This is a genomic window from Microbacterium mcarthurae (genome assembly GCF_046064585.1).
Taxonomy (GTDB): domain Bacteria; phylum Actinomycetota; class Actinomycetes; order Actinomycetales; family Microbacteriaceae; genus Microbacterium; species Microbacterium mcarthurae.
The window spans coordinates 287,056-343,930 of the sequence record NZ_JAROCE010000002.1 but is presented as its reverse complement, the minus strand read 5'-3'; the positions used below and the strand labels follow the sequence as shown (position 1 = coordinate 343,930).

At 68.5% G+C, this 56,875-nt stretch carries 53 protein-coding genes and 1 tRNA gene (2 of these 54 running past the window's edge); 35 read left to right on the top strand and 19 right to left on the bottom strand.

The features are described 5' to 3' along the window. Positions 1-336: the 5' portion of a cytochrome P450 gene (locus tag P5G46_RS08225; protein WP_408905450.1), read on the bottom strand. Its footprint begins 972 nt before the window's first position; only the first 336 of its 1,308 coding nucleotides appear in the window; the start codon lies at positions 334-336; the stop codon falls past the left edge of the window. A gap of 127 nt (positions 337-463) precedes the next feature. Here P5G46_RS08225 and P5G46_RS08220 point away from each other — a divergent pair, with 127 nt between their 5' ends. The 3 genes from P5G46_RS08220 (at position 464) to P5G46_RS08210 (ending at position 1,668) form a co-directional block, all read left to right on the top strand. Further along, positions 464-853 carry an ester cyclase gene (locus tag P5G46_RS08220; RefSeq protein ID WP_408905449.1) on the top strand — a complete coding sequence of 130 codons (390 nt, stop codon included), beginning with the start codon at positions 464-466 and terminating at the stop codon, positions 851-853. An 84-nt stretch (positions 854-937) separates the two neighbouring features. Beyond that, positions 938-1,219: a hypothetical protein gene (locus P5G46_RS08215; RefSeq protein ID WP_239275472.1), complete on the top strand. Its 282-nt coding sequence runs from the start codon at positions 938-940 to the stop codon at positions 1,217-1,219. Continuing rightward, the gene (locus P5G46_RS08210; protein WP_408905448.1) at positions 1,219-1,668 is read left to right on the top strand and encodes a BLUF domain-containing protein; all 450 of its coding nucleotides are present in this window, start codon (positions 1,219-1,221) and stop codon (positions 1,666-1,668) included. Before P5G46_RS08215 ends, P5G46_RS08210 begins: the two co-directional genes overlap by 1 nt. Here the strand turns inward: P5G46_RS08210 and P5G46_RS08205 are convergent. Next, positions 1,665-2,246, bottom strand: coding sequence for a TetR/AcrR family transcriptional regulator (locus tag P5G46_RS08205; RefSeq protein WP_408905447.1), 582 nt, complete (start codon positions 2,244-2,246; stop codon positions 1,665-1,667). The genes P5G46_RS08210 and P5G46_RS08205 overlap by 4 nt on opposite strands. Positions 2,247-2,358: 112 nt before the next feature. Here P5G46_RS08205 and P5G46_RS08200 point away from each other — a divergent pair, with 112 nt between their 5' ends. The 7 genes from P5G46_RS08200 to P5G46_RS08170 all read left to right on the top strand — a co-directional run bounded on the left by P5G46_RS08200 (position 2,359) and on the right by P5G46_RS08170 (position 9,795). Beyond that, positions 2,359-4,869, top strand: a complete 2,511-nt coding sequence (locus tag P5G46_RS08200; protein WP_408905446.1) for an MMPL family transporter — start codon at positions 2,359-2,361, stop codon at positions 4,867-4,869. A gap of 285 nt (positions 4,870-5,154) precedes the next feature. Next, positions 5,155-5,844: an ACT domain-containing protein gene (locus tag P5G46_RS08195; RefSeq protein ID WP_408905445.1), complete on the top strand. Its 690-nt coding sequence runs from the start codon at positions 5,155-5,157 to the stop codon at positions 5,842-5,844. 150 nt (positions 5,845-5,994) lie between these two features. Beyond that, complete coding sequence (locus tag P5G46_RS08190; RefSeq protein ID WP_408905444.1) at positions 5,995-6,183, top strand: helix-turn-helix domain-containing protein; 189 nt, start codon at positions 5,995-5,997, stop codon at positions 6,181-6,183. Positions 6,184-6,415: 232 nt separating this feature from the next. Continuing rightward, a complete protein-coding gene (locus tag P5G46_RS08185) occupies positions 6,416-6,682 on the top strand; it encodes a hypothetical protein (RefSeq protein WP_408905443.1) in 267 nt (88 codons plus the stop codon). Positions 6,683-6,693: 11 nt separating this feature from the next. Beyond that, complete coding sequence (locus P5G46_RS08180) at positions 6,694-7,959, top strand: DNA primase family protein (protein ID WP_408905442.1); 1,266 nt, start codon at positions 6,694-6,696, stop codon at positions 7,957-7,959. Between the two features lie 296 nt (positions 7,960-8,255). Further along, positions 8,256-8,453 carry a hypothetical protein gene (locus tag P5G46_RS08175; protein ID WP_408905441.1) on the top strand — a complete coding sequence of 66 codons (198 nt, stop codon included), beginning with the start codon at positions 8,256-8,258 and terminating at the stop codon, positions 8,451-8,453. A 115-nt stretch (positions 8,454-8,568) separates the two neighbouring features. Continuing rightward, positions 8,569-9,795, top strand: a complete 1,227-nt coding sequence (locus P5G46_RS08170) for a Fic family protein (protein WP_408905440.1) — start codon at positions 8,569-8,571, stop codon at positions 9,793-9,795. 302 nt (positions 9,796-10,097) lie between these two features. Here P5G46_RS08170 and P5G46_RS08165 read toward each other — a convergent pair whose 3' ends face one another. Continuing rightward, positions 10,098-10,367 (bottom strand): hypothetical protein, encoded by a 270-nt coding sequence (locus P5G46_RS08165; protein WP_408905439.1) that lies wholly within the window; start codon positions 10,365-10,367, stop codon positions 10,098-10,100. Positions 10,368-12,776: 2,409 nt separating this feature from the next. Here P5G46_RS08165 and P5G46_RS08160 point away from each other — a divergent pair. The 3 genes from P5G46_RS08160 to P5G46_RS08150 all read left to right on the top strand — a co-directional run bounded on the left by P5G46_RS08160 (position 12,777) and on the right by P5G46_RS08150 (position 14,903). After that, on the top strand, positions 12,777-14,000 hold the full coding sequence (locus P5G46_RS08160; RefSeq protein ID WP_408905438.1) for a hypothetical protein: 1,224 nt from the start codon (positions 12,777-12,779) through the stop codon (positions 13,998-14,000). Between the two features lie 28 nt (positions 14,001-14,028). Continuing rightward, positions 14,029-14,265 (top strand): hypothetical protein, encoded by a 237-nt coding sequence (locus P5G46_RS08155; RefSeq protein WP_408905437.1) that lies wholly within the window; start codon positions 14,029-14,031, stop codon positions 14,263-14,265. Positions 14,266-14,354: 89 nt separating this feature from the next. Beyond that, complete coding sequence (locus tag P5G46_RS08150) at positions 14,355-14,903, top strand: hypothetical protein (RefSeq protein WP_408905436.1); 549 nt, start codon at positions 14,355-14,357, stop codon at positions 14,901-14,903. A gap of 218 nt (positions 14,904-15,121) precedes the next feature. Here the strand turns inward: P5G46_RS08150 and P5G46_RS08145 are convergent, their stop codons facing one another. The 4 genes from P5G46_RS08145 to P5G46_RS08130 form a co-directional block, all read right to left on the bottom strand. Continuing rightward, positions 15,122-15,394: a hypothetical protein gene (locus P5G46_RS08145; protein WP_408905435.1), complete on the bottom strand. Its 273-nt coding sequence runs from the start codon at positions 15,392-15,394 to the stop codon at positions 15,122-15,124. Between the two features lie 304 nt (positions 15,395-15,698). Further along, positions 15,699-16,862: a tyrosine-type recombinase/integrase gene (locus P5G46_RS08140; protein ID WP_408905434.1), complete on the bottom strand. Its 1,164-nt coding sequence runs from the start codon at positions 16,860-16,862 to the stop codon at positions 15,699-15,701. Between the two features lie 26 nt (positions 16,863-16,888). Continuing rightward, positions 16,889-18,229, bottom strand: a complete 1,341-nt coding sequence (locus P5G46_RS08135; protein ID WP_487247420.1) for a tyrosine-type recombinase/integrase — start codon at positions 18,227-18,229, stop codon at positions 16,889-16,891. Between the two features lie 151 nt (positions 18,230-18,380). Further along, a tRNA-Gly gene (locus tag P5G46_RS08130) sits at positions 18,381-18,454 on the bottom strand. A 242-nt stretch (positions 18,455-18,696) separates the two neighbouring features. On the opposite strand from P5G46_RS08130, the gene dcd reads away from it, so the two are divergent. Next, positions 18,697-19,302, top strand: coding sequence for a dCTP deaminase (gene dcd, locus P5G46_RS08125; protein ID WP_408905433.1), 606 nt, complete (start codon positions 18,697-18,699; stop codon positions 19,300-19,302). Positions 19,303-19,468: 166 nt separating this feature from the next. On the opposite strand, the gene P5G46_RS08120 is transcribed toward dcd, so the two are convergent. After that, positions 19,469-20,245, bottom strand: coding sequence for a MarR family winged helix-turn-helix transcriptional regulator (locus P5G46_RS08120; RefSeq protein ID WP_408905432.1), 777 nt, complete (start codon positions 20,243-20,245; stop codon positions 19,469-19,471). Between the two features lie 109 nt (positions 20,246-20,354). Between P5G46_RS08120 and P5G46_RS08115 the strand changes: the two genes are divergently transcribed. Next, positions 20,355-20,870 (top strand): MarR family winged helix-turn-helix transcriptional regulator, encoded by a 516-nt coding sequence (locus P5G46_RS08115; protein ID WP_408905431.1) that lies wholly within the window; start codon positions 20,355-20,357, stop codon positions 20,868-20,870. A 102-nt stretch (positions 20,871-20,972) separates the two neighbouring features. Here the strand turns inward: P5G46_RS08115 and P5G46_RS08110 are convergent, their stop codons facing one another. Next, positions 20,973-22,355, bottom strand: coding sequence for an MFS transporter (locus P5G46_RS08110; RefSeq protein ID WP_408905621.1), 1,383 nt, complete (start codon positions 22,353-22,355; stop codon positions 20,973-20,975). A gap of 138 nt (positions 22,356-22,493) precedes the next feature. Between P5G46_RS08110 and P5G46_RS08105 the strand changes: the two genes are divergently transcribed. The 6 genes from P5G46_RS08105 (at position 22,494) to P5G46_RS08080 (ending at position 29,454) form a co-directional block, all read left to right on the top strand. Continuing rightward, entirely contained in the window at positions 22,494-24,236 is a 1,743-nt protein-coding gene (locus tag P5G46_RS08105) for a DEAD/DEAH box helicase (protein WP_408905430.1), read from the top strand. 421 nt (positions 24,237-24,657) lie between these two features. After that, entirely contained in the window at positions 24,658-26,526 is a 1,869-nt protein-coding gene (gene dnaK / locus P5G46_RS08100) for a molecular chaperone DnaK (protein WP_408905429.1), read from the top strand. Between the two features lie 12 nt (positions 26,527-26,538). Then, positions 26,539-27,147 (top strand): nucleotide exchange factor GrpE, encoded by a 609-nt coding sequence (gene grpE / locus P5G46_RS08095; RefSeq protein WP_239275491.1) that lies wholly within the window; start codon positions 26,539-26,541, stop codon positions 27,145-27,147. Positions 27,148-27,155: 8 nt separating this feature from the next. Beyond that, on the top strand, positions 27,156-28,142 hold the full coding sequence (locus P5G46_RS08090) for a DnaJ C-terminal domain-containing protein (RefSeq protein ID WP_239275493.1): 987 nt from the start codon (positions 27,156-27,158) through the stop codon (positions 28,140-28,142). A 67-nt stretch (positions 28,143-28,209) separates the two neighbouring features. After that, positions 28,210-28,656 carry a heat shock protein transcriptional repressor HspR gene (locus P5G46_RS08085; RefSeq protein ID WP_408905428.1) on the top strand — a complete coding sequence of 149 codons (447 nt, stop codon included), beginning with the start codon at positions 28,210-28,212 and terminating at the stop codon, positions 28,654-28,656. 75 nt (positions 28,657-28,731) lie between these two features. After that, a complete protein-coding gene (locus P5G46_RS08080) occupies positions 28,732-29,454 on the top strand; it encodes a potassium channel family protein (RefSeq protein ID WP_239275497.1) in 723 nt (240 codons plus the stop codon). Between the two features lie 30 nt (positions 29,455-29,484). Here P5G46_RS08080 and P5G46_RS08075 read toward each other — a convergent pair whose 3' ends face one another. Beyond that, positions 29,485-30,078, bottom strand: coding sequence for a hypothetical protein (locus P5G46_RS08075; protein WP_239275499.1), 594 nt, complete (start codon positions 30,076-30,078; stop codon positions 29,485-29,487). A gap of 179 nt (positions 30,079-30,257) precedes the next feature. Here P5G46_RS08075 and P5G46_RS08070 point away from each other — a divergent pair, with 179 nt between their 5' ends. The 4 genes from P5G46_RS08070 to P5G46_RS08055 all read left to right on the top strand — a co-directional run bounded on the left by P5G46_RS08070 (position 30,258) and on the right by P5G46_RS08055 (position 36,869). Continuing rightward, on the top strand, positions 30,258-31,985 hold the full coding sequence (locus P5G46_RS08070) for an ABC transporter ATP-binding protein (RefSeq protein ID WP_408905427.1): 1,728 nt from the start codon (positions 30,258-30,260) through the stop codon (positions 31,983-31,985). After that, the gene (locus P5G46_RS08065) at positions 31,982-34,003 is read left to right on the top strand and encodes an ABC transporter ATP-binding protein (RefSeq protein ID WP_408905426.1); all 2,022 of its coding nucleotides are present in this window, start codon (positions 31,982-31,984) and stop codon (positions 34,001-34,003) included. Before P5G46_RS08070 ends, P5G46_RS08065 begins: the two co-directional genes overlap by 4 nt. 411 nt (positions 34,004-34,414) lie before the next feature. Next, positions 34,415-35,623 carry a glycosyltransferase gene (locus P5G46_RS08060; RefSeq protein ID WP_375095077.1) on the top strand — a complete coding sequence of 403 codons (1,209 nt, stop codon included), beginning with the start codon at positions 34,415-34,417 and terminating at the stop codon, positions 35,621-35,623. A gap of 4 nt (positions 35,624-35,627) precedes the next feature. After that, entirely contained in the window at positions 35,628-36,869 is a 1,242-nt protein-coding gene (locus tag P5G46_RS08055) for a glycosyltransferase (RefSeq protein WP_375095078.1), read from the top strand. Here the strand turns inward: P5G46_RS08055 and P5G46_RS08050 are convergent. Continuing rightward, a complete protein-coding gene (locus P5G46_RS08050; RefSeq protein ID WP_408905425.1) occupies positions 36,845-37,084 on the bottom strand; it encodes a hypothetical protein in 240 nt (79 codons plus the stop codon). The two genes, P5G46_RS08055 and P5G46_RS08050, sit on opposite strands and share 25 nt — an antisense overlap. 84 nt (positions 37,085-37,168) lie before the next feature. Here P5G46_RS08050 and P5G46_RS08045 point away from each other — a divergent pair, with 84 nt between their 5' ends. Further along, complete coding sequence (locus P5G46_RS08045) at positions 37,169-38,155, top strand: GlxA family transcriptional regulator (protein WP_375095080.1); 987 nt, start codon at positions 37,169-37,171, stop codon at positions 38,153-38,155. Between the two features lie 154 nt (positions 38,156-38,309). On the opposite strand, the gene fae is transcribed toward P5G46_RS08045, so the two are convergent. The 6 genes from fae to P5G46_RS08015 form a co-directional block, all read right to left on the bottom strand. Further along, complete coding sequence (fae, locus tag P5G46_RS08040) at positions 38,310-38,819, bottom strand: formaldehyde-activating enzyme (RefSeq protein ID WP_408905424.1); 510 nt, start codon at positions 38,817-38,819, stop codon at positions 38,310-38,312. Next, on the bottom strand, positions 38,819-39,760 hold the full coding sequence (locus tag P5G46_RS08035) for a glycine betaine ABC transporter substrate-binding protein (protein WP_408905423.1): 942 nt from the start codon (positions 39,758-39,760) through the stop codon (positions 38,819-38,821). The genes fae and P5G46_RS08035 overlap by 1 nt, the downstream gene beginning before the upstream one ends. Before the next feature lie 53 nt (positions 39,761-39,813). Continuing rightward, complete coding sequence (locus P5G46_RS08030; protein ID WP_408905422.1) at positions 39,814-40,608, bottom strand: ABC transporter permease; 795 nt, start codon at positions 40,606-40,608, stop codon at positions 39,814-39,816. Then, the gene (locus P5G46_RS08025; RefSeq protein WP_408905421.1) at positions 40,605-41,642 is read right to left on the bottom strand and encodes an ABC transporter ATP-binding protein; all 1,038 of its coding nucleotides are present in this window, start codon (positions 41,640-41,642) and stop codon (positions 40,605-40,607) included. The genes P5G46_RS08030 and P5G46_RS08025 overlap by 4 nt, the downstream gene beginning before the upstream one ends. Further along, entirely contained in the window at positions 41,635-42,300 is a 666-nt protein-coding gene (locus tag P5G46_RS08020) for an ABC transporter permease (protein WP_408905420.1), read from the bottom strand. Before P5G46_RS08020 ends, P5G46_RS08025 begins: the two co-directional genes overlap by 8 nt. Before the next feature lie 94 nt (positions 42,301-42,394). Next, positions 42,395-43,270 (bottom strand): IclR family transcriptional regulator, encoded by an 876-nt coding sequence (locus P5G46_RS08015; RefSeq protein WP_408905419.1) that lies wholly within the window; start codon positions 43,268-43,270, stop codon positions 42,395-42,397. A 153-nt stretch (positions 43,271-43,423) separates the two neighbouring features. Here P5G46_RS08015 and P5G46_RS08010 point away from each other — a divergent pair, with 153 nt between their 5' ends. The 7 genes from P5G46_RS08010 to rraA all read left to right on the top strand — a co-directional run bounded on the left by P5G46_RS08010 (position 43,424) and on the right by rraA (position 52,640). Further along, positions 43,424-44,353 carry an NAD(P)-dependent oxidoreductase gene (locus P5G46_RS08010; RefSeq protein ID WP_408905418.1) on the top strand — a complete coding sequence of 310 codons (930 nt, stop codon included), beginning with the start codon at positions 43,424-43,426 and terminating at the stop codon, positions 44,351-44,353. After that, positions 44,350-45,828, top strand: a complete 1,479-nt coding sequence (locus P5G46_RS08005; protein ID WP_408905417.1) for an NAD-dependent succinate-semialdehyde dehydrogenase — start codon at positions 44,350-44,352, stop codon at positions 45,826-45,828. Before P5G46_RS08010 ends, P5G46_RS08005 begins: the two co-directional genes overlap by 4 nt. Positions 45,829-45,830: 2 nt before the next feature. Then, on the top strand, positions 45,831-46,610 hold the full coding sequence (locus P5G46_RS08000) for an SDR family oxidoreductase (RefSeq protein ID WP_408905416.1): 780 nt from the start codon (positions 45,831-45,833) through the stop codon (positions 46,608-46,610). A 28-nt stretch (positions 46,611-46,638) separates the two neighbouring features. Beyond that, positions 46,639-48,102, top strand: a complete 1,464-nt coding sequence (locus tag P5G46_RS07995; RefSeq protein WP_408905415.1) for an FAD-binding oxidoreductase — start codon at positions 46,639-46,641, stop codon at positions 48,100-48,102. Beyond that, positions 48,102-49,508, top strand: coding sequence for an FGGY-family carbohydrate kinase (locus P5G46_RS07990; RefSeq protein WP_408905414.1), 1,407 nt, complete (start codon positions 48,102-48,104; stop codon positions 49,506-49,508). Before P5G46_RS07995 ends, P5G46_RS07990 begins: the two co-directional genes overlap by 1 nt. 194 nt (positions 49,509-49,702) lie before the next feature. After that, on the top strand, positions 49,703-51,907 hold the full coding sequence (locus P5G46_RS07985) for an ATP-dependent Clp protease ATP-binding subunit (RefSeq protein ID WP_408905413.1): 2,205 nt from the start codon (positions 49,703-49,705) through the stop codon (positions 51,905-51,907). Between the two features lie 265 nt (positions 51,908-52,172). Then, positions 52,173-52,640: a ribonuclease E activity regulator RraA gene (gene rraA, locus P5G46_RS07980; protein ID WP_239275514.1), complete on the top strand. Its 468-nt coding sequence runs from the start codon at positions 52,173-52,175 to the stop codon at positions 52,638-52,640. A 242-nt stretch (positions 52,641-52,882) separates the two neighbouring features. Here the strand turns inward: rraA and P5G46_RS07975 are convergent, their stop codons facing one another. Beyond that, positions 52,883-53,467 carry a nitroreductase family protein gene (locus P5G46_RS07975; protein WP_239275516.1) on the bottom strand — a complete coding sequence of 195 codons (585 nt, stop codon included), beginning with the start codon at positions 53,465-53,467 and terminating at the stop codon, positions 52,883-52,885. A gap of 100 nt (positions 53,468-53,567) precedes the next feature. Continuing rightward, the gene (locus tag P5G46_RS07970) at positions 53,568-54,935 is read right to left on the bottom strand and encodes a glucose-6-phosphate dehydrogenase (protein WP_408905412.1); all 1,368 of its coding nucleotides are present in this window, start codon (positions 54,933-54,935) and stop codon (positions 53,568-53,570) included. Between the two features lie 114 nt (positions 54,936-55,049). Here P5G46_RS07970 and P5G46_RS07965 point away from each other — a divergent pair, with 114 nt between their 5' ends. Next, positions 55,050-56,819, top strand: a complete 1,770-nt coding sequence (locus P5G46_RS07965) for a glycoside hydrolase family 15 protein (protein ID WP_408905411.1) — start codon at positions 55,050-55,052, stop codon at positions 56,817-56,819. 27 nt (positions 56,820-56,846) lie between these two features. Next, on the top strand, positions 56,847-56,875 hold the 5' end (the start) of the coding sequence (locus P5G46_RS07960) for a hypothetical protein (protein WP_239275522.1). 667 nt of this gene lie beyond the right edge of the window; 29 of the gene's 696 nt are visible here — the first part of the coding sequence; its start codon is at positions 56,847-56,849; the stop codon falls past the right edge of the window.

Sequence of the window (56,875 nt, the reverse complement as noted above, 5' to 3'; positions counted from 1 at the left end):
CAGGCGCTGCACTTCGGTGTCGTCATAGAGAACGTCGACGAAGGTGGCCTTGCGATGGCGATGGTCGTAGCCGTCGAGACTATGCACAGAGCCGTGGCCGAAGAGCGATTCCTGAATGAATGCCGGCATGGCTCCGTGGCGCCGGATGCGCGATTCGTCGTAGAACAGCCGCACCCCCTCTTCGCCGCGGACGAGAAGCGCGGGGCGCCCGAGCAGACGGAAGGGGACGGCGCGGGCGCCGCGCCCGGCTCTGCGCCACACGTGGGCTCCGAAGCCATAGCCGCGGATCAGGAGCGAGAGCGAGTCGTCACGGAGCGGGGCCGGGAGGGATGCCATGCCGATCACGGTTCCACCCCGGGCTTTCGGCGCCCAGGGGGCGGCGTCCAGAGTCGCCGTGTGATAGCGCGGTTCGGTTTCCCGCCCGGGGCCGGCCCGACCGTCTGCCGCCGTCGATAATGGACCGGTGGAGCCCTGGGAGATGCGCGAGTGGTTCCAGGAGTTCCTCGACACGCTCAACCGCCACGACGGTGCGGGTCTGCGCGGGCTCCTCGCGCCGGACGTCCGGCGCGCGCACCTGCCCGCGGGCGCCGAGGCGTGGCTCTCCGACTACTCCGACCTCCTGCACGGCTTTCCGGACTGGCAGTGGCGCCGAATCCAGGTGCTCGTCGAGGAGGATCGCCTCGCCGTTCACCTCCGCGGGGGCGGCGCTCACACCGGTGTGTTCCACGGCATCCCGCCGACGCGTCGGCGGGTCAGCATCGCCTCGTTCGCGATGTACCGGGTCGCGAACGGCCGCATCGTCGAGGCATCCGAGACCGACGACGCGGATGCCATCCGCGCCGCCCTGATCTGACTCCGCGCCGTCTGTCAAGCGGCTCCCCCGCGACGCGCGCCCGGATACGTTCGGAAACCCCGCGAGGGGTGAAAGGACACACGCATGACTGCTGACGATCGACCCGGTTCCGGGGTCGTGTGGGCGCGTGTCGAGGAGGGATTCCATGTCGCGAGCGCGCGTGGGGCTTTCCTCGGCTACATCGACCGGGAGGCGGACGGGAGTTACCTGGCCTACAACGGGCGCTCCCGCCCCGTGGGGCGTTTCCCGGCGCTCGTGGCGGCGATGGCGGCCGTCGCTCACGCACACGACGACGTGACGGGCGTGGATTCCGAGATCGAACTGCGTCAGATCCCTGACGTCTCCTCTGGGCCGGTGGTGCGCTGATGACCGCGAATCTGTTCTCGCTGACGTATTCGAGCACCGCGGCGGTGCCGTTCGACGACGACGCCCTGGCCCAGCTCCTCGAGGCCAGCCGCGTCTCGAACGTCGCCACCGACCTCTCCGGCTTGCTGCTGTACCGGAAGGGCCGGTTCCTGCAGGTGCTCGAGGGGCCGGAGCCGGCGGTCCGGGATGCCATCGACCGCATCGGCAACGATCCGCGCCACCGTGATGTCCGGATCCTGGTGGCGGAGCCGATCGAGAAGCGCCGGTTCGCCGACTGGACGATGGGGTACGAGCCGATCGGGGCAGCGACGACGCCGCCTCCCGCCGGTTTCCGTGACAGCTTCGACGACCTCGACTCGGGAGACGAGACGCTCACCGCTCGTGCCCTCGGTGAGCTGGCGCTGTGGTTCCGCGTGCGGTCGGTCGCCGCTGCGCGCCGCGTCGCCTAAGCGCGCGACGGCCCGAGGACGGCGGTCAGAAGCCGGTCGATGACCGCGTCGTCCATCGGCGATCGACTGAGCACGCGCAGGATGATCGCGCCGACGAGTGCCTCGGACAGTTCCGCGAACGGGGCATCGGGGGCAAGGTTCGGCTCGGTGCCGGCAGCGGCACGCAGACGGTCGGCGAGTGAGTCGGCGTCGGCGAGGCTGTCGCGCAGCCGGCGCCCGATCTCGGCGTTCTCGGTCGCCGCGGCGATCAGCGAGCGGATGAGGGGCTCCCCGGCGTCGCTGTCGATGACCGAGGCGATCGAGTGCAGCCACACGGTGAGGTCGCGGCGGATGTCGCCGGTCTGGGGAAGGGAGAGCTGCCGCGGGAGCAGGTCGCGCTCGAGGAGGCACTCGGCGACGATGTCGCTCTTGGACGACCACCACCGGTAGATCGTCTGCTTCCCGACGCCCGCGCGAGCGGCGATGCCCTCGATCGTCAAGTGGTCGTACCCGCGCTCCGCGAAGATCTCGGCGGCGGCGGTGAGGATCGATCGACGAGCGGCTTCGCTGCGGACGGGACCCGTACGGGTCTGTGCCATGGAGGCTCCTCCCACTCTAGACGAGACGGTGCGTGTTATCTTTTGGGCGGCCCGCCGGCGCCCTCCGGGGACTCGGTCGCGAGCCACCGATTCTATGAGCCGAAGGACGCCGATGGCCGAGCTTCTCCACCGACTGGGCACGTTCGCGGCACGCCGCGCGTGGGTGGTCATCGCCGCGTGGACGCTGATCCTCGCCGTCACCGTCGGCGGGTTCCTCGTCGGTTTCAAGGGGCTGTCCTCCAGCTTCGACATCCCCGGAACGGCGTCCGGCGACGTGATCGCCCAGCTCGAAGAGGAGCTCCCGGACTTCAGCGGCGCGAGCGGCACCATCGTCTTCTCCACCGAGGACGGCGCAAGCCTCAGCGACGAGCAGCGCCGGGAGATTGCTGCGCTCGTCGAATCGGCGCTCGACCTGCCCGACGTGGCCGACGTCATCGACCCGTTCGCGACGTCGCAGGAGCTCTCCGATCGCCGCCAGCAGGTCGAAGACGGACGTGCTCAGATCGCCGCCGGGCGAGAGCAGGCGGAAGGCGGCCGCCAGCAGCTCGACGCCGCCCGCCAGGAGCTCGAGGCGGGACAGGCGCAGCTGGATGCCGCCCGCGCGCAGCTGCAGGCCGCTCCCGAGCCGCAGCGCAGCGCCGGACTCGCCGCGCTCGATCCGCAGCAGGCCCGGCTGGATGCCGGGAAGGCCGAGCTGGACGCCCGCGAACAGCAGGTGCGCGACGGCCTGGCCGCGCTCGACGCCTCCGAGGCCGAACTGGAGCGGGGCGCGGAGCTGCTGTCGTATGCCGATGGCATCCGCGTGGTCTCCGACGACGGCTCCACCGCCATCGTCAACGTGTCGTTCACCGAACCCCGCCTCGAGCTGGCGCAGGAATCGAAGGATGCCGTCATCGAGCACTTCGAGGGCACCCCCATCGACGGCGTCGAAGTGGGCATCTCGACCGACATCTCGCAGGGCATCCCCGAGATCCTCGGCGTGGGCGAGGCCATCGGCGTCGCGATCGCCGCCATCGTGCTCGTCGTCGTGCTCGGATCGGTGCTGGCCGCGGCCTTCCCCATCGTGACCGCGCTCGTCGGCGTCGCCATCGGCGCCATGGCCACGCTGTCGTTCTCGGGCGTCATCCAGATGGCATCCGTCACCCCGTTCCTGGGCGTGATGCTCGGCCTCGCGGTGGGCATCGACTACGCGCTCTTCATCGTCTACCGCCACCGCCGTCAGCTCCTGCAGGGAGCTGACGTCGTCGAATCCATCGGTCTGGCCAACGGCACCGCGGGTACCGCGGTCGTGTTCGCCGGGACCACCGTGATCGTGGCGCTCCTCGCGCTGAACATCACCGGCATCCCCTTCCTGGGTCTCATGGGAACCGCCGGTGCGATCAGCGTCGCGATCGCCGTCCTCATCGCGGTGTCGCTCATCCCGGCGTTCCTCGGACTCGCGAAGGGCCGAGTGCTGAGCAGACGCGCGCGCGAACGTGCCGTGCGTGCCGCCGACAGCGCAGACACGTCGCGCTCGCGCGTGCGCCCCATGTCGGGGCTGCGCGCCGTCGTCACGGTCGTCGTGTCGATCGTGGCGCTGCTGGTCATCGCCATCCCGGCCCTGTCGATGCGGCTCGGGCTCCCCGACGGCGGCTCCGAAGCGGAGGACTCGACGGCCTACCGCGCTTACACGATCACCGAGCGCGAGTTCGGTCAGGGCGTGAACGGACCGCTCCTGGTCACCGCCGACCTGCCCGAGGGACTCGACGACATCCAGGTGCAGGAGGCGCAGCTCGAGGTGGCGCGCGTGCTCGCCGCGCAGGACGACGTCGTCGCGGTCGCTCCCGTCGCGGTCTCGGACGATTCGCGCCTCGCCGCCTTCCAGGTCGTGCCGGCCGAGGGGCCCAGCAGCGAGTCGACCGAACGTCTGGTGCGCGATCTGCGCGCCCTGCCGCCCGTCGACGGCGACATCACGCTCGGCGTCGCCGGCCAGGCGGCCATCAACATCGACATCTCCGAGGGGCTCGCCGACATCCTGCCGCTGTACCTCACGGTCGTCGTCGGACTGTCGTTCCTCATCATGGTGATGGTCTTCCGCTCGCTCCTCGTCCCCCTCGTGGCGACGGGAGGATTCGTGCTGTCGCTCTTCGCGACGTATGGCGCGGTGACCGCGATCTTCCAGTGGGGCTGGTTCGGTCCCCTCCTCGGCATCCATCAGACCGGGCCCATCCTGAGCTTCCTGCCGGTCATCCTCGTCGGCATCCTGTTCGGGCTCGCGATGGACTATCAGCTGTTCCTCGCCACCGGCATGAGAGAGGCGTTCGTGCACGGATCTCCGGCACGGCTGGCCGTGGCGCAGGGCTTCCGCGCCGGACGCACGGTCGTCATCGCCGCCGCGATCATCATGATCGCCGTGTTCGGCGGCTTCGTCACGAGCGAGGCGGTGATCATCAAGTCGTTCGGCCTCGGCCTCGCGGTGGGGGTGCTCCTCGACGCGTTCGTCGTGCGCATGCTGCTCATGCCCGCCGTCATGCACCTGCTCGGCCGGTCGGCGTGGTGGCTGCCTCGCTGGCTCGACCGCGTCATCCCCAACGTCGACGTCGAGGGCGCCGCGCTCGAACGGCGGCATCCGGCTCACCACTGAGCGCCGGGCGCCCACCCGACGCGAGGCGGCGCCTCACGCGAAAGGTCCGGCACACCGGCTGCGCCGGTCTGTCGGACCTCTGGAGGGGCTGACGGGAATCGAACCCGCGCTGTCTGCTTGGGAAGTTGTTCAAACCCTCATTGCTTTGCCGCGTCTTTCCCCGCATGTGCCTGGAACGACGCGCCACGAGGTTAACACGAGCGCACTGCTATTCGCTGTTCTTGTCATAGGCGGAGTCCACGCGAGTCCATCCGAGCCAGCGACCAGCACCTGTCAACACGCGGGATGTCGCTGCTCGCGCATCTCGACTATCCGTGTACGATCCAGGCAGAAACCGGCAACAGCAGTACTGAGGAGGTGACCACGTTGATTGATGTCGCCACGTTCACGCCTGAAAGTCTTCGCGGGGCCCTCGCGCTGCTGGACATGTCAGAGGGCGAAGTTCGCCGCACAATCCGGCGCCAATGGTGCGCGGCCGGGCACGAAGCCTTCGCATCCGCGCTCACCCTTAAGCTCAGCCCGCGGGCCGTCTTGGCCGACCTTTCGCCCGATCAGCTCGAAGTTCTCGAAGTGCTCAACCGTCAGTCGAGGGGCGATTGTCCCTGCGGCACATGTGCTCCTGTCACGAAGGAGGCACGTGCCGCGTTCCGCGCATGGGTCACCCTCGGAATGCTGATCGAGGACCCAGGGCACCCTAAGGCGGCCAGTGCGCTGCGCGAGTTGCGCGAGCTGGCTTTGTCTGACGGATTGGCGGCTGAGTTCCTGGCCATCGCCGAAGCAGCGCGCCGTGACCATCTTGACGACCGGTTCCTTCGCTGGCCGCTGCGCCTCGGCCTGACGGGGCCTGGAACCTGCTCTCGCCCCAATCTTCGCCCGGGACGTCGACGCCCCCCATCACGGTTGATTCCGGTCGCCATTCGACAACGACGCACAGCCGCGCTAGCTCCCCGGGCGCCGGGCCGCGCCGCGCTCTGAGCGCGGCGCGATACCTGCCCCGACTCCCGGAAACCACCCACTCTGACCATCGCGCGTCCGCGCGTCCTGGCAGCGGGTCCATAACCGCGCTCTGAGCCCTTCCCCCTACGCAACGCGCACCGGTCTCTCTTGACTGGGGGATTCGCTCCGATGTCCACGCTCACCACCCTTGGTGTGACCGAAGCGGCTGATGCGCTTGGTATCACCGAAAGACAGATTCGCCACCTTGTCAGCACCCGCGCGGTGACTTACGTCAAGGTGGGACGCCTCGTCCGATTCCGGCCAGCTGACCTTGAGGCATACCTCGAAGCAAACACCCGGCGGGCTGTAGGCCTGTGAATACGCCCATCCCGCCGCTCGATGAGGGCGCCCCAGGTGTCGCGCGACTCGCCCATTTTGTGCTCTCCCAATGCACTCCAGATGAGCAACAGCGCGCGCTGGACGGTCACGTCAACGACAGACGAGTTCGGGCGGCCCTGGCAAGGCTCCAACTGTCTGGGCGGATACCGTTCGTGCCGTCTCGCCGAGACATGCTGCTAGGCGTCGGCTATCTCGTTCGAGGCGGCCGATCGTGAAGCCTCAGCGTGTCCAGGTCATCGACCTCCGATGGTCACTGTCGGATTCGGAGTTTCGCGAGCCGGCGTGGCGTGTCCGCAATCGCATGCGCCACCTTCTCGCGCAGCTGGAAGCCGGAGACTTCGTTCGTCTTTGCGTGGACCGCAGTTCCCTGCCGTCGGATGTGATCGATCTGATCCCCGCCGATGTGCGTGTGCAGATTGAGAGCGATGACGCCACCACCCTTCACAGGTGGCTTCTTGAGCTGGAGACCTCGCCGTGACGACGCAATTCATGACCGAAGGCAAGTTGGATGCGACTCTCATCGCCGAGTGGGTGGCCGCTCCCGACCTAGCCGTCGGGCACGACGGTGACTACTACGAGTACCGTGACGGCATTTATGTTCGAGACCCTCACGTGGTCACCCGCCTGACAGCTCAGGCGCTGGGCCGGGCTTACACGCCCGGTGTGCAGCGACAGGTTGAGGCGCACCTTCACAACCAGGACGTCCCCCGGGTCGGAGTGCGCAGTCTGCCCAGTGGGTACCTCGACTACATCGTGCTTGAGAACGGGGTCTACTGGTGGCGGGAGCGTGAGTTGCGCCCGCATCAGCGCTCCTTGGGCGCGATCACAAAGCTGCCGATCCGTTTCGACGCAGTGGCTGCGTCACCGGCGTTTGACCGCTGGCTCTTGCAGGTGCTTGGCGACGATGCGGAGATGCATCGGCACATCTGGGAGGTTCTCGGCTACCTGCTCATGACGGGAAATCCGCTGCAAAAGATCGTGCTGCTTATCGGTGAGGGCGGCAACGGCAAGGGCACCTTCCTTCGCGTTCTGGGTCGTCTGTTGGGAGAGGAGAACTTCTCGTCGGTTTCGCTTCACACCCTTGTCGAAGACAGGTTCGCGGCGGCCAGCCTTCACGGCATGATCGCCAACATCTCGGGAGACCTCTCATCTCGCTTCCTCAACGAGCCCGAGATCCTCAAACAAGTGACGGGCGGCGACGCGATCCAGACGGCTCGCAAGTACGGCCAGATGTTCAAGTTCGTGCCTTACGCGGTGCCGGTGTTTGCCGCGAACGAACCGTTTCGAACCTCGGACTCGTCCTACGGCTGGCGGCGACGTTGGGAGGTGATCGAGTTCAGTCGGCACGTTCTTGGCTCGGGGGAGTTCAACGAGCAGCATCTATTCGACGAAGCATCCGGGATCTTCAACCGTGCGATGGAAGGCCTTCGCAGACTCATGGACCGAGGGCGCTTCGACCCGCCGACCGCTGCGCAGGAAGCGACTACTCGACTTCATGACGCTGCCGACCCGTTCATGCTGTGGATCGCCGAAGACGAGAACGTCTTCCGCGGTCCCGACCACTCCGCGGAGCGGGATGACGTCTTCAAGCGCTATCGCCAGTGGTGCCGCGACAGCGGCTACCAGCCCGTGGCCAAGCACGTGCTGGGCCGGCGGCTCAATCAGATTGGCATCACCTCGACGCAGACGCGCGCTGGCGGACGCGCTCGACGCTTGTACGTCGGCATTGGCGTGAACCTCCTGCCTGACGACTGAGGCTCCCCGTGCGGCCGGGGCCATCTGCCGCGTTACGCCCAAACCCATCATCTGAGACCGAAAGGATTATCCATTGACTGACCACACCACCCCGACAGGCGAGACCGTTCTGGCAAGCCGTGCGCCTGGAAGGTCGCCGGCAGAGTTTGCGGCGATTCAGCAGCAACGAGCCGCCGCTCTGAGTGCACAGGGCAACAGTGCCGAGGCGGCCGCCGCTCTGAGCCGCGTCCAGGTCCCCGGAATGTACTCGACCACCGCCCGGACGGAGGCGATCCGAGCCATGCGAATCTCGGAGAGTGCTGGCTGAGTCTCGTGCCGCCTCCATCGGCGTCGTGATCGGCGTCGTGATCGGCGTCGTGATCGGCGTCGTGATCGGCGTCGTGATCGGCGTCGTGATCGGCGTCGTGATCGGCGTCGTGATCGGCGTCGTGATCGGCGTCGTGATCGGCGTCGTGATCGGCGTCGTGATCGGCGTCGTGATCGGCGGGGTTTAACTACACCGGTGTAACTTTTGGTGGAACCGCGCTTAGTTTCATTCGGTGAGTCACACTGATACCACGCTTGGCATCGTTCGCGTCAACTGAAAGTTTTTCTGATATAACTTTCATTGTGGATGTTGACAAGTTCGCCGGCAGTCCCCTCGGGGCGCTCGTGCCCATCTCCGGTATGGATGGACGTTTCAACCGACCCTTCGAGCACTTCGCGTTCGTGGCTGCCCCGCTGGACCGTGAGCCCGTGCTTGAGCCGACCACGTGGCATGCGGTTACTGCGGCGAGCCGCGCCCTTGCGCGACTCGACCAAGCGTCGCGCTTGGTGCCCAATCCGCGCACCTTCCTCCGGCCCACTCTTCGCCGAGAAGCACAGAGCACGTCCGCACTAGAAGGCACATTCGCACCGCTTGAGCAGGTCCTCGCGTCGGACGCCACGGATGAGGCTTCCCGAAGCAAAGAGTTGCGCGAGGTGCTGAACTACGTTGAAGCGGCGACCCTCGCGTACGACGCGATCGAGAATGGCCGGCCTCTCAACGCGGGACTGATCGAGACCGTGCACGCCATCTTGGTCCGCGGAACCGACGCGGATACAGATCAAGCGGGGAGAGTGCGAACCACCCAGGTTGCGATCGGGAGTTCGACGGGAGCAATCGAGGACGCCAGATTCGTCCCGATGCCAGCAGGGACGCAGCTGAATGTCGCCGTGCAGGACCTGACTCGTTGGATGTCGTCGCCGCCAGCAGACCGCGATCCGATCGTGGCCGCAGCTATGGCTCACTACCAGTTCGAGACGCTTCACCCATTCAACGACGGCAACGGGCGTATCGGCAGACTCATGGTCATTCTTCAGTTCATGGTCGATGGTCTGATCGGTGAGCCGCTTCTTAGCGTGTCTCCATGGTTCGAGGCTCGCAGGACCGAATACCAAGACCACCTGGCCGCCGTTTCAGCGACGGGAGTATGGGACGAGTGGATCAGGTTCTTTGCGCACGGTGTCGCGTCGTCGGCCGATGATGTTGCGCTCAGGGTGGATCGCATGCTGGCGGTCCGGGCTCGATACGTGCAAATTCTGCAAGATGAAAACGCGCGAGGGGTCATTCGAGACATCGTCGACGCGCTCGTCGCTGACCAGATCATCACTGTTTCGATGATGTGCGAGCGGTTCGGGAAGACCCCTCCTGCCGTCTCCCAGGCGTTGCAGAAGTTGGTTGAGTACGACATCCTGACCGGTCCGTTTGGCACTTACGGGCGGCAGTACATCGCCGAGGACCTTTTCGTCGCGGTGACCGCGCCAGTTGGACGGGTGCCATCGCGAGACGCGCCCATCAAGAGGGACCGTCGATAGACGCGCGTGCGGCAAGCCCGTGAGGTATTTTCCGCAGGGCCGGGCGAGGAGACCTTCTGCCGCGGCCCACACAGATACGATCGATGCTCCGCGGGCCTCGCCCGTTTGAACCGGCTCCGCGCAGCAACTGGATGGGCTATCGGGTCTCCTCGCATCTCTCACGTGGCCGCGCACCGCCACCCGGCTGCGGACCCCGCCCGGGGACAATTCGGGTGCCCGCTCTTCAACGAAATCGCCTGTTCACAAGCAAATAGACGTGAATCGGCCCCTCAGCATTCCACTCTTGGTCGTTCCCCGCCCCGTCATGCGCGTTCGTCAACAGCGCCAACCCACACCCAACACCGGTACTCGGTCTCCTCAACATGAAAGACGATGCCTATCGCGTCGGGTGTCCACCGTGTCGCGAGGGCATCAACTCGCACGGGGACGTCGCCGAACCGCACCCACGCCCTGACCTTGCGCCGCGGCTTCGGGTCGACCGTCAGCGGCACCTCGTCGAGACGCAGCTCGACATGTGTCAGCGTTTGTAGTTGCGCGCCCCTAGCGATGGTGACGAGGGCTCGGTCGTTCATACGCCGATCAACGCTGTCGGCGTAGCGTCTGTTCGTTCCCAACTGGACCGGTCCCCTTTCCCCGGCCACCGTGAAGAGTGCCGGTGCCGGTGCCGGTGCCCGTGCCCGTGCTCGGTGCCGGTGCCCGTGCCCGGTCGTGCCCGTGTCCGTGCCCGTGTCCGTGCCCTGTCCGTACCGGCCCTCTCCGACATGCCGGTGCCGGTGCCGGTGCCGGTGCCGGTGTGTCCGTGCCCGTGCTTGTGTCCGTGCCCGTGCCCGTGCCCGTGCCCGTGCTTGTGTCCGTGCCCGTGCTTGTGTCCGTGCCCGTGCTTGTGTCCGTGCCCGTGCTTGTGTCCGTGCCGGTGCCGTGCTCGTGGTCGTGCCCGGTCGTGCTCGTGCCGGTGCCGGTGTCGTGCCTGCTCGTGGCAAGGTGCCCGCGAGCACGGCACGGGCACGGCACAAGGCATCGGCACGACCACGAGCAGTGCCGGTGCCAGGCGCGCCCGTGCCGGTCGTGCCCGGTCGTGTCCGTGCCCGTGCCCGTGCCCGTGCCCGTGCCCGTGCTGCCCGTGCTTGTGCCGGTGCCCGTGCCCGTGCTGCCCGGGCTTGGGCCGGTGCCCGTGCCCGTGTCCGTGCTCGGTGCCGGTGCCCGTGCCCGGTCGTGTCCGTGCCCGGTCGTGTCCGTGTCCGTGCCCTGTCCGTGCCCGTGCCCTGTCCGTGTCCGTGCCGTGTCCGTGTCCGTGTCCGTGCCCGTGTCCCCGCGCGTGCCGGTGCCCGTGCCCGTGTCCGTGCTCGGTGCCGGTGCCGGTGCCCGTGCTCGTGCTCGTGCTCGTGCTCGGTGCCGGTGCCCGTGCCCGGTCGTGTCCGTGCCCTGTCCGTGCCCGTGTCCGTGCCCTGCCCGTGCTCGTGCCGGTGCCGTGCTCGTGGTCGTGCCCGGTCGTGCTCGTGCCGGTACCGGTGTCTGCGCTGCTCGTGCCGTGCCCGTGCCTGTGCCCTGCCCGTGCTCGTGCTCGGTGCCCGTGCCCGTGCCCGTGTCCCTGCGCGTGCCGGTGCCCGTGCTTGTGCCCTGCCCGTGCTCGGTGCCGGTGCCCGTGCCCGGTCGTGTCCGTGTCCGTGTCCGTGCCGGTGCCCGTGCCCGTGTCCGTGTCCGTGTCCGTGCCGGTGCCGGTGCCCGTGCCCGTGCCCGTGCCCGTGTCCGTGCTCGGTGCCGTGTCCGTGCTCGGTGCCGTGCCCGTGCCCGTGCCCTGCCCGTGCCCTGCCCGTGCCCTGCCCGTGCCGGTGCCGTGCTCGTGCCGGTGGCCCGTGTCGCACAGGGCGGCATTGGGCGAGCACGAGCACGACCGGGCAAGAGCACTCCGAGCTACAGACCGTCAAAATCTAGGGAAATCTAGCCTCATCTAAACCAGGCGCTAGAAAACTCTGTTTGCGTCCGCTCGTCCGCTCATGCCTGACCTCACAGGCTGGTCACAGCTGGTCACGCGATGAGGTAGCAGGCTGGTCACAGTCGACGGCGACTGCTCGTGCTCGTGGTCGTGCCGATGCCTCGTGCCCGTGCCCGTGCCCGTGTCCGTGTCCCGTGTCCCGTGCTCATGCTCGTGCGCTGTCCGTGTCCGTGCCCTGTCCGTGTCCGTGTCCGTGCCCTGTCCGTGCCCTGTCCGTGTCCGTGCCCTGTCCGTGTCCGTGCCTTGTGCCCGTGTCCGCGCCTTGTGCCCGTGCTCGGTGCCGGTGCTCGTGCCCCTGTCCGTGTCCGTGCCCTGCCCTGCCCGTGCCCGTGTCCGTGCCGGTGCCGGTGCCGGTGCCGGTGCCGGTGCCCTGCTCGTGGCATGCCCCTGCCCGTGCTGGTGCCGTGCTCGTAGCAGGCGTGGTCACACGCGGAGGTAGCAGCCGTGGTCACACGCGGAGGTAGCAGCCGTGGTCACACGCGGAGGTAGCAGCCGTGGTCACACGCGGAGGTAGCAGCCGTGGTCACACGCGGAGGTAGCAGCCGTGGTCACACGCGGAGGTAGCAGCCGTGGTCACACGCGGAGGTAGCAGCCGTGGTCACACGCGGAGGTAGCAGGCTGGTCACACGCGGAGGTAGCAGGCGAGTTCGCTGACGGCGACTGCGATGTCACAAGCATCACACCCTAGATCTCTATTCTCACTCTCAAGGAAGTAAGTAGAGAAGAGAGTAGAGAGGTTGCCTGCTTCGGGTGTGACGCGGAGTTTTTTTTAGATGTTGGTCGCACCCCCGCCTTCGGCTCCAACAGCGACGCCTCCCCCTGAATTCGGATCATGCTGAGTTCGTAGATGCCGCATCGACTTCGTGATAAAATCAATTTGCATTTAACCGCCACAATTCCGCTGGCGCATGGGGCGAGTTCAGACCCCCCATCAAACCTCCGAGTCGCCCTCCAAATGTGAACTCGTGAAACCTGATGGGTGGGCGACATGGCTCGCAGTCCGATAGAGATCCCGATCGCGTCAGAGACTGGCGCGTTCAAAAAGGGTGTCGACGCCGGCATCATCGAGCCACTTGAGGATGCACAGCGCGCGCTCGGCGACCTCGCCAATTCGCGCGGTCCCGCCGGACTGGAGCGCGACATGCGGGACGCGCAGAAGCAGACGGAAAAGCTCAGGGATGAGACCGATCGCACGGTCGACGCAATCGAAAAGGACTTCCCTCGCGCCTACAGGCAGGTGAGGCAATCCGCAGACGACGGTCTCGGCCGCGCGCGTGCGGCAGCTGAAGAGGTGACGCAGGAAATCGGTTCGAACCTCGGCGAGGCCGTGTCCAGCGTCCGGGGTGACCTTTCGGACCTGGGGCAGGTCGGTCAGGACACATTGGGTGGCCTAGCCGCGACGGTGTCGGGTATGGGTCCTGCCGGTCTAGTCGGCGCTCTTGCTCTGGCGGCCGGCGCGGTGGGGCTTGGCGCCGTAACTGCTGGTCTGGAGGAGGCTGAGGAGCAGGCTGAACGGCTGAAAGAACAGGCTGCGGAGTGGGCACAGGCCTATGTCGATGCAGGCTCGACCGTGCTGTCGACCGCTCAGATCATCGAAAAAGGCCAGCGGCTCCTTGTTGACGAGGGAGACAAGGTTCGCAACAACGCGGAGCTATGGGGTGTGAGCGCGGCTACAGCTGCGGCCGCGATGGCCGGATCGCAGTCCGCCATCGACCAAGTTTCGCGCTCACTCGATCGTCAGCGAGATGCTCTGGAAGCCAATGCATCTGGTGCAGATAACTACTCGCAGAACATGGAGGCTGCGACTTTCGGTCAATCTAAGGCGAACGGGGAATTCATCAAGGGTAAAAAAGCCTTTGATGAGTTGACTGGAGCGATGGAGATAGGTCGAGAGACGGCCGATTTCGTATCTCAGATGATGGTTGATGTCGCTCGGAATACGGCAGGAGCGACCGAATCTGTCGACGAGTTCGGGGATACCGTGATCGTTCTACCGGACGGCAAAAAGGTCTACATCGACGCCGAGACAGGCCGGGCAACGCAGGACGTCGAGGCGATCGAGCAGAAGATCTACGGAATACAGGACAAGACGGCGACCGTTCGACTTCGCCTCGATTCGTCGGAATGGGATCGTTGGACGCCGGGTGCCAAGGTCGGCACAGTGCGAACCGCTGTGGCCCAGGGATCGGGCGGCGGGACAACGTGGTTCTGATCGCGCTCCACGGGACGGTTGGACCCTGATGGCCGATGATTTCGATTCGCGCATCCGTCGCGCGCTCGACGCCGCCTGCATGGACGAGATTGACGACATCCGCGCATACGCTCTTCTCGGCTCGGAGTTCGAGTGGTCTTCGGACACCGATCGCCTGCTCGCTCCGATCCTGGTGGCGCTGATCCAAGTTGCTCAGTCCGCCGCCGATGCACAAGGGCTCACAAGGCGCGAGTTTGTCATGCGCATCCGGCAGAAGTATTGCTAGCTGTTCTGCCGCGTGAATGAGTTCCACCCCGGCGGGCAGCCTCGTGATCGCGCCAGGCCGAATTCGAGCGGGATCGCTATCGTGAGCGAATGACTGATGATCAGGTGCGCCAGATCGTGGAGGCCCTCCAGGGGAACCCCTGGGAGCCGTGGATCGCGGGGATGATCAGTGTCGTGTCGATCGTGATTGGTTTCCTACTCGCGCTCTGGCAGCAGACGATCAGTGACCGAAAGCGCCGCGTCGAGACGGTCGCTGAACGGCGCCGGTTGACGGTCCTCGCTGCGGCCGAGGGGCCTATGCGGTTGGCGTTCGCAAGAGATAGTGAAATCGCAGACGAGTTGCGGCTCATGCGGCAATCCACACCAGGGGTGTTGAACGGTCTGGATGAAGCAGACGCGTCGGGTCATGTTGCGGGCTGGTGGCTCCGAGCCACGGGCAAGCTCATGCGCATGCCCCCGCCCGGCCAAGACGGCGAAGGCTTGAGGGATCGCGCGAGGGTCGCGCTCCTGATCGCAGACCGCCTGCAGAAGTGGCAGAAGGGCGAGCAGGCTGCCGACGAATTCATAGAGGCGAACGATTCAGCGTGGGAGGCCGTGTGGGCGGAGGATTCGGCCCACCGACCGTCGGGGGACAACTGACGGAGCCATCCGATCGGAAAGCCTCCCGCGGAATCTGCGCAGCGCGGCCTCATCGTCTGTCAACCCGAGGTTGACGGTCAAATCGCCATTGCCGGTAAGTCAATCAGAGGATGCGCCGGGCCTCTGCCGACGCCCTCAACGCTGTTGAGCCTGAACTCCACGAAGTGCCTGCAGGCCCTCACGGCCGGTCTTGGCCCGGGGTCAGCTCTCCTGTGACATCAGCGACGCATGAGCAGGCGATGAGTTCCGGCCAGGACGAGCGAACCCACGAACGAGACGGCCGCCACGGTGACGCCAAAGTTTGACCACCACCCCAGGCCGACGGTGATCGCAAGATCGGAATCGGTCAGATAACGTGCGGAGCCGATCATGATCGCGACTACCCAGCAGACAATCGCTCCTAACGTGCCAACCACCGTCATGACGATCAACCCGACGAGCTGCCCTGGCGCCTCCACATGGACGGAATCAGCGTTACTCGGCTCGTTCACGAATAGCCCTCGGTACTCGTCGATTCCGGCTCAAGTCCGCACAAACTTTCCACGGCACCCGCGATGTCACGGAGCTTCACCGCCAAACGTGTCAAGTCGCGCCCTGCTCCCACCACCCGGCCTGCCACGACGAGTTCGTACCAGCTAGCGGTCGCATCGCCGGCCATAGTTCGGTAGAGAGCCGCTCCGTGAACAAGTTCGGTGCCGTCGTCGCAGTGCGACCACGCTTCCGGCGGGGCACCTGTTCCCCCATGTGTGGAGAGGTCGCCCACGCACCAAGCCACGGGGCAATCGATTCGCACGCTCACGGGGTCACAGCCTCCACGAGCGCGCGCATGGTGGTGTCCGAGACCTGGACGTAGCGCTGGGTCGTCGCGGGCGACGCGTGCCCCATCAGTTTCTGGAGCGTGAACACGTCGCGATTCACGTTGTATGCCTTCGTCGCAAAGCGATGCCGCAGGGCGTGCATGCTCACGCCTGGTGGAAACAGCGCAGTGATCTGCTTCCCGAGATATCGGGCGGACACATGCCCTTCGCCTCCTGCATGCGCGTGCCGGTCCCGAATCTGACCGGGGAACACGTATCCCGGGGGCTGGGTACGCAGCGTGACGGCGAGAGAGGCCGGAACGGGAAGCACTCGGACCTTGCCACCTTTCCCGTGCACGGTCAGCCAGTAGGTGCCGTCGTCCCGGAGCCGCAAGTCACGACTGTGCACTCCGGCAACCTCAGCGCGACGTAGGCCCATCTCCGCGGCGAGGCGCAAGGCGATGCGCAGCTGGGGCGTCGCGTGGAGAAGAGCCGCTTGATACTCCTCGTCGGTCGCGGGCCGCGCGGTCGGTTCGCCGGCCTTGACGCGTGGCAGCTTCTCGCTCGGGTCCACTTCCATGCGGCCCGTGTCCACGGCCCATCGGTAAAACGAATGAACGATGTTGCGGCGGCCGCGGCGTGTCTCTCGTGCCCAGTTCTTCCCGGCCATCCATTCGAACAGGTCATCCAGAGTCACCTCGAACGGTTCGAGACCAGCATTCTCGCGAGCAAACGCCTCCATTCGTTCGACGTATGCGCGCACGGTTGTTGGCATCATTCCTTTCGCTAGGAGGTACCTGCGAAAGCCCGCGATAGGCACCTCCCACTGGGGCGGCACATCAAGACGGAGTTTGCTTCGTGTCGACGCTGCAGCGGTGGGATCCACATCGATGCGGCCCGTTGCGCGCGCCCATCGATAAAAGGACTTCAGCGAGTCGCGCATGGAGAGTCGCGTGGAATCGGCGACGTCAAGTTGCTCGAGCCACGCCAGCACGTCGGTGTCGACCACATGCCAGGGTGAGCGGTCGGTAGCAATCGCGAACCTGCGGAGGTGTTTGACGCGCCGCGCGATCGTTGCGGGCTGGGCATGCTGGGCGCGCTGTGCAATTTCGTACTCGTCGAGCGAGCGAATCCAGACCATCGCTCCCTTCTCGTCGGTCATCGGGCGAAGATGCTCGGTTGCAAGAGTCACAGGGGTTGATCTTTCCGTTCCGCGTAGCTGAGATTTTCGAGACGTTGGGCAAGAAGGCGATCGGCATCCGCTGCACTGTGCGCGTAGACCTGCGCTGCGCGGATGGTGCTATGGCCGAGCCGCCGCTGGACGTCCGGTATTGATGCGCCCGCTGCATAGGCGAGGGTCGCGCCCGTGTGGCGCAAGTCGTGCCACGTCAGGTCGTCTCGCCCGATGGCACGCCGGGCGCGACGGAAGATTCGGGAGAGTTGAACGTTTGGCAGCGGTGAACCATCAGGTAGCCCAAAGACGAGTGCGTCGGGCCCCTCGCCTGCGAATTCCGTCATGTGCTTGCTCAGTTCCTGGGCCACGGTGCTCGGGAGGTGGATCGTCCGGTAGCTGGCGGCACTCTTCGGTGGCCCGAAGCGCAATGCGCGCCCGGGGGTGTTCTCCAGCGCTCGGTCGACGCGTATCGATAGCCCGTCGGGAGAAATGTGCTGACGCGATAGCGCGAATAGCTCGCCGTACCGGAGTCCAGACCAAGCGGCGACCCGAACGGCGGCCGAGAAACGAGCAGGCATGTTCTCTGCGAGCCGGTTAATCTCCTCCAAAGTCGCCGTAGCGCGTTCCCGGTGCACGACGGCGCCCGCGCCACGGAGCCGGCATGGGTTCTCGGTGATGGCCCCATCGGCCAGTGCTGCTCCGAGAAGCGTCCGCAGAAGCCTGTACGCCTGCGCGGCCGTGGTGCGCCCAGCATCTGTCGAGATCTCTGTTGCCGGTCGACCAGACGGCTTCCCCGCAGCCTCCCAAAGCGCGAGCACTCGTGGGCTCAGGCGGCCCGTCGCCGCAACCTGGTGACCCTCCGCCAAGGCCCATCGCCGCGCCGGATGGCCGGGAGGGTGCGCTGGCCGTCGCCGCGCTGAAGCGGAGGCTTCCTCGCTCACCTTGGCGAACCAGGCACGAACCGTGGCTGGTCCGATGTCTGCCACGTACATCCGCCCAAGCTCGATGCCTCGTGAAGACTCGTTTCCGACGGGAGGAAGCACCCAGCGCTTGAGTAGTCGCTGATAGAGATCCCGTGTCCGCGGGCGAAGATCCGGCCGGCCGTCGAGCCAGCGCTCTGAGTACTCCGCCAGGGTGACCCGCCCGGAGTGGGGGTCCCGCCAGACACCTCGGGCGCGGTCAGCGTTTTCGGTGGCGATCCAGACGCGGGCATCGGCCTTGGTGGAGAAGGTACCCGGAGCCGCATATCTGCGGCCGTCTCTCCGGTAGAACGCGCGCCACCGGCCAGAAGGCAGCTGCTCCACGGAGCCAAGATCGGCGGGGGCGCGTCGTGATCGGCTCGCGCGGCGAGTCATTCGATGCCGCCCAGGTGGCGGATTAGAGCTGGTCCCATTCTTCGGTCTCTCGTCCAGCCCGTGAGTCCACGGGAGTCCACGAGAGGGTCTGAACTCGCTCTTCGTCCTGCCACCGGATTCCCGAAACTCTGCGAGTTTCCGGGATATTCAGTGGAGGGGCTGACGGGAATCGAACCCGCGCTGTCTGCTTGGGAAGCAGAAGTTCTGCCATTGAACTACAGCCCCGAGCGCCGTACGGCACTTCCGCCAGCATAACAGCGTCTCCCGGGGCATCCGGGTGCGCCGCGTCGATGCTCGGGCCGTCCTGGCGCGTCGACCCTCGCCAGATGACCCGTGGATGCCGAGATGCCCCCCGATTCGGCGCGATTGCGGGTCGTTTCGCGAAACGCAGGTGATCTCGCTGCCGAGTGACGGGGGCCGGGGAGTCCGGCGTCACGCACTCCGACCCCACGGCCTAGGCTGGGGCCGTGCTGCTCTCCGATCGCGATATCCGCGCCGAACTCGCCGACGGACGCCTGGGGCTCGACCCCTTCGATCCCGCCATGGTGCAGCCCTCGAGCGTCGACGTGCGCCTCGACCGGTACTTTCGGCTGTTCGACAATCACAAGTACCCGTTCATCGACCCGGCCGAGGACCAGCCCGAGCTCACGCGTCTCATCGAGGTGGAGCCCGACGAGCCGTTCATCCTTCACCCGGGTGAATTCGCGCTCGGGTCGACGTTCGAGCGCGTCACTCTGCCCGACGACGTCGCGGCCCGCCTCGAGGGGAAGTCGTCGCTCGGCCGCCTCGGGCTGCTGACCCACTCCACCGCCGGCTTCATCGACCCCGGCTTCTCGGGTCACGTCACCCTCGAGCTGTCGAACGTCGCGACACTGCCGATCAAGCTCTGGCCGGGCATGAAGATCGGGCAGGTCTGCTACTTCCGCCTCACCTCGCCCGCCGAGAACCCCTACGGCTCGGGGCCGTACGGCAACCGGTACCAGGGGCAGCGCGGCCCGACGGCGTCGCGCTCGGCCCTGAACTTCCATCGCACCGACGTCGGCACGACCGATGCCGGTGCCGCCGGGCGCTGAGCCGCCCGCACGAAAAACAGCCCCGTCGAGTCGACCTCGGCGGGGCTGTTCGGTTGTGCGTTCGGGAGGCGGCGCGTGTGCGGCGTCCTCGCTGGCGATAAACGCGATTCGCGGGCAGAAACGCGGTGTGCACGTGTTTCTCGTCGCGAGAAGCGTTTATGGAGGATCACTCGGATGCCGTGGGCTCACCGGATGCCGAGGACTCGCGGCCGCGACGGAAACCGGCGTCGAAGCCGCGCTCGTAAGCGCTCTGCGCGGACCGGCGGTCGCCGTGACCCCGGCCGTGGTGTGCGTGTGCACGGTGATGTCCGTGGCCGCCGCGCGGGTCGCAGCCGCGTCCGTGACCGGCGTGCGCGCGTTCGTGGTGGGGGCCGTGGCCTTCTGCGCCGTCGTCGCCGCGGGGGCCGTGGTGCTCGCCGGCACCGGCGTCCGGCTCGAAGCCGTGCGCGCCAGGGCCGAAGGCGGGGCCGCGCCCGCGCCCCGAGAAGCCGAAGCCGCGCCCGAAGCCGCGCATGCCCGGGCCGCGCCCACGGCCGAACGGCGCCGCGTCGGTTTCGCTGATGCCGAGCGCCGCCGACACAGCGTCGAGCGCGGCGACGAGACGGTCGAGCTCGTCGGCGGGGATGTCAGCGAGGAGCGTCGAGCGATCGGCATCCACCCGATCGAGGACCGCACGGCCTTCGTCGGTCAGTACCCAGCCGTCGTCGGTACGTACGATCCACCCGCGCTCGGCCAGGGCCGTGACGCGCGTGCCGCCGCGCGCGAGGCGGTCGATGACCCACGGGGCGTCGATGCGGCCGTCGATCGCGCTCAGCACGAGGAGGGTCTTGGGGTGCAGGTCGCTGTCGCGCAGCTGCGCGAACAGACGATGGTGCAGCGCGTGACCGACCATCGTCAGGCGATGGGCGAGGCTGCGGGGGTCCAGAGGTGCGGAGGTGTTCATGGGGTGTTCCTTTCGTCGGCGGAGGTTCCGCCAGTTACATGTCATGTGACAACAGATGCACTGTGACATGCATTCCCGACGCATGTCAAGCGACATGTAAAGTCGGGCTGTGACCGCTGACCCCGCCGACGAGATCGCCGCCGCCCTCGCCACCCTGCGCGGGCGTCGTCCGCGCCCGCCCTTCGGCGGTGGTCACGGCGGCCCGCACCCCCACGAGCACCCGGGGCACGGAGCCCATCCGTTCCACGGGGGTCCGCCGTGGGGCGATCCGGGTCAGGGGCGGTTCGCCGGCGTCGCACGCCTGCGCATGCTCGACGCCCTCGTCTCCGCCTCCGGCCCCCTGTCGGTGAGCGAGATCGCCGACGCGGTCGGCGTCGATCAGCCGCGCGCGTCGCGACTGGTGCAGCAGGGCGTGCAGATGCACCTCGTCGAACGCGAAACCGATCCCGAGGACGCGCGTCGCACGCGGGTGCGCGTGACGCCGGAGGGGGAACGGCTCGTGTCGGGAGTCCGCGGCCGACGCCGGGATGCCGTGCGCTCCGCGCTGGCATCGTTCACCGACGCCGAGCGGGCCGAATTCGCCCGCCTCCTCACGAAGTTCGCCGACGCCTGGCCGCAGGGCTGAGCCCGCGGCATCCTTCCGCCGGGACGGGGGATGCCACGGCGCGAGGTCGATCTCGGAGGAGCCGCTCCGCGGGGGCGACGCCCCCTCGGGGCCCCGCCCGCGTCAGCGGATCGCCGCTCCGCGGTTCTGCACCGGGATCATCAGCGCGAGCCCCACCGCGAGGATCAGCACGATGCCGAGGATCCCCAGGCGCGTGTCCCCCGTGAGGGACACGAACAACGCGAACAGCCCCGGCGCCAGGAACGACACCGCCCGGCCCGTCGTGGCGTACAGGCCGAACATCTCGCCTTCGCGACCCTCGGGCGTCGCCCGCGAGAGATAGGTGCGGCTGGCCGACTGCACCGGACCCACGAACAGCCCCAGCGCCAAGCCCGCGACCCAGAACGCCGGCTGCGACGTGCCGATGAACAGGATGACGGTGCCCAGCACGATGAGCCCCGACAGCGAGAACACGATGACGCGCTTGGGACCGAAGCGGTCATCGAGGCGTCCGGCGAACATCGTGCTGACACCGGCGACCACGTTCGCGGCGACGGCGAAGTACAGCACCTCGGTGGAGGAGAACCCGAACACCTGCGCCGCGATGATCGCGCCGAAGGTGAAGACGCCGGCGAGTCCGTCGCGGAACACCGCGCTGGCCACGAGGAACAGCAGCACCGGGCGGCTGTCGCGCCACAGCGACCGGAGCGTGCCCCACAGCAGCACGTACGACTGCAGGAAGCCGACGCGCACGCGGCGACTCTGCGCCGGGATCTCCGGCACCCGCAGGAGCACCGGGATGGCGAAGACCGCGAACCAGATCGCGGATGCCAGCACCGCCAGCCGCACGTTCAGACCGCCGTCCTTCGACACGGCGAGCAGGCCCGCGGCATCCGGGTTCCCGAAGCTCTGGATGAACAGCACGAGCAGCAGGAGCAGGAGCACGATGCCCCCGACGTACCCCATGCCCCAGCCGAAGCCCGAGACGCGGCCGATGTTCTCGCGCGTGGAGACCTGAGACAGCATCGCGTAGTAGTTGACGCTGGCGAACTCGAAGAACACGTTGCCCACCGCCAGCAGCGTCGCGCCGAGCACGAGGTAGCCGGGCGTGCCGTCGACGAAGACCATCGCCGCCATCGCGAGCACCACGACGCCCGTGTTGACGCCGAGCCACAGCTTGCGCCGGCCCGTGCCGTCGCTGCGCTGACCCAGCACGGGGGCGAGCAGCGCGACCGCGATGCCGGCGAACATCAGCGCGTTGGCGACCACCGCGGCGTTCTCCGCCAGGGCCTTCACCAGTTCGGGGTTGCGCTCGTCGTCCCCGGCGGCGGCCACGATCGCGGGGTCGACGAACAGCGTGCTCGACAGATAGGTGCTGAAGACGAAGGTCGTGACGACGGCGTTGAAGGCCGCCGACCCCCAGTCCCACAGCGCCCAGGCCAGGACCGGGCGGCGACCCTTTTCGGTGGGAATGGATGCCGCGGGCGCGGCGCCGGGAGTGGACATGTCGCTCACGCTAGGACCCTTCGGTGAACGCGCGGATACGACGCGCGAGGACGCGTCGCCGTCGGCGCGTGCGCTCAGGCTAAACCCTCGAAGGTCCTCGAGCGGGGGTTTCCCGGGGTGGCGGACTACCGTGGAGTCATGGCATCCGAAACCCCCGTCCCCTCCGTCGAGGCGGACACCGCCCCCGAGCAGCTCACCTTCGCCGACCTGGGACTGGATGCCGCCGTGCTCAAGGCCCTCAAGGACGTCGGGTACGAGACCCCGTCGGCCATCCAGGCCGCGACCATTCCCGTTCTCCTCCAGGGCCGCGACGTCGTGGGCCTCGCCCAGACCGGAACCGGGAAGACCGCCGCGTTCGCGCTTCCCGTGCTGTCGCAGATGGAGACCGGCCACAAGAACCCGCAGGCTCTCGTGCTCGCCCCGACCCGCGAGCTCGCGCTGCAGGTATGCGAGGCGTTCGAGAAGTACGCGGCGCACATCAAGGGTGTCTCGGTGCTGCCCGTCTACGGTGGTCAGGGCTACGGCCAGCAGCTGTCGGCGCTGCGTCGCGGCGTCGACATCGTCGTGGGAACGCCCGGTCGCATCATGGACCACCTCGACAAGGGCACCCTCGACCTCAGCGAGCTGAAGTACCTCGTGCTCGACGAGGCCGACGAGATGCTGAAGATGGGCTTCGCGGAGGACGTCGAGACGATCCTCGCCGACACCCCGGCCGACAAGCAGGTGGCGCTGTTCTCCGCCACGATGCCGGCGCAGATCCGTCGCATCTCCGCGCAGTACCTGAACGATCCCGAAGAGATCACCGTCAAGACCAAGACGACGACGTCGGCGAACATCACGCAGCGCTACCTCGTGGTGTCGTACCAGCAGAAGATCGACGCCCTCACCCGCATCCTCGAGGTCGAGAACTTCGAGGGCATGATCGTCTTCACCCGCACGAAGAACGAGACCGAGACGGTCGCCGAGAAGCTCCGTGCCCGCGGATACACCGCCGCGGCGATCAACGGCGACGTCGCCCAGGTGCAGCGCGAGCGCACGGTGAACCAGCTCAAGGCCGGCAAGCTCGACATCCTCGTCGCCACCGACGTGGCCGCGCGCGGTCTCGACGTCGAGCGCATCAGCCACGTCGTCAACTACGACCTCCCGATCGACACCGAGTCGTACGTGCACCGCATCGGCCGTACCGGCCGTGCGGGCCGGACAGGGGATGCCATCAGCTTCGTCACGCCGCGCGAGCGCCGCATGCTCACCGCGATCGAGAAGGCCACGCGCCAGCCGCTCACCGAGATGTCGCTGCCGAGCGTCGACGACGTCAACGCCACGCGCCTCACGCGCTTCGACGACGCGATCACCGCCGCGCTCGAGGACACCGCCGCGATCGCGACGTTCCGCGACGTCGTCGCGCACTACGTCGCGCACCACGACGTGCCCGAGGCGGACGTCGCCGCCGCGCTCGCCGTGGTCGCGCAGGGCGACACCCCGCTGTTGCTCGAGGAGGAGACGATCGCTCAGCCGCGGTTCGACCGCGACCGCGATCGCGCTCCTCGCGAAGGAGGACGCGACGGGGGCCCGCGCCGCGAGCGCGACGGCCGCTTCGCGACCTACCGCATCGCCGTGGGTCGTCGGCAGCGAGTGGAGCCGCGTCAGATCGTGGGTGCCCTCGCCAACGAGGGGGGCCTTCGCCGCAACGACTTCGGGGCGATCCAGATCCGGCAGGACTTCTCGCTCGTCGAGTTGCCGGCCGACCTGTCGCGCGACACCCTCGACCGCCTGACCGACACGCGCATCTCGGGCGTGCTCATCGACCTGCGCCTCGACCAGGGCGGTCGCTCGGCGAAGCGCAGCGACCGGCCGCAGCGCCGCCCGCGCGACCGCGACTGAGCCCACGGCATCCCTTCGACGCCCTCGTGACCTCTCGGTTGCGGGGGCGTCGGCGTCCACGTCCGCATCGCTCGCGAGGTGCCGACTTCTGCCGGGCCGTGTCGCGCTCCTGGCCGGTGGTCCGTCGCCCCACCGGATCCGTGCGGGGCGGAACTCGTGCAATGGGGCGTTTATCGACCGCCCCGGTGCACGGATGGCGCCCCGATGCTGTCGCGGCCGCGGGGGGCCGGGGCGCGGGGACGACTGGCGGCGGCGCAGCGTGGGTCGCGATGCCCAGAAGTTGAGCCAATTCATATCAAGTCTGCTTGACGTCGCGAGGGGCCTGCGATAGCCTTGAGTCATCGCGGCTCAACCCGCGCAGCAGACTTTCCGCAAACCCCGAGTCGTGGCATCCGCCCGGCTCATGATCAAGGAGACACATATGCCACGTGCAGTGGGAATCGACCTCGGGACGACCAACTCCGTCGTGAGCGTGCTCGAGGGCGGCGAGCCGAAGGTCATCGCCAACGCCGAAGGCTTCCGTACGACCCCCTCGGTCGTCGCGTACACCAAGGATGGCGAGGTGCTCGTCGGTGAGACCGCCAAGCGCCAGGCCGTGACCAACGTCGACCGCACCGTCTCGTCCGTCAAGCGCCACATGGGCACGACCTGGACGTTCGACGTCGACGGCAAGAAGTGGACGCCGCAGGAGATCTCCGCGCGCATCCTCCAGAAGCTCAAGCGCGACGCCGAGGAGTACCTGGGCGACAGCGTGACGGATGCCGTCATCACGGTGCCCGCGTACTTCAACGACGCCGAGCGTCAGGCCACGAAGGAGGCCGGTGAGATCGCGGGCCTGAACGTCCTGCGCATCATCAACGAGCCCACCGCCGCAGCCCTCGCGTACGGCCTCGACAAGGGCAAGGAGGACGAGCTCATCCTCGTCTTCGACCTCGGTGGCGGAACGTTCGACGTGTCGCTGCTCGAGGTGGGCAAGGACGACGACTTCTCGACCATCCAGGTGCGCGCCACCGCCGGTGACAACCGCCTCGGTGGAGACGACTGGGACCAGCGGGTCGTCGACTACCTGATCAAGCAGTTCAAGGACACCACCGGTGTCGACGTGTCGGGCGACAAGATCGCCCTGCAGCGCCTCAAGGAGGCCGCGGAGCAGGCCAAGAAGGAGCTGTCGAGCTCGACCTCGACGTCCATCAACCTGCCGTACCTGTCGCTCACCGACTCCGGCCCCGTGTCGCTGTCCGAGACGCTGAGCCGCGCCAAGTTCGAGGACCTCACCAAGGACCTGCTCGACCGCACCCGCAAGCCGTTCTCGGATGTCATCCGTGAGGCCGGCGTCAAGGTCGACGACATCGCGCACGTCGTGCTCGTCGGCGGCTCGACCCGTATGCCCGCGGTCGCCGACCTGGTGAAGAAGGAGACCGGTCGCGACGCGAACAAGGGCGTCAACCCGGACGAGGTCGTCGCCGTCGGTGCCGCCCTGCAGGCCGGTGTCCTCAAGGGTGAGCGCAAGGACGTGCTGCTCATCGACGTCACCCCCCTGAGCCTCGGCATCGAGACCAAGGGCGGCATCATGACCAAGCTCATCGAGCGCAACACCGCCATCCCGACCAAGCGCAGCGAGACCTTCACCACCGCCGACGACAACCAGCCGTCGGTCGCGATCCAGGTCTTCCAGGGCGAGCGCGAGTTCACCCGCGACAACAAGCCGCTGGGAACCTTCGAGCTCACCGGTATCGCCCCGGCTCCCCGTGGCATCCCGCAGGTCGAGGTCACCTTCGACATCGACGCCAACGGCATCGTGCACGTGTCCGCCAAGGACAAGGGCACCGGTAAGGAGCAGTCGATGACCATCACCGGCGGCTCGTCGCTGCCCAAGGAGGACATCGAGCGCATGGTTCGCGAGGCCGAGGAGAACGCGGCGGAAGACAAGAAGCGCCGCGAGTCCGCCGAGACCCGCAACCAGGCCGAGACCCTGTCGTACTCGATCGAGAAGCTGATCAAGGACAACGAGGACAAGCTGCCCGAAGAGGTCAAGAACGACGTGCAGGCCGACGTCGACGCCCTCAAGACGGCGCTCGCCGGCGACGACGACGACGCGGTCAAGACCGCGTTCGACAAGCTCAACGCCAGCCAGGGCAAGCTCGGCGAGGCCATCTACGCCTCGTCGCAGGCTCAGGGCGAGCAGGCCGACCCCAACGTCGGTCAGCCCGGCAACGGTGAGACGCCGAACCCCGAGGAAGACGTCATCGACGCCGAAGTGGTCGACGACGACAACGGCGACAAGAAGTAAGCGACAGAACTGATGGCACACAAGGACGACGAACAGCCCCAGGGCTCGGGCGCCGGTCCTGACGAGACGACGGGGCCGGAGGAGAACACCTCCGGCCCCGCGCCGTCGGGCGAGCAGGCTCCGGATGCCGAGGGCCTGACGATCGAGGACATCCTCGGCGCCGAGCAGACCCCCGAAGCCGCGGCAGAGGGCGCCTCCTCCGACAAGGAGGCCTCGCTGCTGATCGACCTCAAGCGGCTTCAGGCCGAGTACGCCAACTACCGTCGGCGGACGGAGGAGCAGCGCGAGCGCGAGATCGAACGCGCCAAGGGCGAAGCCGTGAAGGGCCTCCTGCCCGTCATGGACGACCTCGACCGCGCCGAGAAGCACGGAGACCTCGTCGAAGGCACCCCGTTCGCCGCGATCGGTGAGAAGGTGCGTGCGGTGGCCGAGCGGCTCGGAGTGGTCTCGTACGGCACCGCCGGTGAGCCCTTCGACCCGCAGCAGCACGAGGCGATCTTCCAGGCGCCCACTCCGGGCGTGACCCAGGCCACGGTGCTCGAGGTCGTCGAGGTGGGCTACCGCCTCGGCTCCGTCGAGTTGCGACCGGCCAAGGTCGTCGTCGCCGTGCCGGCCGAGTAGGAGGACGCATGGCGAGTCAGGACTGGTTCGACAAGGACTTCTACAAGGTCCTCGGTGTCGACAAGGGCGTGAGTGCTGCCGATCTGAAGAAGACGTACCGCAAGCTCGCGCGCCAGTACCACCCCGACTCGAACCCGGGCGACGCGAAGGCTGAAGCGAAGTTCAAGGAGATCAGCGAGGCGTACGCCGTGCTGAACGACCCCGAGCAGCGCGAGGAGTACGACCAGATCCGGGCCATGGGCTCGGGGGCGCGCTTCTCGGCGCCGGGATCCGGTGCGGGCGGCGGCTTCGACGACGTCTTCAGCCGGTTCGGGCAGCAGCGCGGTGGGACCACGGCGGGCGGATTCGAGGATTTCTTCTCGATGTTCGACCAGCAGGGGGCGGGCTTCGGGTCGGGTCGCTTCGGCCAGCCGTCGGGCGGATACCGGGGCTTCGGCGGTCCGCAGCGAGGCGCCGACGTCACGGCACGCACCACGCTCGACTTCGTCACCGCGGCGAAGGGCGAGACGATCACGCTGCAGGGCGAAGACAATGTGCCGTTCAAGGTCAAGATCCCCGCGGGTGTCGCGGACGGCCAGAAGATCCGGTTGCGCGGTCGTGGCCGCCCGTCCCCGGATGGGGGCGAGAGCGGCGACATCGTGGTGACGGTGGCCGTTCGGCCGCACCCGGTGTTCTCCCGCGAGGGGCTGAACCTGCGGCTGACGGTCCCCGTGACCTTCACCGAGGCGGCCCTCGGCGCCACGATCGAGGTGCCGACCCTGGGCGGAGACCCCGTGCGGCTGCGGGTCGCCCCGGGCACCCCGTCCGGTCGTGTGCTCCGCGTCAAGGGACGTGGCATCCACTCGTCCAAGGGCACCGGCGATCTTCTCGCCGAAGTCCAGGTGGCCGTGCCCGACCACCTCGATGAAGCGGCCCGCGAGGCCCTCGAGCGCTTCCACGCGCTCGAGCCGAAGGAAAACCCCCGCGCAGACCTGATGGCCAAGGCGCGACAGTAACGCCGCGTCCCTGGCATCCGGGACAATCGGATGCCAGGGGCAGGCGATCGACGCGAAAGGAGAGGCCGTGTCCGAAAGAGAACTCGACGAGGACGCACCGATCTTCGCGATCGCCGTCGCCGCGGAGCTGTCGAACATGCACCCGCAGACGCTGCGGCAGTACGACCGGCTGGGTCTGGTCGTGCCCGCGCGCACACAGGGCGGATCGAGGCGATACTCGAGCCGGCACGTGCAACAGTTGCGCGAGGTCGCGCGACTGTCGAGCGAAGGCATGAGCCTGCCCGCGATCGCGCGTATCCTGGCCCTCGAGGAGCGCGTGCACGACCTCTCGCGCCGCGTCGCGGACCTCGAGCGTCAGTTGATGGCCGAGCGGCAGTCGCGCCCCGGTGCGCGGGTTTTCGCCGCCGGCGCCACCGGTTCGGTCGTGACGCTCCGTCACGGTGCACGCGTGCGTCGCGCAACGGACGTGGTGCTGTGGCGCCCGCACGGCGTCCTCGGCCACGACGAGGGCTGACGGCGCACGGCGACGATCACGGCCGTTCGCTCGTGCGCCTGGGACGGCGGGCAGCGGCGGCCGTAGAGTGCGAGGATGACGCCGTCCTCCGCACATCCCTCGCCGCGCGCGCGGGGGGAGACTGCCGCGACGAAGCGCTGGGAGAAGTGGACCTATTGGCCGCTGACCGGGCTCGCGTTGCTCTGGGTCATCGTGTACACCGCTCAGGTGGTCGGCGACGTGCGCGGCACGTGGCAGGGCGTGACGGGGATCTTCATGCTCGCGGCGCAGCTCGTCTTCGCCGGCGACTATCTGATCCGGCTGATGTGGGCCGCTCCACGCGGCTCGTGGTTCCGCCACCACCTGCTCGACCTCGCCGTGGTCTTCGTTCCCACTCTGCGGCCGGTGCGACTGCTGGGGGCACTGACCCGCCTGGCGAGCTTCACGCGCACGGTCGGCAGCTCCCTCCGGGCCGAGCTGCTCATCTACGGCATCGGTAGCGTGCTGCTGCTCATCTGGCAGGTGTCGCTCGTCGTGCTGCAGGCGGAGCGGCACGCTCCCGGCGCGAACATCCTCACCTTCGGTGACGCGGTGTGGTGGGCCTTCTGCACCGTCACGACCGTCGGGTACGGCGACTACGCCCCGGTCACGGTCGTGGGCCGCGTCGCGGCCGTCGTCCTCATGGCCGGCGGCGTGGTGCTCGTCGGGCTCATCGTCGCGACGATCTCGTCGTGGGCTTCGGAGCGCGTCTCGCACGCCCGGCGACGGGAGCCGGCATCCACCGTCCAGGGTGACGACCCGACGCCCCCGTCGCGGTGACGCGTCCCGCGCGCGGCGGGCGCCCGCACCTTACGCGGGATCGAGGCGCAGTACCGTGGCGGACTCGCCGACGCGCAGGTCGTCGACGACGCGCAGCGTGCGCGCAACGTCGTCGACCGCGCCGATGACCGTGCCGAATCGTTCACGGTCGGCGCAGACCGCGGTGACGGTGACGAAGTGCGCCCCGGTGTCCCAGGTGTAGGTCGCGAATGGCGGAGTGCGTTCGTCGGCGGGAAGCGGCATCGCGAGCTTCTCGCCCACTCCGAGATGCGGGTTGCGGAAAGCCTCGGTGTCGTCGTACTCCATCGGCATCATGGCCCGGGCGGCCCGCAGCTGCGGCGTCGCCTCCTGCAGTTGTGCCATCACGACGAGCAGATCGGGGTCGGTTCGCCACACCCACACGAGTACCCGGCCGGCTGCGCGGCGCATGAGAAGCGGCGCAGCCTGGCTCGCCACCCAGGCGAAAACACCGCTTCCCGGACGCTCGGTCGCGCCGACGGCGCGGTTCGCCTGCGCCAAGAGCATGCGGATGGCCGCCTTGCGGTGGCGTCGGCCGCGCCAGCCGAGGGAACCCGTGACGGGCACCCAGAGGTCGGCGGGGGCGTCGGCCTGGAGACGAGGCATGGTCTCAGACTACGATCACCGGCACGCGGGCACCTGGCAGATTCCGGTGTCGGGGCATGGATGCCGGATCCCCATGCTCGCGTACGCCTGCGGCGGAAGCGCTCCCGCAATGTCGGTGGTTCGTGCCACTCTTGATGCGCGGTGCTCGTGCCGCCCCGATCTGACATCCGGAGAACGTCGTGCTCGGAAAACTCCTCATCCGGTATCTCTCGAAGTACCGCTGGCTTCTTGTGGCCATCCTCGTGTTCCAGGCCGCGTCCGCGGTCGCGACGCTCTATCTGCCGCGCCTCAACGCCGACATCATCAACCTGGGCGTCGCGCGCGGCGACACCGGCTACATCTGGTCCCGCGGCGTGATCATGCTCGTGATCTCGCTCGGGCAGATCACCGCCTCGGTGATCGCCACCTACTTCGCGGCGCGAGCAGCCATGGCCGCCGGCCGCGACATCCGGCGCGACGTCTTCGAGCGGGTGAGCGGCTTCTCCGAGCGTGAGCTCTCGCAGTTCGGTGCCGGCTCGCTCATCACGCGCAACACCAACGACGTGCAGCAGGTGCAGATGCTGGCGATGATGGGCGCGACGATGCTCGTGAGCGCACCCCTCCTCGCCATCGGTGGCATCATCATGGCTCTCCAGCAAGACGTGGGGCTGAGCTGGCTGATCGGCGTCGCCGTCCCCGTTCTGCTCGTCGCTGTCGCCCTCATCATCGCGCGCATGGTTCCGCTGTTCCGCAGCTACCAGACCAAGCTCGACGCCGTGAACCGCATCATGCGCGAGCAGCTGACGGGCGTGCGCGTCGTGCGGGCGTTCGTGCGGGAGCGCATCGAAGAGCAACGGTTCCGCGGCGCGAACACCGACATCCTCGTCGTGGGTCGCAAGGTGGGTTCGCTGTTCGTCCTGCTCTTCCCGCTCGCGATGCTCGTGCTCAACGTCACTGTCGTGGGTGTCATCTGGTTCGGTGGCATCCAGGTCGATGCCGGGGGCGTCGAGATCGGTACCCTCTTCGCCTTCATCCAGTACGTCGCGCAGATCCTCGGCGGCGTGCTGATGGCGAGCTTCATGACCGTGATGATTCCGCGCGCCGCTGTCTCGGCCGAGCGCATCGGCGAGGTGCTCGACAGCCGGTCGACGCTCGTGCGGCCCGAGTCTCCCGTGGCGGTCTTCCCCACGCCGGGCGAAGTGGTGTTCGACAATGTCGCGTTCGCATATCCGGGTGCCGAGGCTCCGGTCGTCTCCGGGATCACCTTCACGGCGGCGCCGGGCGAGACGGTGGCGATCGTCGGCTCGACCGGGGCGGGAAAGACCACGCTGGTCTCTCTCATCCCGCGCTTGTTCGACGTCACCGACGGCGCGGTTCGCGTCGGCGGTGTCGACGTTCGCGAGGCCGACCTCGATGAGCTGTGGAAGGGCATCGGTCTCGTGCCGCAGCGCCCCTTCCTCTTCAGCGGCACCGTGGCATCCAACCTTCGGTTCGGTCGCGAAGAGGCCACGGACGAAGAGTTGTGGCGCGCGCTCGAGATCGCTCAGGGGCGAGACTTCGTCTCCGAGATGGAGGGCGGTCTCGAGGCTCGCATCGCGCAGGGCGGCACCAACGTCTCGGGCGGACAACGACAGCGCCTCGCCATCGCGCGCGCGATCGTCCACCGACCCCGCGTTCTCGTGTTCGACGACTCGTTCTCGGCCCTCGACCTCAGCACCGACGCGCGATTGCGCAGAGCCCTGTGGGACGAGCTGCCCGACGTGACGAAGATCGTCGTGGCGCAGCGCGTCTCGACCATCACGGGGGCCGATCGCATCGTCGTCCTCGAAGACGGTCGCATGGTCGGTCTCGGCACGCACGACGAGCTCCTCCAGAGCAGCGCCACGTACCGCGAGATCGTCGAGTCGCAGCTGGGGGTGGAAGCATGACCGCCCCCGACGCCCTCACCGAGGAGGACCGCGCCGAGCTCGAACTCGCCGAGCAGGCTCGCCAGAACTCCGGCGACTGGAACAGCGTCGCCCCCGGCAAAGCGGCGGAGTTCGGCCCGAGCTTCCGCCGCCTCATCGGTCTGCTGCGGCCCTACGCCTGGGCCTTCGCGTTCGTGTCGTTCCTGGGGGCGATCGGTGTCGTCCTCGCTGTGCTCGCGCCGCGCGTGCTGGGTGACGCGACGAACATCATCTTCGAGGGCGTCGTCTCGAAGTCGCTCTCGCAGGGCTTCCCCGAGGGCACGCCCAAAGAGACCGTGGTGGAGGCGCTTCGGTCCGCGGGTCAGGGCGACATCGCCAACATCGTCTCCGCGATGGACAACTTCCAGGTGGGCGCGGGGGTCGACTTCGACGCGCTCCGGATGGTGATCGTCACCGTCCTCGCGATCTATGTCGGCTCCTCCCTGCTGTCGTGGATCCAGGGATACGTCATCAACGTCATCATGGTGCGCACCATGTGGCGCCTGCGCGAAGACGTCGAGGCCAAGATCAACCGCCTGCCGCTGTCGTACTTCGACCGGGTGCAGCGCGGCGAGCTGATCTCGCGCGTCACCAACGACATCGACAACATCACGCAGACGATGCAGCAATCGCTCTCGAGCGCCCTGACCTCCGTGCTGACGGTGGTCGGCGTGCTCATCATGATGTTCAGCATCTCGTGGCAGCTCGCGCTCGTGGCGCTGGTGTCGCTGCCGCTCATGGCCATCATCTTCGGCGTCATCGGCCCCAAGTCGCAGAAGGCGTTCGGCGAGCAGTGGAAGAAGGTCGGCCGCCTCAACGCCCGTGTCGAGGAGTCGTTCTCCGGGCACGCGCTGGTCAAGGTCTACGGCCGTGAGAAGGACGCACGCGCCAAGTTCGAGGTCGAGAACGAGGAGCTGTTCGAGGCGAGCTTCCGAGCGCAGTTCCTCTCCGGCATGATCATGCCCGGCATGATGTTCGTCGGAAACCTGACGTACGTCGGCATCGCGGTGCTCGGTGGCCTCATGGTCGCCGGCGGGCAGATCCGCCTCGGCGACGTGCAGGCGTTCATCCAGTACTCGCAGCAGTTCACCCAGCCGCTGTCGCAGCTGGGCGGCATGGCCGCGGTCGTGCAGTCGGGCACGGCGTCGGCCGAGCGGGTGTTCGCGCTCCTCGATGCGGACGAGCAAGACCCGGATGCCGCCGACGCTCCCGCCCATGTCGAGGGTCGCGGCGTCATCGAGTTCGAGTCGGTGCGCTTCGCGTACACGCCCGAGCGACCGCTCATCCGCGATCTGTCGTTCCGCGTCGAACCGGGGCAGACGGTGGCGATCGTGGGCCCGACCGGTGCCGGCAAGACCACCCTCGTGAACCTCATCATGCGGTTCTACGAACTCGACGGGGGACGCATCCTCCTCGACGGTCAAAACATCGCCGACCTCCGTCGCGACGACGTGCGCTCACGCACCGGCATGGTGCTGCAAGACCCGTGGCTGTTCGCCGGCACGATCCGCGACAACATCCGCTACGGCCGCGAATCCGCCACCGACGACGAGATCATCGAGGCCGCCGTCGCCACACGCGTCGACCAGTTCGTGCACTCGCTGCCCGAAGGCTACGACACGGTTCTCGACGAGGACGCCGCGAACGTCTCGGCGGGGGAGAAGCAGCTCATCACGATCGCGCGCGCTTTCGTCGCGCGTCCGTCGGTGCTGATCCTCGACGAGGCGACGTCATCGGTCGACACGCGCACCGAGCTGCTGCTGCAGCAGGCGATGGCCGCACTCCGCGAGGGGCGTACGTCGTTCGTCATCGCGCACCGTCTCTCGACGATCCGCGACGCCGACCTCATCCTCGTGATGGAGCACGGTGACATCGTCGAGCAGGGCTCGCACGACGAACTCATCCAGCGCCAGGGCGCGTACTGGCGGTTGTACCAGTCGCAGTTCGAGAGCGCCGCCGACGAGGAGACGCTCGTCGAGGTGGACGCTTCGCGCAGCTGACGCCGTGCCGGGGCGCGATCCGTGTAGCTGACCGCACGTCGGGGCGCGATGCGTGCAGCTGATCGCGCGTCGGGGCGCGATGCGTGCAGCTGACCGCGCGTGGGGGCGCGATGCGTGCAGCTGATCGCGCGTCGGGGCGCGATGCGTGCAGCGGGGCGCGCGATGACCGCCCCAGTGCACGGATGTCGCCCCGGCGCGGCAACCCGCCCCAGTGCACGGATGTCGCCCGGGCGCGGCTACCGGCCCCCGGTGCGGGACTGCCGCCCCGGTGCGCGGGTGCCGCCCCGGTGCGCGGGTGCCAGCCCTGTGGGCCGTGGCATCCGGGGGCCCCAGAAGCCCTCGGGTACAGTTGTCGGGCGCATGCACCGCACCGTGCGACCCGTTCCGCCGCACAGATAGGCCTCACCACCCGTGACCACTCCTGCGACGCCCGCCCCCGATTCCTCCCCCGATCGGCCGCTCCGGGTCCTCATCGGCGCCGACACCTTCCTCCCGCACGTGAACGGAGCCGCGCGCTTCGCGGAGCGGCTCGCCGCGGGCCTCGTGGCGCGGGGGCACGATGTGCACGTCTCGGCGCCGAGCGTCGGCCACGGCAACTCCGGCACCTTCACCGAGGTGATCGAGGGCGAGCCGATGACGATGCATCGCCTCCCGGCATACCGCTTCCTGCCGCACGACTGGCTCACCTTCGTCCTGCCGTGGCGGTCGAAGCACTACGCCCGCCAGGTGCTCGACCGGGTGAAGCCGGACGTCGTCCACATCCAGTCGCACATCGTCATCGGCCGCGGTCTCGCCCGCGAGGCCCGCAAGCGCGGCATCCCGGTCATCGCGACCAATCACGTGATGGCCGAGAACATCCTCGACTTCACAACCCTCCCCGACGCGCTCGACCGAGTTCTCGTCAAGCTCGCCTGGGCCGACGCCAAGCGCACGTTCGCCCTCACGCGCGCCGTGACGACACCGACCCGCCGCGCGGCGGACTTCCTCGAATCCACGCTCGGCATCGACGGCGTCATCCCGATCTCCTGCGGTATCGACCGCTCGAACTACACCGCCGACCTCGAGCCGCGCGACGCGAACCGCATCCTGTTCGTGGGGCGTCTGACGACCGAGAAGGGCATCGACGTCGTTCTGCGCGCTCTCGCGCAGCTCGACCCGGCGCTGGAGGCGACGTTCGACATCGTCGGCGGTGGCGATCAGCGCCGCAACCTCGAGCAGCTCGCCGAGGAGCTGGGAGTGACCGACCGTGTCACGTTCCACGGGCACGCATCGGAGGAGGACCTGCGCGCGCTCTACACGCGCGCCAGTGTTTTCGCGATCGCTTCCATCGCCGAGCTGCAGTCCATCGCGACGATGGAGGCCATGGCATCCGGGCTTCCGGTCGTCGCCGCGAACGCCGTCGCCCTCCCGCACCTCGTGCACGACGGTGAGAACGGGTACCTCTTCGAACCCGGGAACGCCGAAGAACTCGCCGCGCGCCTCACCGACGTCCTCGTCGCCGCGCCCGACGACCGTCGGCGCATGCAGCAGGCCTCGCTCGACGGCGTCCGCGTGCACGACATCGGTCGCACGCTCGACACCTTCGAGGCGCTGTACCGCGGACGCCCACTGCCGGAGTGACCACGTGCACGTGGTGATGTTCGCCGACCAGCACGTGGAATCGCTGGGTGGAGCGCAGGTGTCGATGCGGCTGCAACGACGATTCCTCGAGTGCGCCGGGCACACCGTCACGATCGTCGCCCCACGGATGCACCGCCCCGCGCCCACCGACGCCGCGTACGTCGACCTGCCCTCGGTGCCGGTCACCCTCGATCGCGAATATGCGCTGTCGTGGCCGGGCGCTCGCACGGATCGCTTCGTGGATGCCGCTCTCGCGGGCCGTCCGCCCGTCGACGTGGTGCATGTGCAGGCGGACTTCTGGGGGGCCTTCATCGGCCACCGCTACGCGGCACGACACGGGCTGCCCGTCGTTCACACGATGCATAACCGCGTCGACGTCGGCATCGAGGCGACCGCGCCGTTTCCGGGGCTTGTGCTGCGAGTGCTGAACGCGTGGGCGCGGCGGGCGCTGCGCCCGGCGGTGCGGGGCGCAGGGGACAGCGGCGGATCGGACGGCTGGGCCTACCTGCGGCGTCTCGCGGCCCTGTCCGCCGCGGTCACCGCCCCCTCCGCGCACTTCGCTCGGCGCCTCGAGGCCCACGGCGCGGTGCCACGAAGCGGCGATGCATCGGCTCCCGGTCATGCGGCCGCGCACGGCGGCGTCGACGTGGTGTGGAACGGCATCGACGACGACCTCCTCGACGCGGCTCTCGCTCAGGGCACGGCCGCACGTCGTCCCGGCCGCCCGCGCTTCGTGTGGATCGGTCGGATGAGCCCCGAGAAGCGTCTGCTGCCGTTCCTGGAGGCGGTGGCGACGTCGGGCATCGACGCCGAGGTCGAGGTCATCGGCGGCGGGGCCCAGCTCCGCGCGGCCCGCCGCCTGGTGAAGCGCGCTCGGCCCGTGGCATCCATTCGCTTCTCGGGGAGGATGCCGTACGCCGAGACGCTCGCCCGCCTCGCCGCCGCGGACGCCGTCGTGCAGACCTCGATCGGCTTCGAAACGCAGGGGATGACGGTGTTCGAGGCCGCGTCGCTCGGCACTCCCGCCGTCGTGAGCGACCCCGACATCGCCGACGAGCTCGGCGCGGGCGTGTGGAGGGTGACGGATGCCACGGTGTCCGCGCTCGCCGAGACGCTCCGCCGCGCCGCCGCGGACATCGCCGCAGGTGCCCCGGTCCCGGTGGATCCGACGATCGGAGAGCGGTTCCGCCAGTCGTCGCGCACGGCCGCGATGGTCGAGGTCTACGCGCGCGCAGCTCGGCGCTGAGCCCGACGGGCACGGCTCGCGGCCGTCCGAGGCGGAGCGGTGTTCTCCGGGGTCGTCGCGCGTGCCGAAGGGATTCGGGAGGTCGTGGCATCCACGCCTCCGGGGAGCCGGCGGGGGTCGGTGGGCACGCGGCCGTAGCCGTCGGTGCGGATGAGCCACGCCGATGCACCGATGCCGAGGAGGACGAGGACGCCGAGAGCAATGAAGTAAGCCATGGCAGAGAAGCTACGTCTGTACGAATCGTGCCCACGAGTGGCATGATGGACGTCCATCATCACTTTTCTGCCATTGGAGGGTCCATGCGTTCCGTCGCCGTCGTCGTCCAGCCCGGTTTCGCGCCGTTCGAGTTCGGTCTCGCGTGCGAGGCGTTCGGACTCGATCGCAGCGATGACGGCATCCCGAACTTCGATTTCCGGATCGTCAGCCCCGAGCCCGGGGCCGTCTCGTCGAACATGGGCTTCTCAATCAACGTCGAACGAGGGCTCGACGCGGCCGAGGACGTCGACATCCTCGTGCTCGCTCCCATTCCGCGTGCACAGTGGGGCGCGGTGGACCAGCGGGTCCTGGAGCTCGTGCGGCGTGTTCACGCGCGGGGTGCGTGGCTGCTCAGCGTGTGCAGCGGGTCGTTCGTCCTCGCGGCATCCGGCGTGCTCGACGGTCGCCGCGCCACCACGCACTGGCGCTACGCCGACACCATGAGCCGCATGTACCCGGAGATCGACGTCGACCCCGACGTGCTGTACGTGCAGTCCGACAACATCATCACCAGCGCCGGCACCGCGGCGGGGCTCGACGCCTGTCTGCACCTTCTGCGTCAGGAACTCGGTGCTGAGCTGACGAATCGCATCGCGCGGCGCATGGTCGTCGCGCCGCAGCGCGACGGCGGGCAGGCGCAGTTCATCGCTTCGCCGCTTCCCGTCGACACTTCGCTTTCCCTCGCGCCGGTGACCGAATGGATGCTGCAGAACCTGCACGACGACCTGCCCGTCGAGCGTCTGGCCGCCCGCGCGCACATGTCGCCGCGGACGTTCGCCCGCCGGTTCAAGTCCGACTTCGGTGCGACGCCGGCGGCGTGGTTGGCCCGGCAGCGGTTGCTGCACGCCCAGCGGCTGCTCGAAGAGACCGATCTCGGACTCGATCGCATCGCGGCGGAGTGCGGCTTCGGTTCCGCCGCGGTGCTGCGGCAGAACTTCGCCCGCACGATGGGACTCACCCCGACCGCGTACCGCGCCCGGTTCTCGTGCGCGCAGGAGCCCGCGGCATCCCGGGAGCCCATCCCCGCCTGACGCGCGGCTCTCTCCTGTCCGCGAGACGTCATCGCGCCGTCATCTCCCGCGTGGCCTGCGCCGGTCTCGTCGGTGCGATGACGTCTCGCGGGCTCGGGTGCGGACGACCACGACGACGAACGGCCCCACCCGGAGGTGGGGCCGTTCGTCCCGTTCAGGACTCGGGCGTGAAGAACGGGTTCCGGGGCGCGGCGCGCGCGGCCACGACCTCCTCGGTCGCCGGCAACGAGCGGGCGCCGTTACGGATCGCCTCGCGCGCCGACTGGCGGTTGTTGCGGTAGATCTGCTCGGCATCCGTCGCAGCCGGGTTGACCCACACCGCCGCGATGATCGCGTGCGTGTCCGCCCAGGCGGCGGGGATGTCGCCCTCCGCGAGCGCATCGGCGATCCCGGATGCCACCCCCGCCTGCGCCGGGCCCCAGATGAGGAGCCCGTGGGCATCGCTGTCGGGCGCCGATTTGGTGACGAAGAGGGTGAGCGGCTTCACCGGGAGCGAGGGACGCAGGACCGCGACGAAGGGCACGTGCCCCGAGCTGGGGGTCGCGAGAGCGGTCGCCCACGCCGTGCCGACCGGCCCGTCACGGTGCCCGAGCACCGTGTTGATGTGGGCGGCATGCGCCCCTTCTCCGACGAAGCTCTCGCCGATCTGCACGTCACCGGGCATCAGATGAGACCCTGCTCCATCAGCCAGTCCGTCGCGACGTCCTCCGGGTCTTCACCGTCGACATCGACCAGGGCGTTGAGCTTCTGCATCTCCTCCGTCGTCAGCAGCGGTGCGATCTCGGCGATGACGTCGGCGATCGCCGGGTACTCGTCGAGCGTCGACTGCTTGAGGGTGAACGCGCCCTGGTAGACCGGGAAGAATTCCTTGTCGTCCTCGAGGACGACGAGGTCCAGAGCCGGGATGCGACCGTCCGTCTGGAACACCTCGCCGAAGTTGCAGTCGTCACCCTTCTGGGTGGCGGTGTAGATGACGCCGGTGTCCAGCAGCGCGACGTTGGAGTCGGCCACGTCCAGGCCGTAGGCGGCCTTGAGGCCCGGCCAGCCGTCATCGCGGGTGGAGAACTCGCTCTCGATGCAGAACGTCTGCTCGTTCGCGGGCAGTGCCGCGATGTCGGAGAGGGAGGTGACCCCGAGTTCTTCCGCCTTGTCGGCGCGGATGGCGAACGCGTAGGTGTTGTTCAGCGGGGCCGGGTCGAGCCAGGCGATGCCCTTGGCGGCATCCGCTTCCTTCGTCGCCTCGAACTGCGCCTCCGCACCGGGAACGGGCGCGGTGTTGCCGTTGTAGGTGATCCAGGACGTGCCGGTGTACTCCCAATACCCGATGAACTCATCGTTCTCGAGCGCCTGGCGGACGTTGGCCGAGCCGACGAGCTTGGTGTTGGCCTCGACGTCGGCGCCGTGGGCGTTCAACAGCTGCGTCGTGATGTGGGCCAGGATGTACTGCTCCGAGAAGTCCTTCGAGCCAATCTGACCCGTCAGGCCGGCCAGCTCGTCGCTCCCGTTGGCCGAGCCCGACGAGGCGGATCCGCCGGAACAGGCGGTGAGGGTGAGCGCGCCGAGAGCTGCCACGGCGGCGAGTGAGAGAAGCGGACGACGCTTCATTGTGTCTCCTTGGGTGTGATGCGGTGGGTGGTGCGAGGACCGAACGGTGGGGTTCAGATCCCCTTGGGGGTCAGCAGGTCTTCGGCGACGCCGGCGATCCAGTCGATGAGTAGGGCGATGCAGGCGACCAGGACGGCGCCGACCACGAGCACCGGGTAGCGCTGCAGCTTCAGGCCGTTGACGATCATGTCGCCGAGTCCACCCGCGTTGATGAAGGTCGCAATGGTGGCCACCCCGACGCAGAACACCAGCGCCGTGCGCAGGCCCGCGAGGATGACGGGGACGGCCAGCGGCAGTTCGATGCGGGCGAGCACCTGAACGGGCGTCATCCCCATGCCGCGCGCGGACTCACGGATCGCGCCGTCGACCTGTTCGATGCCGATCATGGTGTTGCGCAGCACGGGGAGAAACGCGTAGACGACCAGCGCGACGAGCGCCGTGGTGTAGCCCGTCTGCCACACGATGGCGAGGAGGATGACGACACCGACCGCGGGCGTGGCCTGCCCGATGTTGGCGAGCGCGAGCACGACACCGCGCACGGTGCGCGATGGCGTCTTGGCGAGCAGGATGCCGAGGGGGATGGCGAGGACGGCCACCAGGGCGGAGGCGACCACCGTGAGGCTGAGGTGTTCGCCGATGCGCAAAGCGAGGTAGTCGGGGTTGATGGTCCGCTGTTCGATCGAGTCGAGCGTCAAGGACGAGATCCACAGGTACAGCCCGCCCAGGATGATCGCTACGACGATCGGCGTGACGAACCGGCGCCAGATGCGCTTCCCCCCGCGCGCCTGGCGAGCCGCGGCCAGCCGCGCCGCGCCGATGCTCTGCGTCTCGGTGGTGACGGTGGTCATCGCTCGCCGCCCGGTCGTGCCGTGAGGCCGTCCACCTCGACGCCGAGCGCCGCGGAGATCCGCTCCATCGTCAATGATCCGATCGGGCGCCCGTCTCGGTCGACCACGGTGACGGCGGGCGAGCCGCTGAGCACGAGCAGGTCGAGAGCATCGCGGAGGTTGTCCGCGACAGACACCGGAACCGTCCCGGCATCCGTCACCGGGCCGAGGGGCGCATCGGCGACGGGGATGAGTGCGAGGCGCTTGAGGGCGGCTCCGTGTCCGATGAAAGAGCGGACGTAGTCGTTCGCCGGCGCAGCCAGGATCGCGGCGGGGGTGTCGAACTGCTCGATGCGGCTGCGCTCGGACAGGACGGCGATGCGGTCGCCCAGGCGGATGGCCTCGTCGAAGTCGTGGGTGACGAAGATGATCGTCTTGCCAATGGACTCCTGCAGGCGGAGGAACTCCGCCTGAAGACGCTCGCGGGTGATGGGGTCGGTCGCGCCGAAGGGCTCGTCCATGAGCATCACGGGAGGGTCGGCGGCGAGGGCGCGAGCGACGCCCACGCGCTGTTGCTGGCCCCCGGAGAGCTGACGGGGGTAGCGCTGCGCGAAGTCGCCGCTGAGCTGCACGGTCTCGAGGAGCTCTTCGACGCGGTCGGCGGTCCGCTTCTTCGACCAGCCGAGGAGCTTCGGAACGACCGCGATGTTCTCGCCGATCGTCATGTGGGGGAAGAGGCCGATCTGCTGAATGACGTAACCGATGTGTCGCCGCAGCTCGTTGGGGTTCAGGGAGAGCACGTCTCGCCCGTCGATGGAGATGGTGCCCGAGGTCGGCTCGATGATGCGGTTGATCATCTTCATCGTCGTGGTCTTGCCGCACCCGGAGGGACCGACGAACATGATGAGCTCGCCCGGCTCGACCGTCATGGAGAACGCGTCCACGGCGGGGGCCGATTGCCCGGGATAGACCTTGGTCACGCCCTCGAGGCGGATGCCGACTCCCGACGATGCGTGCGCGCCCGCCGGCCGAGAAGTGGTGGTGGTGTCAGACACGAAGCCCCCTTGAGGTGGTAACGCGGGTGATGAGGACGAACGCGGCATCGATCAGCAGGGCCAGCAGGATGACACCGAGGGTTCCGGTCAGTGCGAAGTTCAGGGCGTTGCGGGAACCCAGCGAAGACAGCCCCATGAAGATGAACTGACCGAGCCCGGGGCCGGCGACGTACGCGGCGATCGCAGCGATGCCGACGGTGAGCTGCGCTGCCACACGGACGCCGGTCAGGATGATGGGCCAGGCGATGGGCAGCTGCACCGACAGCAGGATGCGCGTGGGTGACATGCCCATACCCTTGGCGGATTCCATGATCGCCGGGGGCACTTCGCGCAGGCCGACGACGGTGTTCCGCACGATCGGCAGCAACGAGTAGAAGACCAACGAGAAGACCGTGGGCGTCCAGCCGAGGCCGAGGACGGGGGTCAGGAGCGCGAGCAACGCGAGCGACGGGATCGTGAGGGCGACACCGGCGGCGGCGATCGTGATCGATCGCGAGACCGGGCGGTTCCAGACCGCTATCCCGATGGCGATCCCGATCACCGCGGCGAGGATGACACTGAGAACGACGACGGCCACGTGCTGCACGACGAGATCCAGGATGTCGTCGCTGCGGCGGGTCCAGAAAGTGACGAGCCCGCCGAGGTCGAAGTCGGACATGCGTCGTCCTCCTCTCCTCATCGAGATGGGCCGTGGATCACGGCTGCGGCTGACTGTAGGGCGGGGGGTGGTTTATCTTCAACCGTCGTTGTTTTTATGGCAACTGGACGCGGGAGCTGTGTTCGGGCTCGTAGCCGATGGCTCGCGACAAGTCCTTCGCGCTGGATGCCACGAATCGCGCCAGCGCCTCGAGGCGATCGCCGATCCGCGTCTTGGGCGCGCTGACGTTCAGTGCAGCCACGATGCGTCCGGTGAAGTCCCGCACCGGGGCGCTGGCGCCCACGACGCCGAGCTCGAGCTCCTCGTCGAGGAGTGCATACCCGTGGGTGCGAATGCGGTCGAGTTCCGCGCGGAGGCTCGCGAGGTCGGCGACGACCTGCCGATCCGGGGGAGGGCTCGGGAGCACAGAGAAGCCGGCGGCGTGCGGCGGAACGGGGCCCACGATCGCTTGGTCCTGGCCGTGCTCGGCGTACCACCGCTCCAGCGAGTCGTCGTCCCAGTCGCTCAGCAGCACGCGGCCGGACGGCGTGCGCCACGCGGCGGTCGTGATCCCCTCCCACCCCGTCGTGCGGAATTCGTGTGGGCTCAGTTCGCTGGCGATCGTCAGGACGTTCCCGCCCCGCAGAACGCAAAGGTGCGTCGTCTCGCGCGCGCGCTGTGCGACACGTCGGAGGATCGGCTGGGATTCGCGGGTGAGGGTGCTCTCGACGGTGAGTGCCGCGAGTGCGTACAGTCGGGCGCCCAGGCGGTAGGCAAGGGTGTTCTCGTCTCGATCGACGATCCCGGCATCCGCGAGTGTGGCGAGGCTGCGAGACACGACGGCCTTGTCGCGCCCCGTGATCTGAGCGACCCGCGAGACGCCGAGGCCGCCCCCCGAGACGGCTTCGGCCGAGCCGAGGAGCTCGAGGATCTCGACGTCGCGGGCTAGTCCGGAGGAGTTCCGACGGGGCGCCGTTGTGTGATCTGCCATGCGTCGGACCCTAGTTGTTTGCCATATACACATCAAGGGGTGCCGATAGGGCATCATCGCTCTATCGTTGCGATGCGGTCGCTGATGGCGGGCTCGAAGACGAGAGCCGCAGAGGCGCACCGCCCTCGATCCACGATCTCAAGGACTGGTCCCGTGACGAAGCGCGCACTCACCGTCGGATTCATCGGCCTCGGCAGTATGGGCAGCGGAATGACCCGGAATCTGCAGGCATCCGGATTTCCCCTGGTCGTCACCGACGTCCGTCCCGAGGCGGCGGCCGACGCCGTGTCCCGGGGCGCCACCTGGGTCGACACCGCCGCCGAGGTGGCATCCCGCTCGGACCTGGTCATCACGATGCTTCCGACCCCTCGGCACGTCGACCAGGTGCTGCGCGGGCCCGACGGGTTGCTCGGCGCGCTCCCGAGGGGAGGGACCTGGATCGACATGTCGACCTCGGTTCCCGAAGTCGCCGACCGCGCGCGAGCCGACCGCCCCGACCTGCGTGTACTCGACGCCCCCGTCAGCGGCATGTCCGTGGGAGCGGCGAATGGCACGCTGCAGATCTTCATCGGCGGCGAGGCGGACGATGTCGAACGCCTCCGCGAGGTGTTCGAGGCGATGGGCGAATCCGAACGCATCCTCCACGTCGGAGGGCACGGTGCCGGCTACGCCGTCAAGCTCATGATCAATCAGCTGTGGTTCTCTCACCTGATCGCCACGGCGGAGGTGCTCTCGGTCGGGGTCAAGGCGGGCGTCGACCTCGAGGTCCTGCGCCGCGCGTTGGTGGCCAGCCCCGCGAACAGCAACTTCGTCGAGCACGATGTCCTGTCGATCCTCGATCACGGCGACTACGACGAAGGCTTCGCTCTCGCGCTGGCCTGCAAGGATCTCGGTCTCTCGTCCGACCTCGCGCGATCGGTCGGGATGCCGTACGAGCTCTCCGGCCTCGTCGACCAGCAGTTCCGCCGCGCCAAGGCCATGTACGGGGACCGTGCCGGTGAGATGGCTCCGTTCCGTCTCTATGAGGATCTGCTCGGCGCGCCCCTTCGCCGCACCGCGACGACCGCGGAGGTCGCACGATGATCGACGAGCGCGCGTTCGTCTCCGGCCTTCCCACGGACCTCTTCATTGACGGTGAATGGCGGTCGGCATCCGATGACGCCCGGTTCGATGTCGTCGACCCCTCGAACGGAGAAGTCCTGGCCGCGGTCGCTGACGCGACCGTCGAGGACGGGGAGGCGGCTCTCGCGGCCGCGCACCGTGCGCAGGAATCCTGGGCTCGTACGGCACCGCGCGAGCGCGCCGAGATTCTCCGCCGCGCGTTCGACCTGGTGACCGCTCGCGCCGAGGATTTCGCCCTCGCGATGACCTTGGAGATGGGGAAGCCCCTCGCAGAGGCGCGCGGCGAGGTCGCTTATGGCGCAGAGTTCCTGCGGTGGTTCAGCGAGGAGGCGCCGCGCATCTCCGGCCGGTACTCCACCGCCCCCGACGGCCGCAATCGCCTGCTCGTCGTGCAGCGCCCCGTGGGCCCGTGTCTCTTCATCACGCCGTGGAACTTCCCCCTCGCGATGGCGACCCGCAAGATCGCGCCGGCGATCGCGGCGGGCTGCACGATGGTGCTGAAGCCCGCGGCCCTGACCCCGCTGACGGCCCTGCTTTTCGCCGATGTCCTGCGCGAAGCGGGACTCCCCGACGGCGTGCTCAACGTCATCCCGACGACGCACGCCGGAGCCGTCACCGGCCCGCTCGTGCGCGACCCGCGCCTGCGGAAGCTGTCGTTCACGGGATCCACGGGTGTCGGCCAGCGCCTGATCGCCGATTCGGCGGCCCAGGTGCTGCGGGTGTCGATGGAACTCGGTGGCAACGCCCCCTTCCTCGTCTTCGAGGACGCCGACCTGGATGCCGCCGTCGACGGCGCCGTGCTGGCGAAGATGCGCAACGGCGGCGAGGCGTGCGTCGCGGCGAACCGCTTCCTCGTCCACGAGTCGATCGCTGCCGAATTCACGCGCCGCTTCGCGGAGCGCATCGGAGCGTTCGTCCCGGCCCGCGGAACCGACCCGACCTCCACCGTCGGCCCCCTCGTCGACGCCGCCACCCGCGACAAGGTCGCGTCGCTCGTCGACGGCGCCGTCGCCCAGGGCGCGCGCGTCGCGGTGGGTGGTTCCGCCATACCGGGACCCGGCTACTTCTACCAGCCCACCGTCCTCGTGGACGTGCCCGCCGACGCCGACATCCTCCGCGAAGAGATCTTCGGTCCCGTCGCGCCCGTCCTCACCTTCCGCGATGAAGAGGAGGCCATCCGATTGGCCAACGACACCGAGTACGGACTCGTGTGTTTCGCGTACACCCGCGACCTCGACCGGGGCCTCCGTCTGGCGGAGCGCCTCGAGACGGGCATGCTGGGTCTGAACGCCGGGGTCGTGTCGAACCCCGCCGCCCCCTTCGGCGGCGTCAAGCAGTCCGGACTCGGCCGTGAGGGCGGAGCCGAAGGCATTCACGAGTACCTCGAGACCGTCTACGTCGGCATCGCCGACCCGTTCGCCTCCCGGAGCGCCTGAGCATGGACATCAGCGAATTCACCCCGGACTTCTTCTCGCTCGCGGGGAAGACCGCCATCGTGACCGGCGGGAACGGTGGGCTCGGCCGCGCTTTCTCGCTCGCGCTCGCCGCCGCCGGTGCGAACGTGTTCGTCCCTTCCCTCGTGGACGACGACGGCGAGACCGCCCGGTTGATCGAGGCCCACGGGCGCGAGTACGCGTTCGTGCAGTCCGACATCACCGCCGCCGGAGAGCCGGAACGCGTCGTGCGCGCGTGCGTCGAACGGTTCGGCGGTGTGGATGTTCTCATCAACTCGGCGGGCATCAACCTGCTCAGTGAGGATGTCGTCGCCTTCGACCGTGCGAAGTGGGATCCCATGATCGCGGTCAACCTCACCGCCGCGTTCGACTTCGCCCGCGCTGCCGCCGAGGTGATGATTCCGAGCGGTCGCGGGAAGATCATCAACATCGCGTCGCTGTTCTCGTTCCTCGGTGGGCGTCAGTCGCCCGCGTACGCGGCATCCAAGGCCGGCATCGTGGGCTTCACGAAGGCCTACGCCGATGAACTGGGGGAGTTCGGCATCCAGGTCAACGCCATCGCGCCCGGATACTTCGCGACCGCCCTCACCGAGAAGACCCGGTCGGATGCCGAAGCCAACCGCCGCATCGTCGATCACGTCCCGGCGGGGCGGTGGGGCGACCCCGCCGACCTGATGGGAGCCGTGGTCTTCCTCTCCAGCCGCGCCAGCGACTACGTCACCGGGCACACGCTCGTGGTCGACGGCGGCTACCTCCTGCGTTGACCCGACCACACGATCCAGGAAGACCGACATGGCCGACTCCCGTTCCCCTTTGACCCGTTCCGACATCGCCGCGCGTCTCATCGACCTCCTCGGTGCCGACGCCGTGGACACACGCGACACCGAGCTGCGCGAGGCCAGCGTCGATCGCTTCAAGAAGTACTCCGCCGTGCACGGCATCTTCGACGGCCCGTTCCCCGCGGCCATCGCGTACCCGCGGTCGACCGACGACGTCGCGACGGTGCTGCGATTCGCCGACGAGAACCGCATCGCCGTCGTTCCACGCACCGGACGCACCGCGACGGAAGGCGGTCTCGAGACCGTCGTCGCCGACACGATCGTGCTCGACGGATCGCGCATGGATGCCGTCCTGAACGTGAACACCGTCGACATGATGGTCACCGTGCAATGCGGCGTTCCGCTGCAGCGCGTCGAGGACGAACTGCGCGCGCAGGGCTACACGACGGGTCACTCGCCGCAGTCGAAGCCTCTCGCGCAGTACGGCGGGCTCGTGGCCACCCGATCGATCGGGCAGTTCTCGACGTTGTACGGCGGGATCGAAGACATGGTGGTGGGCCTGGAGGCCGTTCTCGCCGACGGCACCGTGACACGCATCAAGAACGTTCCGCGTCGCGCCGCCGGCCCTGACATCCGCCACCTGATCATCGGCAACGAGGGAGCGTTTGCGTACGTCACCGAGGTCACGGTGAAGATCTGGCCGTACACGCCTGAGAACAACCGCTTCTTCGGCTTCCTCACCGACGACTTCGGTGCCGGCATCCAGCTGCTGCGCGAGCTCGTGACGCAGGGGTATCGTCCGTCCGTGGCACGGGTGTACTCGCCCGAAGACGCCCGCCAGCACTTCGCGCACTTCCACGAGGGAAAGAGCGTGGTCGTCCTCGTCGCCGAGGGACCCCGGCGACTCGCCGAGGCGACCGCGGAGGCGATCGTCGAGGCGGCGGCGGGCAAGCCGCTCCAGCGCATCGACGATGCGCTGATCGAGCAGTGGTTCGACAACCTCAATTGGGGTCAGGACAAGATCGACCGCGAGAAGCGCGAGATGCTCGAGAAGGCCCACCTCGGCTACACCACCGAGGTCTCGGTCGACTGGTCGCGCGTCGTGGAGCTGTACGAGTCGGTCATGACGCGCGTGCGCCGTGAGTTCCCCCGCGCCGCCGACCTCACGATGCTCGGCGCGCACTCCTCGCACAGCTACCAGACGGGGACGAACCTGTACTTCGTGTACGACTACGACATCCGGTGCGAGCCGCGCGAAGAGATCACCGAGTACCACGAGCCGCTCAACGCGATCGTCGTCGAGGAGGCGCTGCGTCTGGGCGGTTCCATGGTCCACCACCACGGCATCGGCAAGTACCGCACGCCGTGGACCGCCGACGAACACGGTAGCGCCCTGGTGCTGCTGGAGCGTACGAAGGCCGCGCTCGACCCGCACGGCATCATGAACCCCGGCACGATCTTCGCGTTGGCGGACTGATGCCCGTCGTCGTCGCGATCGACAACGGATCGCAGTCGACGAAGGTGCTCGTCGTCGACGAGACGGGACGCGTGCGGGCGCAGTCGCGTGTCGGGCTGCGCCCCTACGCGGTCCCCGCGCCCGGACGGAGCGTTCACCCGGACGACGACGTGTGGGATTCGATCGTGCGCGCCTGCCGGGTGGCGATGGAGCGCTTCGACGGCGACCCCGAGGAGATCGTCGGGGTGGGGTTGTGCACGATCCGGTTCTGCCGCGCGCTGCTCCGCGCCGACGGCACGCTCGCGGAACCCCTGTTGAGCTGGATGGACGAGCGGGTCGCGCGGCCCCATGTTCCGCGGCCCGACGTGGCGCATGTCGTGACGTCGTCGGGGTACGTGGCGCACCGACTCACGGGCGAGTACCGCGACGCCGCGGGCAACTACCAGGGGCTGTGGCCGATCGATCAGCGCACGTGGCGGTGGTCGGATGCTCCGGATGCCACGGCCGCTACCGGCATGGCTCGCTCCCTGCTGAGCGATCTCGTAGACCCCGGCGCGGAGCTCGGCCGCGTCACGGCGGCCGCTGCGGCCTTGACCGGGCTGCCCGAGGGTGTGCCCGTGTTTGCCACGTCGAACGACAAGGCTGTCGAGGCGCTCGGTGCCGGTCTGGCATCCGATGAGGATGTCCTGCTGTCGTTCGGTACCTACATCGCCGCGATGACCGTCGCAGATGCACCGGGTGCGGGTGCCGCGCACTGGGTCAACTTCGGCGCGCGCCCCGGGCAGTATCTCGCCGAGTCGACCGGCATCCGGCGCGGTATGTGGACGGTCAGCTGGCTGCGCGACCTGCTCCACCCGGACTCACCCGAAGATGACCTGTACGCGTTCGACCGGAGCCTCGGGGCCGAGGCTGACGCCGTCGCTCCCGGATGCGACGGTGTCGCCGCCGTGCTCGACTGGCTCGCCCCCGGCGAGGAACCGCATCGCCGGGGGGCCTTCGTCGGGTTCTCGGGAGCCCAGGGGCGCGGGCACCTCTACCGTGCGGTGCTCGAGGCCATCGCATTCACGATGGCCGACCACATCGAGGACATGGAGCGCGAGCGGGGCGTCGTCGCGGCGGGTGTCATCGTCACCGGGGGCGGGGCGCAGTCGCCGTTGCTCGTGCAGATCGTCGCCGATGTCCTGGGCCGTCCGGTGCGTCGCGCGCTCGTCGACGATGCCGCCGGCATCGGTGCGGCGATCTGTGCCGCAGTGGGTTCGGGTATGCATCCGGACTGGAATGACGCGGTCTCAGCGATGGCCGGAACGGGGACACCCGTCCGCCCTGGTGAGCACGCGGACACCTACCGCGCATTGCGGCCCTGGCACCGTGGCATCCGTTCGCGCGTGGCCGAAATGTCGGACTGGATGGTGACCGCGCGTCCGTGATGCGCGGCGTTTCGAAGTCTGCCTGTCCGCGAGACGTCATCGCGCCGTCATCTCCCGCGCAGCCTGCGCCGGTCTCGTCGGTGCGATGACGTCTCGCGGTTTCAAACCCGGACGACCCATTGCCGCACCGGGAGCGCGCTGCTAAACTTGAGTCAACGCAACTCAAGTTTGCGAAAGACTTCCCAGGAGAACGAATGAACGCCACGCAGCAGCCGGGGCAGGAAGACGCCCGCAGCGCCCTCGAGCAATTCGGCATCAACCTCACCGACCGGGCCCGCCAGGGCAAGCTCGACCCCGTCATCGGACGCGACAGCGAGATCCGGCGCGTCAGCCAGGTCCTCACCCGTCGCACCAAGAACAATCCCGTCCTCATCGGCGAACCCGGCGTCGGCAAGACCGCCGTCGTCGAGGGCCTCGCGCAGCGCATCGTCGCGGGCGACGTCGCCGAGAGCCTCAAGAACAAGGAACTCGTCGCTCTCGACATCTCGGCACTCGTCGCCGGTGCGATGTACCGCGGCCAGTTCGAGGAGCGCCTGAAGAGCGTCCTGAAGGAGATCACCGAGTCCGACGGGCGCATCATCACGTTCATCGATGAGCTGCACGTGCTCATGGGTGCCGGTGGCGGCGAGGGCTCGGTCGCGGCATCCAACATGCTCAAGCCCATGCTCGCCCGCGGTGAGCTGCGCCTCATCGGCGCGACCACGCTCGACGAGTACCGCGAGTTCATCGAGAAGGATGCCGCGCTCGAACGCCGCTTCCAGCAGGTGTACGTCGGCGAGCCCACGGTCGAAGACACGATCGCGATCCTCCGCGGCCTCAAAGAGCGCTACGAGGCGCACCACAAGGTCGCGATCGCCGACGCGGCGCTGGTCGCGGCGGCATCCCTCTCCAACCGGTACATCCCGTCGCGGCAGCTGCCCGACAAGGCCATCGACCTGATCGACGAGGCCGCGTCGCGCCTGCGCATGGAGATCGACTCGGCCCCGCTCGAGATCGACGAGCTCCGCCGGCACGTCGACCGGCTCAAGCTCGAAGAGCTCGCGCTGAAGAAAGAGAAGGACGCCGCCTCGAAGGAGCGTCTGGCGACCCTCCGCGAGACCCTGGCGGCCGAGCAGGCGAAGCTCGACGAGCTGCAGGCCCGGTGGGAGCGCGAGCGTGCGTCGCTCAACCGCGTCGGTGACCTCAAGACCCGGCTCGACGCCGCCCGCGTGGATGCCGAGCGCGCCCAACGCGAGGGCAACCTCGAGCGCGCGTCGCGCCTGCTGTACGCCGACATCCCGGCGCTCGAACGGGAGCTGATGACCGCCGAACGCGAGGAGCCCGCCGGCGACCGCATGGTCAACGAGCAGGTCACCGACGAAGACATTGCCGCCGTGATCGCCGCGTGGACCGGCATCCCGGTCGGGCGTCTCCTGCAGGGCGAGACCGAGAAGCTGCTGCACCTCGAGCGCGAGCTCGGCAAGCGCCTGATCGGACAGAAGGATGCCGTGAAGGCGGTGTCCGACGCCGTCCGGCGTTCGCGGGCGGGCATCAGCGACCCGAATCGCCCCGTCGGCTCCTTCCTGTTCCTGGGCCCCACCGGTGTCGGAAAGACCGAGCTCGCGAAGGCGCTCGCCGACTTCCTCTTCGACGACGAGCACGCCATGGTGCGCATCGACATGTCCGAGTACGGCGAGAAGCACTCCGTCGCACGGCTCGTCGGTGCCCCTCCGGGGTACATCGGCTACGAGCAGGGCGGTCAGCTCACCGAAGCGGTGCGTCGGCGCCCGTACAGCGTCGTGCTGCTCGACGAGGTCGAGAAAGCCCACACCGAGGTTTTCGACATCCTGCTGCAGGTGATGGACGACGGGCGGCTGACCGACGGTCAGGGCCGCACGGTCGACTTCACCAATGTCATCCTGATCCTGACGTCCAACCTCGGTTCGCCGATCCTCATCGACCCGACGCTCTCGATCGAGGTCAAGCGCGAGCAGGTGCAGGCGCTGGTGCGGCAGGCGTTCAAGCCGGAGTTCGTTAATCGTCTCGACGACATCGTCATCTTCCAGGCGCTGACCGAGGACGACCTCGCTCAGATCGTCGAGCTCGCGGTCGACGCCCTGCACAAGCGGCTGCGCGAACGTCGCCTCACCCTCGCGGTCACGCCCGACGCGCGGTCGTGGCTCGCCGAGCGCGGGTACGACCCGGTGTACGGCGCGCGTCCGCTGCGGCGGCTCATCCAGTCCGAGGTGCAGGACCGCCTCGCGATGGCGATCCTCGCCGGTGGGGTGCATGACGGAGACCTGGTGAAGGTCGACGTGGCGAGCGACGGCGAGTCGCTCGTGCTCACGAGCGCGGGCCCCGCGGCCGAGCAGGGCGGCGCCGTGGACGACGACGTGATCGAGGCCGAGATCATCGAGTAGCTGTCGGGCGCCGCGGCAATGCGGTGCTGCGGCGTTGTGGTGCTGCGGGGTGCTGCGGTGCTGCGGCCCCCGCGGTGTCGCGCTGCGGGCCACGCCGGGGTCGGCACTCATGCATAAACGCGATTCGCGCGCATAAACGCGGTGTCCCCGTGTTTATCGTCGCGGATCGCGTTTATGCGTGGGGCGGGATGCCACGGCGGTGCCCGCCGCGACGCCCCGCCCGGCCTGCGCGCGGGTGCGCGCGCGGCCTCGCTACCCTGGCCGCATGACCATCGCGACGGCCGACCTCTACGACGAGCGCGGCGACGAACTGGACTCCCTCTCGCTGCAGCTGCTCGACCTCGGCGGACACGTCGCGTTCGACGGCCCGGTGCGCACGGTGCGCTGCCACCGCGACAACGCGCTTGTGAAGGAGGTGCTGGCCACCCCCGGCGACGGCGCCGTGCTCGTCATCGACGGCGGTGGATCGCTCGAGTCCGCCCTCGTCGGCGACCTCATCGCCGCGTCGGCGGTCGAGAACGGCTGGGCCGGGATCATCGTGCACGGGGCGATCCGGGACCGCGAAGCGATGGCATCCCTGCCGCTCGGGGTCAAGGCGCTCGGGTCGAATCCCCGCAAGAGCGCGAAGGGCGGCGTCGGTGAGATCGACGTCCCCGTGACGATCGCGGGTGTCGTGTTCGCGCCCGGCCGGCACGTCTGGGCCGATGACGACGGTGTCGTGGTCGAACGCTGAGTGCTTGAGACACACCGATTCCCGTTCGGAAGCGTCGCGGCGAGACCGCATTCCGCCGACGAGAAAGGCGCAGGCTGCCGCCGCGATGTCGGCGCGATGAAGTCTCGGCGAAGTACACCGGGCGCGCGCGGCACGGGGCGCGAACGGCGCGGGGCGCGCGCGGCACGGGCGCGAACGGCGACCGGCACGAACGGCGACCGGCGCGATCGGCGCCCGGCGCGAGCGGCGCGCCCCGACCCGTCTCAGGCGTCGAGCAGCAGCGTCTCGTCGAGGGGGCGACGCTTGCGGGGCGCGGCCTCGCGGGCGCGGACCGCCGCGTCCGCGGCATCCGGATCGCCGAAGGCGCCGACCGCGATCACGGTCACGGGGGCGAGGCGGGCGTCGAGCTCGAACGCCGTACGGAGGGCGTCGGCCGAGAACCCTCCCATCGTGTGGGTCGCGAGTCGGCGGGCGTGCGCCTCGATGGTGAAGAACGCCGCGGCCTGCCCGGCGTCGTAGGTGGCCCAGGGGCGCGGATTCCCCTCGGCGTCGGTGTTCTCGGCGAGCACGACGAGCAGTGCACCGGCAGCCGGTGCCCACCCCTGGTTGAAGCCGACGAGCGAATCGACGATGCGCGCGTGCGCGTCGGTGCCGCGGCGGGCGAGCAGGAAGCGCCACGGCTGGCTGTTGTTCGCGGACGGCGACCACCGGGCGGCCTCGAGGGCGGCACGCAGGGCCTCTTCGTCGATCGGGGTCTCGGCGTCGAAGACGCGGGTGCTCCAGCGCTCGGCGAGGACGTCGAGGATCGGGACGTCGGTCTGTGCGGTGCGGTCGAGAACGGGGGACATCAGTACTCCTGGGGATCGATACGGTGCGGGGGCGCCGTTGACCCTTTCCATCGAACGCCGTCGTCGCGCGTGATGTTCCCGTGTGACGGAGAAAGTCCGGTCACAGACCCCAGGATGCCGGCCCCGCGGTGCCCGCCGGGTACTCGTCGAGCGGCACCTCGTCGGCGCGCCACGCGTCGATGACCGGCTGCACGATGCGCCAGCACTGCTCGGCGGCGTCACCGCGGACCGCGAGCATGGCGTCGCCGTCGAGGATGCCGGAGAGAACTTCGCCGTAGGCCTTGAGTCCGCCCTCGCCGAGGTCGGCGGCAAGGCTCACGCGCTCGAGTTCGAGGGGGTCGTCCGCACCGTTGACGTTCAGCCCGAGGCTCATGGTGTCGGGGCCGAGCGAGAACGTCAGCACCGTCGGCGAACTCTCGCCGATGAACCCGCCGGGCAGGTGTCGAACCGGCTTGAAGGTCACGGTCACCGCCCGGTCACCGCCGTCGGATCCGAGGCCCTTGCCCGAGCGCAGCACGATCGGCACGCCCTGCCAGCGGGCGGTGCGCACCTCGACGGTCATCTCGGCGAGTGTCTCGGTCTTCCGGGACGGGTCGACACCGGGCTCGTCGACGTACGACGTGAAGTGCCGGTCGCCGATCGTGCCCTCGGTGTAACGCGCGCGACGGGAGCTCGTGACCGGGTCGTCGTCCCAGACGTGGGTCGCCCGCAGGACCGCGGACGTGGCGTCACGCAGATCGAGCTGGTCGAGCGAGGAGGGCGGCTCCATCGTGACGAACGCCATGACCTGCAGCAGGTGGCTCTGGATCATGTCGACGAGCGCCCCGGCGTGGTCGTAGTAGCCGGCGCGGCCCTCCAGCCCGAGCTTCTCGGGGTAGTCCACCGTGATGGTGGCGATGTCGTCCGCTGACCAGACGCTCTCGATGAGGCGGTTCGCGAACCGAACACCGAGGAGGTTCAGCACCGTCGAGCGGCCGAGGAAGTGGTCGATGCGGAACACCTGCTCTTCGGGCACCAGTTTGGCCACGAGCGCATTCAGCGCGTGAGCGCTGGCCTCGTCGGTGCCGAACGGTTTCTCCAGGGCCAGGATCGTCCCCTCGGGAATCGTCACGTCCGCCAGGGCGGCGCACGCCTTCTCGGCGACGGCGGGCGGAACGGCGAAGTACAACGCCGGACGCCCCTCAGCGGCATCCAGGAGTCGTTGCAGATCCCCCGCCTGGGTGATGTCGGCCTGACTGTACGTCGTGTCGGAGACGGTTTCGAAGGCGCCCTCGGCACCGGTCGTTGCGAACGCGGCGCGCACGATGTCGCGCCAGTGCTCGTCGGTCCATTCGTCCATGCCCGCGCCGTGCAACCGCACCGACCGGTCCGGCTCGCGAGTGAGGAGCTGTCCGAGAGCGGGCAGCAGGAGACGCGAGGTGAGGTCGCCCGAGGCGCCCAGGATGATCAGGGTGGTGTCCGCCGGCATGCCGCCCACCGTAGCGCCCCCGCCGACGTCGCGAGGTCGCTTGCACCGAGCCCGCGGATGCCACTAGCGCGACGCTCTGTCCGGATGTCGGCATCCCCTGCCACAATCGCGAGGGTGAGCACCCCGATCGAAGACTACGCCGTCCTCAGCAACTGCCGATCGGCGGCTCTCGTGTCGCGGGAGGGCAGCATCGACTGGCTGTGCCTGCCCCGGTACGACAGCGGGTCGATGTTCGCAGCGCTCCTGGGCGATGAATCGCACGGGGCGTGGTCGTTGCGGCCCACCGACCCGGATGCCACGGTCACACGTCGGTATGACGAGGGCACGTTCGTGCTGGTCTCGCGGTGGGAGACGCCGACCGGCGTCGCCGAGGTGCACGAGGCCATGCCGATCGAGGAGGGCGTCGAGGCGGTGATCCGGCGGGTCGTCGGCATCTCGGGTGCCGTCGACTTCGTCAGCGAGGTGCGCTTCCGCTTCGACTACGCGCGGGCGGTGCCGTGGGTGCGGCAGGTCGGTCAGGGACACGAGCACGCGATCCTCGCGGTCGCCGGCCCGGATGCCGTGGTGCTGCGCGGTCCGCGGCTGATCGCTGTCGACACCGCCCACCGAGCGCTGTGGACCACCGTCGCCGGGGAGAGCGTCGACTCGGTGCTGGCGTGGGGGCCGTCGTGGCAGGACCCGCCCGCCCCGATCGACGTGGATGCCACGCTCAAGCGCACGATCGAGTGGTGGGCCGAGTGGGCCGCGCGAGTGAAGGCCGGCGGCGAGCACGCCGAGCTGGTGACCCGCTCCCTGCTCGTGCTGCGCGCGCTGACGCATTCCGAGACCGGCGGGATCGTGGCGGCCGCCACGACCTCGCTGCCCGAGGATTTCGGGGGCGAGCGCAACTGGGATTACCGGTACGTGTGGCTGCGCGATGCGGCCCTGACGCTCAGCGCCTACATCGACCACGGCTTCCTCGAGGCGGCTCGGCGCTGGCGCCGCTGGTTGCTGCGGGCGATCGCGGGCGATCCGGCCGACGTGCAGATCATGTACGGCATCGCGGGGGAGCGTGAGCTCCCCGAGCGCGAGATCACGAGTCTGCCGGGCTACGACGGCGCGCGGCCGGTGCGCATCGGCAACGGGGCGGTGGATCAGTATCAGGCCGACGTCATCGGCGAGGTCATGGTCGCCTTGGAGGCCGCGCGCAACGCCGGAGTGTCGGAGACGACGTTCTCGTGGGCGCTGCAACGCGCGTTGCTCGCTCAGCTGGTGCAGTGGTTCGACCGCCCCGACAACGGCATCTGGGAGATGCGCGGCGAACCGCACTTCTTCACCCACTCACGGGCGATGGTGTGGGCGGCGTTCGACCGCGGCATCCGGGCCGTCGAGCGGGACGGGCTCGACGGCGAGATCGAGACGTGGCGGGTCCTGCGTGACCGCGCGCGCGCCGACATCAACGCACGCGGTGTGCACGCCGGCGGCTGGTTCACGCAGCACTTCGATACCGACGAGGTCGACGCGTCGCTGCTGATCCTGCCGCAGGTGGGGTTCTGCGCGTACGACGACCCCCGCATGCTCGCCACCGTGGCCCGCATGGAGCAGACCCTGATGCCCGACGGGTGGCTGCTGCGGTACCGCACGACCGGCGTCGACGGTCTGGCCGGCGACGAACACCCCTTCCTCGCATGCTCGTTCTGGCTCGTCGGCCAGTATGCGCGGTCGGGGCGCCGCGCCGATGCGGTCACCCTGATGCGACGGCTCACGGCGGTCGCCAACGACGTGGGTCTGTTGTCCGAGGAGTACGACCCGCGCGGACGACGGCACGCCGGCAACACCCCGCAGGCACTGTCGCATCTCGCGCTCGTCGCCGCAGCGGACGCTCTCGGCACCACCGGCCCGTGAGCCGCGCGCGGGCTCTAGAGTCGTGCCATGAGCGACGACGACGTCGAGCTGAACCG

Bases quoted from the DNA above. Each gene is read 5' to 3' on its own strand.
- P5G46_RS08020 (WP_408905420.1), bottom strand. From the start codon at position 42,300: ATGTCCGACTTCGACCTCGGCGGGCTCGTCACTTTCTGGACCCGCCGC.
- P5G46_RS08150 (WP_408905436.1), top strand. From the start codon at position 14,355: ATGACTGATGATCAGGTGCGCCAGATCGTGGAGGCCCTCCAGGGGAAC.
- rraA (WP_239275514.1), top strand. From the start codon at position 52,173: ATGACCATCGCGACGGCCGACCTCTACGACGAGCGCGGCGACGAACTG.
- P5G46_RS08045 (WP_375095080.1), top strand. From the start codon at position 37,169: ATGCGTTCCGTCGCCGTCGTCGTCCAGCCCGGTTTCGCGCCGTTCGAG.
- P5G46_RS08000 (WP_408905416.1), top strand. From the start codon at position 45,831: ATGGACATCAGCGAATTCACCCCGGACTTCTTCTCGCTCGCGGGGAAG.
- P5G46_RS07995 (WP_408905415.1), top strand. From the start codon at position 46,639: ATGGCCGACTCCCGTTCCCCTTTGACCCGTTCCGACATCGCCGCGCGT.
- P5G46_RS08110 (WP_408905621.1), bottom strand. From the start codon at position 22,355: ATGTCCACTCCCGGCGCCGCGCCCGCGGCATCCATTCCCACCGAAAAG.
- P5G46_RS08190 (WP_408905444.1), top strand. From the start codon at position 5,995: ATGTCCACGCTCACCACCCTTGGTGTGACCGAAGCGGCTGATGCGCTT.
- P5G46_RS07970 (WP_408905412.1), bottom strand. From the start codon at position 54,935: ATGCCGGCGGACACCACCCTGATCATCCTGGGCGCCTCGGGCGACCTC.
- P5G46_RS08050 (WP_408905425.1), bottom strand. From the start codon at position 37,084: ATGGCTTACTTCATTGCTCTCGGCGTCCTCGTCCTCCTCGGCATCGGT.
- P5G46_RS08155 (WP_408905437.1), top strand. From the start codon at position 14,029: ATGGCCGATGATTTCGATTCGCGCATCCGTCGCGCGCTCGACGCCGCC.
- P5G46_RS08080 (WP_239275497.1), top strand. From the start codon at position 28,732: ATGACGCCGTCCTCCGCACATCCCTCGCCGCGCGCGCGGGGGGAGACT.
- P5G46_RS08200 (WP_408905446.1), top strand. From the start codon at position 2,359: ATGGCCGAGCTTCTCCACCGACTGGGCACGTTCGCGGCACGCCGCGCG.
- P5G46_RS08210 (WP_408905448.1), top strand. From the start codon at position 1,219: ATGACCGCGAATCTGTTCTCGCTGACGTATTCGAGCACCGCGGCGGTG.
- grpE (WP_239275491.1), top strand. From the start codon at position 26,539: ATGGCACACAAGGACGACGAACAGCCCCAGGGCTCGGGCGCCGGTCCT.
- P5G46_RS07985 (WP_408905413.1), top strand. From the start codon at position 49,703: ATGAACGCCACGCAGCAGCCGGGGCAGGAAGACGCCCGCAGCGCCCTC.
- P5G46_RS08205 (WP_408905447.1), bottom strand. From the start codon at position 2,246: ATGGCACAGACCCGTACGGGTCCCGTCCGCAGCGAAGCCGCTCGTCGA.
- P5G46_RS08120 (WP_408905432.1), bottom strand. From the start codon at position 20,245: ATGAACACCTCCGCACCTCTGGACCCCCGCAGCCTCGCCCATCGCCTG.
- P5G46_RS08180 (WP_408905442.1), top strand. From the start codon at position 6,694: ATGACCGAAGGCAAGTTGGATGCGACTCTCATCGCCGAGTGGGTGGCC.
- P5G46_RS07990 (WP_408905414.1), top strand. From the start codon at position 48,102: ATGCCCGTCGTCGTCGCGATCGACAACGGATCGCAGTCGACGAAGGTG.
- P5G46_RS08215 (WP_239275472.1), top strand. From the start codon at position 938: ATGACTGCTGACGATCGACCCGGTTCCGGGGTCGTGTGGGCGCGTGTC.
- P5G46_RS08135 (WP_487247420.1), bottom strand. From the start codon at position 18,229: ATGACTCGCCGCGCGAGCCGATCACGACGCGCCCCCGCCGATCTTGGC.
- P5G46_RS08005 (WP_408905417.1), top strand. From the start codon at position 44,350: ATGATCGACGAGCGCGCGTTCGTCTCCGGCCTTCCCACGGACCTCTTC.
- fae (WP_408905424.1), bottom strand. From the start codon at position 38,819: ATGCCCGGTGACGTGCAGATCGGCGAGAGCTTCGTCGGAGAAGGGGCG.
- P5G46_RS08140 (WP_408905434.1), bottom strand. From the start codon at position 16,862: ATGACCGACGAGAAGGGAGCGATGGTCTGGATTCGCTCGCTCGACGAG.
- P5G46_RS08195 (WP_408905445.1), top strand. From the start codon at position 5,155: ATGTCGCTGCTCGCGCATCTCGACTATCCGTGTACGATCCAGGCAGAA.
- dnaK (WP_408905429.1), top strand. From the start codon at position 24,658: ATGCCACGTGCAGTGGGAATCGACCTCGGGACGACCAACTCCGTCGTG.
- P5G46_RS08035 (WP_408905423.1), bottom strand. From the start codon at position 39,760: ATGAAGCGTCGTCCGCTTCTCTCACTCGCCGCCGTGGCAGCTCTCGGC.
- P5G46_RS08030 (WP_408905422.1), bottom strand. From the start codon at position 40,608: ATGACCACCGTCACCACCGAGACGCAGAGCATCGGCGCGGCGCGGCTG.
- P5G46_RS07975 (WP_239275516.1), bottom strand. From the start codon at position 53,467: ATGTCCCCCGTTCTCGACCGCACCGCACAGACCGACGTCCCGATCCTC.
- P5G46_RS08065 (WP_408905426.1), top strand. From the start codon at position 31,982: ATGACCGCCCCCGACGCCCTCACCGAGGAGGACCGCGCCGAGCTCGAA.
- P5G46_RS08105 (WP_408905430.1), top strand. From the start codon at position 22,494: ATGGCATCCGAAACCCCCGTCCCCTCCGTCGAGGCGGACACCGCCCCC.
- P5G46_RS08075 (WP_239275499.1), bottom strand. From the start codon at position 30,078: ATGCCTCGTCTCCAGGCCGACGCCCCCGCCGACCTCTGGGTGCCCGTC.
- P5G46_RS08015 (WP_408905419.1), bottom strand. From the start codon at position 43,270: ATGGCAGATCACACAACGGCGCCCCGTCGGAACTCCTCCGGACTAGCC.
- P5G46_RS08160 (WP_408905438.1), top strand. From the start codon at position 12,777: ATGGCTCGCAGTCCGATAGAGATCCCGATCGCGTCAGAGACTGGCGCG.
- P5G46_RS08165 (WP_408905439.1), bottom strand. From the start codon at position 10,367: ATGAACGACCGAGCCCTCGTCACCATCGCTAGGGGCGCGCAACTACAA.
- P5G46_RS08090 (WP_239275493.1), top strand. From the start codon at position 27,156: ATGGCGAGTCAGGACTGGTTCGACAAGGACTTCTACAAGGTCCTCGGT.